This is a genomic window from Rubrobacter marinus (assembly GCF_011492965.1).
Taxonomy (GTDB): domain Bacteria; phylum Actinomycetota; class Rubrobacteria; order Rubrobacterales; family Rubrobacteraceae; genus Rubrobacter_F; species Rubrobacter_F marinus.
Genome location: NZ_CP045121.1, coordinates 1293312 through 1350131 on the forward strand (window position 1 = coordinate 1293312; position 56820 = coordinate 1350131).

Here is a 56820-nt window from a genome sequence, read left to right on the forward strand (position 1 = left end):
GGGATAGACGGCGCGTGCGTGAACTTCCCGGTGCGGCGCGGGCCGCACGAGCACCCGGTGCGCCTGAGGAGCGTCAACCACGTGGCGGCGAACAGCGCGCTGCTCGGCCCTCCGTCGACGGGCCGAAGGAGTACTTTATGGGCGATTTGTTCTACAGCCGCGACACCGGGCTGCAGGGCAGGGGCGGGGTCGGCGGGATCTCGCGCTCCGCCGGGATCAACGACGAGTACGCCGCCCTCGTCGGGGCAATGTTCCTCGAAGAAAAGGTCGCGCCGTTCAACCTCGTCTACTTCTTCAAGGGCGATTCGATCGCCCACCACAAGGGCCTGGACGCTCAGAGGGAGTACGTGGCGACCCTGGACGCCTACGTCGCGGGGATGTTCGAGGCCGCCGGCGGCGAGGAGAAGCTCCTCGAGGAGTACGCGGTTATCGCGCTGGCCGACCACGGACACACCCCGCTCCTGACGAACAAGCGTCGCTACATACACCTCGGGCGCATCCTCGGTGAGGGGACGTCGGTGGGGGCGCGGGCGGGCTTCGGCCCCGGGGTCGAGGTCGTGGCCGTGCCGAACGGCCGCTCGGCCCTGCTGTACCTCCCCGAGGGGGCGCCGGACGAGGACCGCGAGGCCCTGGTCGAGAAGGTGCTTTCTCGCCGCGGCATCGACGTCGCCGCGTGGAGTGACGGCGAGTGGGCCGTGGCGCGCAGGGCCGGGAAGGAGCTCTGGTTCCGTCCCGACGAGGGCGGCGACGCGCCGCGCGACGCCGCGGGGCGCCGCTGGGAGATCTCGGGGGACCCCACGGCCCTGGAGATCGAGGTTCTCGAGGGCGAGATACTGTACGGGGAGTACCCCGATGCGCTGGAGCGTTTGTGGGGGTGCGTGAGGTCCGAGAGGTGCGGCGACGTGGTGCTCTCGGCCTCCCCGGGCTACACGTTCGGCGAGGTCTCCGGCAAGTTCCACGTCGAGAGCGACCACGGCTCGCTGCACGCCTCGGATTCGAACGTCTTCGTGATCGCCGCCGGGTTGCCCGAGGGGATGGAGGTGCCCCGCAGGATCACGGACGTCGCCCCGGCCCTGCTGGAGCACTTCGAGGGGGGACCGCCGACGCTCTCCGGGGTCGCGGAGCGCCGTGTCTCGTAGCGGCGCCCCCGGGCGCCGCGAGCCCGCGCCGGAGCGGGAGGAGGGGCTCCACCCGCGCTACCGCCGGGCCTTCGGGTGCGTCACCTGGGTGTACATGGGCATCCTCGCCTTTCTGGCCGTCGCGACGCTGCTCGCGCTCCCCGTCCGCTACACCGGCGACGGGGCGGGCTTCGGGCAGATACTCAGCCGGCTCTCCTTCTACGGGCTCGTCCTGATCCTGCCGGCCATGGCGCTGGCGTTCTTTCTCGGGTCCCGCACCTACCGGGTGGAGCGCGCCTTCGGGATGCGCGTCGGCGCCGGCATCGGGGCCCTGATCGGGTGGTCGTGCTTCTTCGTCCTCTCGTGGGCGGCGATAGCCTACGCCCTCGAGGGCCGCGACCAGCTTTTCCGGCCCGTGCTCTTCGCCGGCCTCGACGGGAGCCCCGTCCTCTACGTCTTCCCGGTGCTCCTGCTCGCGGCGACGGCGCTCCTCCTGTACGCCCTCTACGCCACGAACGCGGACTACGGCCGCCGGCGCGCGGCCGCCCTCCTCTCCGGAGGGCTCGCCCTCGTCGCGGGCCTGCTCGTGCTCGTCGTGGACCCGGACCCCCTGGGGCTCGCGGGCGCCCTCGTCTCCACCCTCGCCGGGGCCGCCGGCGGCTGGGTCTCGGGGTTCGGCTACGCCCGGGCCGGGGGGAACGAGATGATCCCGCCGGGCTCCACCATCCGGCCCAGCCGGCCGAGGGGGCGCCGCTAGCTAACCGCCGGCGCCGAGGGCGCCGAGCAGGACGGTGAGGGTGGCGAAGCTGAGGACCGTGGTGACGACGACGATGCTGCCGACCAGCTTCGGGCGGACGTCGAACTCCAAGGCGAGGACGGTGACGTTCACGGCCGTCGGCATGCTGCCGAGGACGACGGCGAGGTCCGTGGCGAGCGGGTCGAGGCCCAGGGCACGGGCGAGCCCGTAGGAGACGGGGACGGCCGCGAGGAGCCTTATGGCGGCGGCGACCGAGACGCCGACGGCGTCCGCCGCCTCTACCCTCGCCCGGGCGAGCTCGGCGCCGAGGACGACGAGCAGGAGCGGTATCGCGGCGCTCCCCATCAGAGAGATCCCTTCGAAGAGGCTGCCGACGACGCCGCGCGACTGCGTGACGACCTCCGGACCGACCCAGCGCAGGGTCAGGGCCGCCGCGACCGCGTAGAGCTGGGGCATCCTCAGCAGGGTCGTGGCCCCACCGCGCCAGCCGCCGCGGCCCTCGCCCCCTCCGCTCCCGGCGAGGTAGATGCCCAGCGTGTGCACGAGGACGCCCTGTGCCACAAAGAAGAGCACCGCCCGGTCGAAGCCGTCCCCGCCGAAGGCGAAGAGCGCGAGGGGGAGGCCGTAGTTGCCGGTGTTCGTGAACATCGTGGAGAGCATCAGGGCGGTGTTCGTCTCGCGCGAGTACCCCAGGGCGCGGCCGGCCGCCAGCGCGAGAAGGCCCATCGCGGCGACGAGCAGCACGCTAAAGGCGACGATGCGCAGGGTCTGGCCGCCGCCGATCTCGGCCTCGACGAGGGAGGAGAAGATCAGGGCCGGGCTCAGCAGGTAGAGGGTCACGCGGGTCAGGGGCCTGACGTCCAGGTCGGTGACGCGCCTGAGCCAGAAGCCCGCGCCTACGACCACGAGTATCGGGACCATGACCCTGGAGAAGACGTCGAGCAGCATAGACGCGCCATGATAGCGCCGGGGGAGGGCCGTCCCGGGCGGTATAATCTTCCGGATGGCTCAGAACAACGGTTACCCCGATCGCTCGCACCTCCCGACCTCGCCCGGCGTCTACATCTTCAGGGACGCCGAAGACCGGGTCATCTACGTCGGCAAGGCGAAGAACATCCGCTCCCGCGTCGCCAACTACTTCACGAAGTCCGGCGACGGGCGGCCGAAGATCGGGGAGCTCCGCGAGCGCGTGCGGCGCATAGATTTCATCGTCACGAGGACGGAGACCGAGGCGCTGGTCCTGGAGGCGAACCTCATAAAACGCCACCGCCCCCGCTTCAACGCCTCCCTCAAGGACGACAAGAGCTACCCGTACATCGTGGTGACGACCGGGGACGAGTACCCGAGGGTCTACGCGACGCGGGCGACGCGGGACGGGCGCCACCGCTACTTCGGGCCGTTCCCGAGCGCGGGCTCCGTCCACTCGACGCTCGACGTCCTGAACAAGACCTTTCAGTTCAGAAAGTGCCGGGGGCCCGAGCCGGGCCGGCGCAGCGGGGTGCCGTGCCTGAACTACCACATCGGGCGCTCGGCGGCGCCGTGTATCGGCGCGATCTCCAAGCCCGACTACGACGCCATAATCGCGGACGTGATCGCCTTTCTCGAGGGCAGGGTCGACCACCTTATCCGCGAGCGCCAGGCGGCGATGAAGGAGGCCGCCCGTGAGATGGACTTCGAGAGGGCGGCGAAGCTCCGCGACGAGCTCTCGGCCCTCACCCACGTCCGCGACCGCCAGCAGGCGACGATCGCCTCCGAGGACTCCTTCGACGCCTTCGGGGCGTACGCCGAGGGGGAGTCCGCCTGCGTGCAGGTCTTCGCGGTGCGCGAGGGCCAGATCGTCAACCGCGACTCGTTTCTGCTGGACAACTACGCGGAGGCGCCGGCCGACGCCGTGGCGCTCCAGTTTGTCCCCCAGTTTTACGACTCGGGGAGCGCCGTGCCGCGCGAGGTGCTCGTGGCGACGGACGAGACCGACGAGGCTTTAGCCCCGCTGGAGGGCCACCTCTCGGAGCTGCGGGGGACGAAGGTCGACGTGCACCGTCCCCGGCGCGGGGACAAGCGGCGCATCCTGGAGATGGCCGAGCGGAACGCGAAGCTCGGGCTCGCGCACGAGAAGCTGGTCGAGGAGTCGCAGCGCAACCAGGTCGCCTCCACCCTGGACGCCCTGCGCGAGGAGCTGGCGCTGCCGAGGCTGCCGATGCGCATCGAGTGCTACGACATCTCGAACACGATGGGGACGAACTCCGTCGCCTCGATGGTGGTCTTCCAGGGCGGGAGGCCGGCCAAGGACCAGTACCGGCGGTTCAAGATCAAGACGGTCGAGGGGGCGGACGACTTCTCCAGCATGGCCGAGGTCCTTAGGCGTCGCCTGGAGCGCCTGGCAGAGGGCGACGAGAAGTTCCCGGCCCCGGACCTCGTCCTGCTCGACGGCGGCAAGGGCCAGCTCTCGGCGGTCGTCCCCATCTTCGACGAGATGGGCGTCGGCACGGAGCTGCCGGACATCACCCTGCGCTCCCTGGCCAAGCGCGACGAGGAGGTCTTCGAGCCGGGACGGCCGGAGCCCGTGATCCTGCGCCGCGACTCCCCCGAGCTGCACCTCCTGCAGCGCGTCCGGGACGAGGCGCACCGCTTCGCCAACACCTACCACCGCAAGCTCCGGGGCCGCGAGATGACCCACTCCGTCCTCGACGAGCTGCCCGGCGTCGGGCCCGCGCGCAAAAAGAAGATCCTGGAGCACTTCGGCACCCCGGAGGCGTTCACCAACGCCTCGGTGGAGGAGCTGGAGGCCGTGCCGGGGCTGCCGTACAGGGTCGCCCGCGAGATCCACGCCCGGCTGCACCGCTGAGAGCCGGGCCTCTCGGAGCTTCTGCTCGGGGTGGGTGATCGCCGGGCTACCCCAGCTCGGGACGTTCCCTCTAACCGTCGTGTTGCCGTGTGGTTAAACGCCTCTTAAATATACGAGAAGTCGTTGCGGTCCCTTGGCTCCGGTGGTAGGCTCGGGCCACTCGATGACGCAGCCGCAGGATAACCCGAGAATATCGTGAGCGACGGGAACACTTCCGCGAACGGGGCCCCAGGCCCGAAGGGGCGGCGTCTGATCATGGTGACGGGCCTCTCGGGGGCGGGCAAGACCGGGCTCTTGCGGGCCTTCGAGGACGCCGGGTATTACTGCATCGACAACCTGCCGCCCAAGATGATCCCCAACGTCCTCGCGCTCGCACCGCCGGAGTGGAACGGGTCCGCCGGGGTGGTCGTGGTGGCCGACATCCGCGGGCGCCGGTACTTCGGCGAGGAGCTTCAGTCGGGTCTGGAGTTCGTCAAGGGCGAGAGCGGGTGGGAGCCCCAGATCGTCTTCGTCGAGGCCGACGACAGGACGCTCGTGAGCCGCTACAAGGAGAGCAGGCGCCCGCACCCCGCCGCCCAGAACGGCGACGTGCTCGCGGCGATAGGGACGGAGCGGCGCGACCTCGCCGGCCTCAGGGAGATCGCCGACGTCGTCGTGGACACCTCGTCCCTCACCGCCTCCGAGGCGAAGAAGCGCTTCGCCCGGCTCGTCGAGTCGCACGAGGGCAGGCTCTCGGTGAGCATCACCTCCTTCGGCTTCAAGCACGGGGCGCCGATGGACGTGGACATGCTCCTCGACGTCCGCTTCCTCCCGAACCCGCACTACGACCCCAAGCTCCGGCCCCTCACCGGCCACGACGAGCCCGTCCGCGACGCCGTGCTCGGCCAGGGGGACACCAAGACCTTTCTCGCCCACCTCCGCGGCCTGCTGGGGTTCCTGATCCCGCGCTACGCCGCCGAGGGCAAGACCTACTTCACCCTTGGCATCGGCTGCACCGGCGGTCGCCACCGCTCCGTCGCCATCGTCGAGGAGATGGCCCGCCACCTCAGAGAGGTGGGCGTGGATGGCCCGGAGATCGACCTCTTCGTCCGCCACCGGGACCTGGGACGCTAGGGGCGACCGCCCCTCCAGGGGTCGGGCCACCCGGTAGAATCATGGACCGGTAGCGGCGGCGCCCTTCGCTGGGACGGCCGCTGGAGATGAGGAGACCGGAGGTTCTCGTATGCCCGGCATGCTGGTCGAGGGGGAATGGAAGACCGAGGATAGTATCCCGAGGGACTCGGAGGGGCGGTTCGTCCGTTCGACCACCTCGTTTCGGGACCGGGTCACGGCGGACGGTTCGAGCGGGTTCGCGGCGGAGGCCGGGCGGTACCACCTCTACGTCGCCAATGCCTGTCCCTGGGCGCACCGCACGATCATCCTGCGCGCGCTGAAGGGGCTGGAGGGGGCCATCTCCATGTCGGTCGTCGGCTCGTACATGGGCGAGGATGGCTGGGGCTGGTACGGCGAGCCGGGGGAGGTACCGGACGAACTGTTCGGCTCTCGGTTCCTGCGCGAGGTCTACCAGAAGGCCGATCCCGGCTACACCGGCCGCGTTACGACGCCGGTGTTATGGGACAAGGAGACCGGCACGATCGTGAACAACGAGTCGCGCGAGATCATCCGCATGCTCGACCACGAGTTCGACGGCGTGGAGGGGGCGCGGGCGGACGTGGACCTCTGCCCCGAAGACCTCCGCGAAGAGGTGGACCGGGTGACCGACGAGATCTACGACCCCGTCAACAACGGCGTCTACCGCTCCGGCTTCGCCACCTCGCAGCCCGCGTACGAGGAGGCGGTGACGGAGCTCTTCGGGGCGCTGGATCGCTGGGAGGCGGTCCTCGGGGAGCAGCGCTACCTGACGGGCGACCGGATCACGGAGGCCGACTGGTGCATGTTCCCGACGCTGGTCCGCTTCGACGCGGTCTACCACGGTCATTTCAAGTGCAACCTGAGGCGCATCGTGGACTACCCGAACCTGTGGAACTACACGAAGGAGCTGTACCAGTACCCGGGCGTGGCCGAGACGGTGAACATGGACCACATAAAGAAGCATTACTACCGCAGCCACGAGGGCATCAACCCCACGAGGATCGTGCCGAAGGGCCCCATCCTCGACTTCACCGAGCCCCACGACCGCGACCGCCGGTACGGCTGAGGTGGCCTCCTTGCGGTGAGCCGTACGTCGTGGATCACAGCGTCGCTCGTAACGGGGGCGTGTTCCTGACCTGTGCGGTCTTCGGCTTACTCGGCGTTCTGTTGATGCATTACCTTTCACACCTGTGCGAGCCCTGGGCGGCGGGAGATCTAACCTCGCCCGGAGGAGACTACGAGGCGGTTATGGTCCGCGACGATTGCGACATCAATGCCGGTACCGTCTACACGGTGACGGTCGCGCGCGACGCCGACGGCTTCGAGGAACCAGGAGTCGACCCTGTCGGCGGCGAAGGATTGTCGGATGGAGATGCTGTGCGCGTGCGTTGGGCCTCCGACGACGCGCTGTTCATCTCCGGACAACCGGAGAGCAGGGTCGCCGTCGTCCTTCGCTCGTCAGGCGTCAGCGTGCGCCGCGAGTCCCCGTGAGTGTTCGGGGCAGGCGATGAAGCACGGTTATAATGACGCCGTGGCGGGGATAGGCGTGGAGAGCTTGCGGGTGGTGGCGTTCGGGGGCGGGACGGGTCTGCCCGTGCTGCTCGGCGGCCTGAGGGATCGGGTCGGGGACCTGACGGCGGTCGTGACCGTCGCGGACGACGGGGGTCCAGCGGGAGGCTGCGGCAGGAGCTCGGGGTGGCCCCGCCGGGGATGTGAGAAACTGCCTGATCGCGCTGGCCGGAAGGAAGAGGCTCGCCGAGGTCTTCGGCTACCGCTTCGTGGGCGGCGGCGAGCTCTCGGACCACTCGGTCGGGAACATCATCATCGCGGCGCTCTCGGACATAGCGGGGGGGTTCTGCGAGGGGGTCGAGCAGGCCGGGCACTTCCTACGCGTGAAGGGCCGCGTCTTCCCGGCCGCCGTCGAGAGCCTCACGCTCGTCGCCCACTACGCCGACGGCACGTCCGCCCGGGGCGAGTCGGCCGTGCACGAGGCCGGGAAGCTCATCCAGAGGGTCACGGTCGAGCCGGAATGCGCCCCCGCCCCGGCCGGTGTAGTTGAGGCCGTCGAGGGGCGGACGTGGTCGTGCTGAGCTCGGGGAGCTTGTTTACGAGCACGATCCCCTCCCTGCTCGGCGGCGGCGTCCGGGAGGCGCTGGCGTCGTTCGGCGGCCCGATCTTGTACGTCGCGAACGTGATGACGCAGCCGGGGAGACGGACGGCTACGCGGTCTCGGACCACCTGCGCGCGATCCACGCGCACGCCGGCCCCGTAGTGACGGACGTGCTCGTGCATGCGGGGGCCCTGAGCGACGAGCTCGTGCGGCGCTACGAGGCCGAGGGGGCGTCGCCGGTGGCCGTCGACGGGGAGAAGGTCCGCGCGATGGGCGTCCGGGTGCGGGAGGCCGACCTGATCTCGCGCGAGGCCGCCGCCCGGCTCTCCCTGCGCCACGACGCCGACCGGCTCGCCGAAGAGGTGCGCGAGGTTGCCCTCGTTCGCCTCTGAGCTCCGCCGCCAGCTCGCCGCAACGGGGCCGGGACCGGGGCGCAGGGCCGAGCTGGCCGGCCTGCTCGACGCCGCCGGTACCGTCGACGAGACGGGCGCCACGGTCCGCACCACCAGCGCGCCGGTCGCGAGGTCCATGATGCGTCTGTGGCGCTCGGAGTTCGGGCTGGAGCCCAGGCTGACGCCCTCGTCCCCGGGCTCGTTCGGCCGCCAGCGCTACGCCGTCAGGGTCGAGGGGAACCGCGCCCTCCAGGCCATCGAGGAGCTGCGCGTCGAGCGCGCCCGGGCTGCGCGGGGGGGGACGGCCGGCATCTCCTACCTGCGCGGCGCTTTCCAGGGCGCGGGCTCCCTCACCGGCCCGGGCTACCGGCGCGGCCACCACCTCGAGTTCGTCCACGAGAGCGAGGAGCTCGTGCGGCGCGTGGCCGGCCTCTCGACCGTCCCCATGAAGCTCGCCCGCCGCCGGGGGCGCCACGTCGCCTACACCAAGAGCGCCGAGGGGGTCACGACGATCCTGGCCCGCATGGGCCTCCACGACGCCGTCCTCGAGTACGAGGCGCGCGCCATCGTCGGGGAGGCGAAGGCGAACGCGAACCGCGTGACAAACTTCGACGCGGCCAACGCGAACCGGACCGCCGTCGCCGCCGCCTTGCAGGGGGAGGCGCTCGAGAACCTCGACCCCGGGCGTCTGCCGCCAGCCCTCCGCGAGATGCTGGAGCTTCGCCTGGAGCACCCGGACGCCTCGCTCGCGGAGCTGGCCCGCCTCGGTGGGCTCTCCAAGAGCGCCGCGAACCACCGGCTCAGGAGGCTCGTCGAGCTCGCCGGGGCGGCGTCCGCCCCGTCCGGTCGGGAGGCGGGGAACGGGGGGCGTTAGCCCACCTACCGAACGGGGACAATGTAGTAAGCTGGCGACGAGCTAACGAAGGAGACGCCTGTGGCAGTACGCGTAGGGATAAACGGGTTCGGCAGGATCGGTATGCTAACCGCGAAGGCGGCGATGCAGAGCGGTCAGGACGTGGAGATCGTGGCGGTCAACGACCTGGCCCCGATGGACGGGATGGCCCTCCTGTTCAAGCGGGACACGGTGCACGGCATCTGGCCGGAGGACGTGAGCGTCGAGGGCAACATCATGCGCATCGGCGACCGCGAGATCAAGACGTTCTCCGAGCGGGACCCCGCCCAGATCCCCTGGGGCGACGTCGGCGTGGACGTCGTCGTCGAGTCGACGGGCATCTTTACGAGCCGCGAGGGTGCGGCCAAGCACCTCGAGGGCGGCGCGAAGAAGGTCGTCGTCAGCGCGCCCGCGAAGGGCGTGGACGCCACGTTCGTCTACAAGGTGAACCACGAGACGTACGATCCGCAGAGCCACGACGTCGTCTCCAACTCCTCGTGCACCACGAACTGCATCATCCCGCTCGTGAAGGTTTTGCAGGACAACTTCGGGATCGAGTCGGGCTACATGACGACGATCCACGCCTTCACGAACGACCAGAGCCTCCTGGACGCGGCGCACAAGGACCCCCGGAGGGCCCGGAGCGCGCCGATGAACATCATCCCGACCTCCACGGGGGCGGCGAGGACGGCGGCCGTGATCTACCCCGAGCTGGAGGGCAAGATCGACGGCATGGCGCTGCGCGTCCCCGTGCCGGACGGCTCCATCACGGACTTCGTCGCGCGCGTGGAGAACGAGGTCTCGGTCGAGGAGGTCAACAACGCGTTCCGGCAGGCGGCCTCGGGCGAGCTCGCGGAGGTTCTGGAGTACTCCGACGCCCCGCTGGTCTCCAGCGACATCGTCGGCAACCCGTCTTCCTGCGTCTTCGACTCCAAGCTGACCATGTCCACCGGCCGCAACGTCAAGGTGCTCGGCTGGTACGACAACGAGTGGGGCTACTCCAACCGCACCGTGGACCTCGTCCGCTTTATCGGCGAGAAGCTCTAGGAGCCGTCTGCCGGTCGGCCGCCGGCGGCGATAGTCCGGCGCGCAGCGGGGTTCGCGATCGAGCCCCGCTGCGCGCCTCTTTGACGGTCGTTCGCGGTTCCGGCGAGGGGCGAGGGAGAGCCGCCGTCCCGGGACGGCGGCGTCGACCGAAGGGAGGCAGATGAACAAGAAGACCGTGAAGGACCTCGACGTGGGGGGGAAGAGGGTGCTCGTCAGGGTCGACTTCAACGTCCCCGTAAAGGACGGCGAGGTCACGGACGACACGCGCATCAGGCGCGCGCTCCCCACGCTACGCGACCTCCTGGAGCGCGGCGCCCGTCCCGTCCTGATCTCGCACCTCGGGCGCCCCAAGGGCGCGCCGGACCCGAAGTACGCGATGGACCCGGTCGCGAAGCGCCTACGGGAGCTTCTCGGCGCCCCCGTCCGGAAGCTCGACGGCGCGACAGGCCCCGAGGTCGAGGCGGCGCTGGACGACGCGCCGGAGGGCGGCGTGACGCTCCTGGAGAACTCGCGCTTCTACCCCGGCGAGACGAAGAACGACCCGGAGCTCGCGGAGGGGCTCGCCGCTTTAGCCGAACTGTACGTGAACGACGCCTTCGGGGCGGCGCACCGGGCGCACGCCACGACCGTCGGGGTCGCGGAGAAGCTGCCGGCCGCGGCGGGGTTGCTGATGCAGGAGGAGCTCGACTACCTGGACAGCGTGCTGCGCACGCCGGAGCGGCCGTTCGTCGCGATCCTCGGCGGGGCGAAGGTCTCGGACAAGCTCGGCGTCATAGAGAGCCTCCTCGGCGTCGCCGACACGCTGCTCATCGGCGGGGCGATGTGCTTCACCTTCTTCAAGGCCCAGGGCTACGGGGTCGGCGACTCCCTCGTCGAGGACGACTACCTGGAGGAGGCCAAGCGGCTCCTGGGCGAGGCCGGCGGCAAGCTCGTCCTGCCGGTCGACGTCGTCGTAGCCGAGGCGATGGAGGAGGGGGCCGAGGCCCGCGTCGTCCCCGTCGGTGAGATACCGGACGGCATGATGGGCCTGGACGTGGGCCCCGAGACGGTCGAAGCGTTCCGCTCGCACATTACGGACGCGTCGACCGTGTTCTGGAACGGGCCGATGGGGGTCTTCGAGATCGAGGCCTTCGCGAAGGGGACCGAGGGGGTCGCCAGGGCCGTCGCCGAGAGCCGGGCGACGAGCGTCGTCGGCGGCGGGGACTCCGTCGCGGCGGTGAGCAAGCTCGGCCTGGAGGACGAGATGAGCTTCATCTCCACCGGGGGCGGGGCCTCGCTGGAGTACGTGGAGGGCAAGGAGTTGCCCGGCGTCGCGGTGTTGCCGGACAGGATCGACAGGGGGGAGTAGCCGATGGCCTCGGAGAGAAAGCCGATGATGGCGGCAAACTGGAAGATGAACAAGACCGTGCGGGAGGCGGAGGACTACGTCGCGAAGCTCCTCCCGAGGGTCTCGGACGCCACCGACGAGGTGGACGTCGCGGTCTTCGCCCCGTTCACCTCGCTCCCGACCGTCGGGAGGATGACGCAGGACGCGGCCGTGATCGCCGGGGCCCAGAACCTCTACTTCGAGGACTCCGGGGCGTACACCGGGGAGGTCTCGGCGCCGATGCTGAAGGACGTCGGGACGGGCGCCGTGATCGTCGGCCACTCGGAGCGGCGCGAGATCTTCGGGGAGACGGACGAGACGGTGGCCCGCAAGGCGGCGAAGGCGCTGGAGGCGGGCCTCGTGCCCATCGTCTGCGTCGGGGAGACGAAGGAGGAGCGCGACGCGGGGGGGATGTGGGACAAGGTCTCCGGGCAGGTCCGCGCCGTGATGGAGGCGCTGGACGGCCCCTCCGGGGACGCCGTCGTCTTCGCCTACGAGCCCATCTGGGCGATAGGGACGGGCGAGACGGCCTCCCCCGAGGACGCGCAGGAGGCGATAGGCCAGATCCGGGGCCTGCTCGGGGAGCTCGGGGGCGAGGAGTTCGCGGGCTCCGTCCGCATCCTGTACGGCGGCTCGATCAAGCCGTCCAACGCCGCCGACATCATGGCGCAGGACGACGTGGACGGGGGCCTCGTGGGCGGCGCCTCGCTGGAGGCAGAGTCCTTTGTCGAGCTCGTTGAAGCAGCCCGTAGAAGCGTCGCCCGGGACGAGGATGACGCCGAGGAACGTGTGGTAGAGTAGCCGGCATGGTTTACGTACTGGCATTCCTGCACACGATCTTCAGCATCGCCCTCATAGGGCTCATCCTCCTGCACTCCGGCAAGGGCGGCGGCCTCTCCTCCTCCCTCGGCGGCGGCATGGGGAGCACCTTCTCCGGCACGACCATCATGGAGAAGAACCTGACCCGGCTCACCCTGATCGTGGTCGCCCTCTTCGGCGTCTCCACGGTGGCGCTTATCTTCCTCAGTTAAATCACGCGGAGCGTAAGCAAACAGAGAGGGCGGGGTCTCTAGCCGAGACCCCGCCCTCTCTCGTGCCTCACCAGAGACGCTGGACGGGTAGGAGGTGAAAGAAGAAGGGATCGCCCGGGGAGGATGGGGAGAACGAGCGATCCCTGACAAGATTATACACTTGGCCGTATATTGCTAAGTGCTAGTTCTCACAACGCTCGGAAGATGTCGGCCGGTGTGAGGTGGGAGAAGATCAGTGTCGGAGGGGGGACTCGAACCCCCACGCCCTTAGCGGGCACTAGGCCCTCAACCTAGCGCGTCTACCAATTCCGCCACCCCGACAGAGTGCTCGCAGAGTATAAGGGACGGTCCCTGTGGATTCAACTTCGTCCGTGCGTTGTAAACTCCTGAGCGGTGCGTCGTCCGGTCTCCACTCGTTCCGCGCAGGGCTTCTTCGGCTATCTCGGGCTCGGGATCGTCCGGCTGCGGTGGGTTATCGTGTTGCTGTGGGTGGCCGCGGGGACGTGGGCCTACGCTTACCTGCCGCCCCTGGACGAGAATCTCACGGGGGGCGTCTCCGACCTGGTACCCGAGGCCGAGAGCGCGGCCTCGCGGCCCGCCGCCCTCGCTCCCCCCGGCGCGCGGACGCAGTCCCCGGAGCCCGAGGGAGGGCCGTCCTCTGACGGGGGATCGGGCGGGCCGTCGTTCTCCGATGGGATGCAGCAGGAAGAGCCCCGGGAGCCTCCGAGCGTGCTCGGGTCGGTGGAGGCGCCGGCCGTGCTGGTCTACTCGGACCCCGGGGGGATCGACGCCGCCGAGCGGGGCATCATCGAGGAAGACGTCCGGTACCTCAACGGCCCGTACGGGCCGCGGCGGCTGGAGCTCGCCGTGCCGCTCGCCGTGCCGGGGGCCCTCGCGGAGCGGGAGGTCTCGGGGGGGCAGAGGGCCTTTCCGGTGCTGCTGTTCTTCGAGGCGGGGGCCAGCGGCACGAGCATACGCAACGGGGTGGAGGAGATCCGCCGTACCCTCGGCGGCGGGCCGCTCGGCGTCGAGGTCACGGGGATACGGCCCGTGCAGGAAGACACGATCTCGGCGGTGAAGGAGAACCTCGGGAAGGTGACGCTGGCGACGGCGCTGGCGATCTTCTGCATCCTGGCCTTCGCGTACCGGTCGCTCGTCGCCCCCCTGGTGCCGCTGGCGAGCATAGGGCTCGCGACCTTTCTGACGCTGCGCCTCGTCGCCTACTTCGCGACCGAGCGGGGGACGCCGGTGCCCTCGCAGGTCGAGCCCGTCATCGTCGTGCTCCTGTTCGGGGTCGGGACGGACTACGCCTTGTTCCTGCTCTCCAGGACGCGTCAGGCCCTCAGGATGGGCAGCTCCAGGGTCGAGGCTGCGAGGCTCGGGGTGGAGCGGGCGGGGGGCGTGATCTTCTCCTCCGCGGCCGTGCTCGTCGCTTCTTTCGCCGTGCTCGTCAGGGCGGAGCTCGAGGTCTACAAGACGCTCGGCCCGGGCCTCGGGCTCGCCCTCGTCGTGCTCACGCTCGTCACGCTGACCCTCGTCCCGGCGCTCCTGGCGATCCTGGGCCGCGGGGCGTTCGGGGGCGTGGGGGAGGGCGAGGTGGTAGCGCGGCCCCCGGCATCGCGGTGCGCCGTCCCGGGCTCGTGGCGGGCGCTCTGGTCGCCGGGCTGCTCGTCCTGGGCCTCGGGCCTTCGGCCTCCGGGTGGGCTTCGACCAGGTGGCCGCCCTCCCCGACGACGCGCCGGCGGCGCGGGGGTACGAGGCGCTCTCTTCGGGCTTCCCGCCGGGGATCGTCTCGCCGATCAACGTCGTGGTGGAGGGGACGGCATCGCGGGGAGGGAGACGGAGCTCGGGCGCCTGGAGAACGAGCTCTGGGGGGCGGGCGGGTTCGCGGCGGTGCTCGGGCCCGGGAGCGGCGGGATCCTGCCCAGGGTGCCGTTCGTCACGCCGGACGGCGACGGCGTCAGGTTCCTGCTCGTCCCCTACGGCGACCCGTACTCGCCGGGGTCGCTGGACCAGATCGACCGGCTGAAGGGGGACCTCCCCGCCCTGCTCGAACGCACGGGCCTCTCGGGGGCCGAGGCCGACGTCGGCGGGCAGGCCGTCCTCGCCGAGGCGGCCCGCTCCGTCTCCGCCGAGGACCTCGCCGGGCTCGCGCCGCTCGTCCTCGCCGCCGCCTTCGTGGTGCTGGCGCTGCTCCTCCGCACCCCCGTGGCCCCGGTCTACCTGCTGGGGGCCACGGTCCTGAGCTTCGCCGCCACGCTCGGGGTGGCGAAGGTGCTGTTCCAGGACGTGCTGGGACAGGACGGGGTCGTCTACTACGTGCCGTTCACGCTCTTTATCCTGCTCGTGGCTCTCGGGAGCGACTACAACATCTTCATCATGAGCGCCATCCGGGAGGAGGCCCGGGAGAAGCCCCTCCCCGAGGCCGTCGCCGCCGCGCTCGCCGGGACGAGCCGGACGATAAACGCCGCCGGGCTCGCGCTCGCCGCCTCCTTCGCGCTGCTCGTGCTCATACCGCTGCAGGACTTCCTGCAGGTAGGGTTCGCCGTGGCCCTGGGGATACTGCTCGACGCGTTCGTGATCCGGACGCTCCTCGTCCCCGCCCTCGTCCTGCTCGCCGGCCGGGCCGGCTTCTGGCCCGGCAAGGTGCGCTCCTAGGGCCCGTGCCCCCGTCGCGGGGCGTCTCGCTGCGCCAACCGTCTACAGGGTGAAGAAGAAGGAGGCGCCGCGGCCGACCTCGCCCTGGGCCCACGCCCTCCCCCGTGGCGGTGCACGATCCTCTGCACCGTCGCGAGCCCTATCCCCGTCCCCTCGAACTCCCCCGAGCCGTGCAGCCTCTGGAACGCCCCGAACAGCTTGTCCGCGTACTCCATGTCGAACCCCGCCCCGTTGTCCCTCACGTAGTAGGCGCCCTTCGTCTCGTCGAAGCCGAACTCTACCCACGCCAGGGGCTCCTTCGAGGTGAACTTGAAGGCGTTGTCGAAGAGGTGCTCCAGCACCGCTTCCATGAGGTGGGGGTCCGCTCTGGCCGGCGGCACGTTGTGTATCTGGAGCTCCACCTCGCGCGAAGGTTCGGCGCGCCGGAGGTCCGCCGCGACCTTGTGGGCGAGCGCGCCGAGATCGACGTCCACGGGGCGCATCTCCCGGCGCGTGAGGTGCGAGAGGTCGAGGAGGTCGTCGATAAGCTGGCCCATGCGCCGCGCGCCGTCCCGGACGCGGTGGAGGTAGTCCTTGCCTTCTTCGTCGAAGCCCGCGGCGTAGTCCTCCAGCAGGAGCTGGGAGAAGCCGGCGATCGCACGCAGGGGGGCGCGCAGGTCGTGGGAGACGGAGTAGGCGAACTGCTCGAGCTCGGCGTTGGAGCGGGCGAGCTCGGCCGCGCGTTGCTCGCGCTCCTCCTCGGCGCGCCTGCGGTCCGTGATGTCCACCGCCACGCCTATGGTGCCCGCGAGGGCCCCGTCGGGCCCCGGGAGCGGCGAGTACCAGGTCTCGAAGGTGCGCCCGGCCGTTTCGCGGACCGCGCTGAACGCCTCGCCCGAGAGGGCGCGCCGGACGTCGTCGAGGATGTCGGGGTTCTCCAGGTAGACCTCGAAGACGGAGAGGCCCACGATCTGGCCCGGCGCCAGGCCCAGGGCCTCCAGCCCCTTGCCCTCCGAGAACCCGAAGGTGCCCGCCCGATCCAGGGCGAAGAGGATGACGGGGACGTTGGCGACGATCGAGCGGAGGCGAAGCTCGCTCTCGCGGAGCGCCTCCTCCGCCCGCCGGCGGCCCGTGACGTCGCTCAGGAGCGCGAGATGACCCCGCAGGAGACCGCCCCTGTCGCGGACCGGCGAGATCCTGACTTCGTAGAATCGTCGCACCTCGCCCTCGCCGTCGGAGACCTCCCCGCGGGCGGTCCCGCCCCTACCCTGGCCCTCGAAGAGCTCCTTCCAGCCCGGCACCAGACGGACCGCCTCCTCCCCGACCGCCTCGTTGGAGCGGTGCGAGATCATGCGCTCCGCCGCCGGGTTGAGGTCCACGACGCGCCCGCCGGGGTCCACGACGATGACGCCGTCCCCCATGCCCTCGACGACGCTCTCGCGCGCGATGGGCACGAGGTCGAGGAACCGGTAACGGAAGAGCGCCACCGCGACGCCGAGGCCGGCGACGAGGAACGCGAAGGGCGTAGGGTCGAGGTTGGGCACGGGGCTCGCGCCGAGGATGTACGCGGCGTTGCCGAGCCAGGGCGCCAGCGTGGAGACGAGCAGGGCGATCCCCTGCGCGCGGTACAGGCGGAGCGAACGGGCGAGCTGCGGGACCATGACGGCGGTGGCGGTGACGAGCAGGACGTAGGCGTAGACCCAGTACACCCAGAACCCCGCCCCGTGCCCCACGACGAGGGCCGAAGCCCCCCCGGCCGTCTCCACCCTCGTGGAGCTCCACACGAGACCGTGCGCCTCGTTCGTCCACACGAGCGCGAGCGTGACCAGCGGGACGGCCGCGAGCGGCGCCAGGTTGCGGCCCGTCGCCCACCCCTCGCGCCCGGTGAAGTCGAGCGCCAGGGCGAGCCAGGAGAGCGGCACTGACACGACCCCCAGGTACGAGACCTTCGCCCAGAAGACCTTCGCCGCCAGGCCCACGGCGCCCAGCTCCAGGCCGTACGCCGCCGACCACGCGAACACCCCGGCCATGAGGGCCGCGAGGGCGACGGCCCCCGGCGCGCTCCGCCGCCGCCAGGCGAAGACGATCAGGGCGGCGGCCACGCCCGCCACCAGGAACAACAGGTAGGAGTACGCGGTGAACTGCCACGGCATTATTCGTCGGAGGGTAACAGAACGAAGGGCCCCCGGCGTCGCCCCTCGCGGGGCGAGCGGGCCGCCCGGGCTAGGCCTCCGACGCCTCCGCGAAGGCCCGGGCGAGCGCCGCGTGGCCCCTGTCCGTCGGGTGGATGTCCCAGGGGTAGCGGGCGTAGTGGGCGTACTCGGCCTCGCGCCCGCGGAAAGCCTCGTCGGCGGGGGCGACGGCAGCACCGTTGCGGCCCGCCACCTCCCTCACGACCTCGTTCAGCCTCCCCGTCCACTCGTCGGTGAAGCTGCCGGGGGCCGGGTTGTACAGGGCGAGGACGATGAAGCGCGCCTCGGGCCCGGAGGCGTCCCGGAGGCTCTTGAGGATGCGGTCGAGGTTCCCGGCGTACCCCGCGAGGGCCGCCTCGCGCCGGGCGTCGGTGCCGTCCGCGACGCGGAGCAGGTCGTTGCCGCCGAGGGAGAGGGTGACGACGGCGCCCGGGCTTCCTCGCAGCACGTCCTCCGCGCGGGCGAGCTGCGGGTCGGCGCCGCGCAGGAAGCTCTCGCTCGTCTCGCCGCTCAAGCCGAGCTGCACGAGACGGACGTCGCGGCCCGTCTCCTCCTCGAGGAGACGCCGGTAGACCGGGGCGTAGCCGCGCTCCCGCGGGTCCGAGGAGCCGACGCCGACCGCCAGGGAGTCCCCGAGGGAGACGTAGGTGAGGGGCTGCTCGGAGCCGCAGGAGACGGCGAGGGGGATCAGGCACAAGACGACCACGGCGGCCCGGAGGAGGTTCATGGCCCGAGTCTACCAACGATCCGGCGGGCTCCTGTGTTAAGTTCCGCGCATGAGGAAGAGCAGGCTACTCGCCGCTGCGGCGGCCGGCGGAGGCCTCCTGGCCGTCGTCGCGGCACGAAGGGGGAGGGGGCGCCGGCCCGTCGACCGCGACTGGCCGGTCGCCCTCGCGCACAGGGGGGCGTCGGCGCGGGCGCCGGAGAACACGCTGGAGGCGTTCGGACTCGCCGCGGCGAGCGGGGCCGGCGGGCTCGAGACGGACGTGCACATGACGCTCGACGGGCGCATCGTGGCGTTCCACGACGATACCGTGGACCGGACCACCGACGGCTCGGGGCTCGTGCGCGAGATGACGCTCGCGGAGCTGAAAGAGCTCGACGCCGGATACCGGTTCACCCCGGACGGGGGCGAGACGTACCCGTACCGGGGCCGTGGCGTCCGGGTGCCGGAGATAGGGGAGGTCCTCCGGGCGTTCCCGGACCTCGCGGTCAACATCGAGATCAAGGAGGAGCAGCCCGGCGTGGAGGCGGCGCTGCTCCGCGTCATCGAGGAGGAGGGCGCCCTGGAGCGGGCCCTCGTCGCCTCGGGGCGGGCAGGGCCCGTGGCCCGGTTCCGGAGGCTATCCGGAGGCAGGGTCCGTACCGGGGCCTCGGCCCGCGAGATCGTGCTCTTCTACTATGGGAGCCGGCTCCGCCTCGATGGTCTCCTCCGCCCCCCCTACGACGCCCTGCAGGTCCCGGCCGAGCACCGCGGCACGCCCGTCGTCACCCCGCGCTTCCTCGAGGCCGCCCACGGGCTAGGCGTGAGGGTAGACGTGTGGACGGTCGACGACCCAGGGGAGATGCGGCGCCTCCTCGACCTCGGAGCCGACGGGATCATGACGAACCGGCCGGAGGTGTTGCAGGGGGTGCTGCGGCAGGGGGCCGCCCCGCAACCACGCGTCCCAGGTGGTCCACGGGCGTAACCGCCGGGATCGGAGCCTACCGATGGGACCCTCTACACCCCACCGAACACGCCCGAGGATGCGGCGGCCGGTCGGTACCTCGCGGTAACCTGTTGTGCTGCCGCGAGCCGGACCCGCTCGTGCTGGCCCCCGCGGTTACACCATCGGCTTGCGGCGGTGCGTGAACGCCTGCTTGAGCGCGACGACGAGCGTGCCCAGGAGGACGATGATGATCACGTCGAGGACGAAGCGTTCGCCTCCCTGGTAGGCAAGATCCGGCCTGCCCGCCGCCAGCGCTATGCCGACCATGGCGGCGGCCGGGACGATGGCGAGCGCGATCAGGGGCCCGGCGATGACGCTGCGGCGGTACGCGACGATCATGATCATCCCCGCGAGGGCGCCGAGGGACGAGAGGAGCACGTCCCGGAGCGTGGGATCGGCGAGGACCGTGGTCTCGGAGTTGCCGAGAAACTCCTCGACGGTTCCCACGCCCGTCAGGCGCAAGAGGCCGAAGACGAGCGCCGCCCCCAGCGCCAGCGTCAGGTAGCCGACGCCCACGGACAGGAGGCCTCTCCCTACCACGGCCCAGCGCCTCAGCGCCAGGCCCATGGGCACCTTCGCGAGCGGCTCGAAGCCCGGCGCGATGATGGAGGCCGCGATCAGGGAGATCGTCTGGGACGAGCCCGTGACCATGAACCCCGTGGCGGCCACCGCGCCGCCGAGCGCCATCAGGGCCAGGTAGTTGGACGTCGTCCTGCCCTGGTGACGCAGGCTGGTCTCGGACTCCTCCCAGAGAGCCTCGTCGATGTCTTTGGAGACCTCCTGCTCGTGCTCGGGGTCGACGATGCTCGTCAGTTCGTGGGTCGTCACCGAGACCTGCCCCTCCGAGCGCGCCTCGTCGGCGAGCCGCATCACCCGGTCCGCGTCCCGGTTGAGCGCGTGTACCACGAGCACGTCGCCGGGGGGCTTGATCGAAGCCCCCCGATGGACGGTCAAGCCGATCAGGTGGTCCGACTTCTCGAGCTTGCTTATCAGGAAATCCGTGGCCGCCGGGGGCGCCGTGATCTCGATCGTTCTGTGCATGTCACTCTTTCTGCCACGGCCTTCGAAGAACGCCAGCGCCTCTCGGTATCCTCCTCGCCCGAACCGGATACCGTGACGTAACGATTATCCCCGGGAGGTTTGCGAACGAACCCCGGGCGCGTTCGCCGCGGATTCAGGCGGGGCCGTTCGTGGCTGCAACCGTTCCTCCGTGGAGCGGCGCGTCCTTCTCCATGCTCGGCAAGGACGAGGGCTGTAGCGGGGAGCACCGTCGCGCGCGTGGTACATATGTTTACGTCCGGCGCATGTATGCATGGCGAGGTGCCTGTAAACTGGCCTGCACAGCGAGCGAGCAGGGAGAACAGTGTGATAAAAGAATCCGTGATCAAGGACCCCGGTCTGGCGCCCGAGGGCCAGCGCAAGATCGACTGGGCGGCCCAGCACTGCCCTGTTCTGAACACCATCGCCAAGGACCAGCTGGCCGACGGCTCCCTCAGGGGCCGCAAGGTCGCGGTGACCGTCCACCTGGAGGCGAAGACCGCCTACCTCGCCGTGCTCCTGCACGAGGCCGGGGCCGACGTGACGGTGACCGGCAGCAACCCGCTCAGCACGCAGGACGCGATCTGTGCCGCGCTCGTCGAGCGGGGCATCCGCGTCTTCGCCACCCACGACCCGAGCGAGGAGGACTTCGAGCGCTACATCCACATGGCGCTGGAGACGGAGCCGGACCTCCTCCTCGACGACGGGGCCGAGCTCGTCGGGCGCCTCATAGAGAGCCACCCCGACCTCCTCGACAAGGTAGAGGGCGCGACCGAGACCACGACGACCGGCATCCTCAAGGTCAGGGCGATGACCGGCGAGGGCGTCCTGCCGTTCCCCGTGCTCGGGATCAACGAGGCGCGCATGAAGCACCTCTTCGACAACCGCTACGGCACCGGACACTCCTCCATAGTGAGCCTGCTCGCGAACACCAACCTCTTCCTCTCCGGCGCGCGCGTCGTCGTGATGGGCTTCGGGTGGGTGAGCCGCGGCCTCGCCAAGTACGCCGCCGGCTTCGGCGCCCGCGTGGTCGTCTGCGAGCCGGACCCGGTCAAGCTCCTGGAGGCCCACGCCGAGGGCTACGAGGTCATGAACTCGCTGGAGGCCGCCGAGGTCGGCGACTTCTTCCTCACGGGCACCGGAAACGTCCGGGTCCTGCGTCGCGAGCACCTGGAGCGCATGAAGGACGGCGCCATCCTCGCGAACGCCGGCCACTACGACCACGAGTTCGACATGGCCGCCCTGCGGGAGATGTCGGTCGCCGAGCGCGAGGTCCGGGAGAACATCACCGAGTACGAGATGGCCGACGGCAGGCGCATCCACGTCATCGCCAGGGGCCGCCTCCTCAACTCGGGCGCGGGCGACGGGCACCCGGTCGAGATCATGGACCTCACCTTCGCCCTGCACGCCCTGGGCATCCACCACCTCGCGAGCCACGCCAAGGAGATACAGCCCGGCATCCAGCCGCTTCCGGAGGCGCTGGATCAGGGCGTCGCGCGCATCAAGCTCGACACGATGGGCGTCAAGCCGGAGGAGCTCACGGAGGAGCAGATCCGCTACCAGCAGAGCTGGCGCTCGGAGCAGTCCACCCCGGAGTAGATGCTGAGCCGGACGGAGATCGTCGAAGCCACGGAGACGGGCTTGATGGCGGGCGGATCGATCGTCCCCACCGAAGCCCGCTCCGCCGCCCCGGTGGAGCACGAAGCCCCCTCGTGAGAACCCTGACCATCCGCTACACGTCCTTTCGGACCTGCCCCAACTGCGGGGGAAGGGGGGACGACGGGGCCTCCTGGCGGCCCTTCGTGTGCAAGCGCTGCGAGGGGCGGGGCCGTCTCGTGACGGGGGTCGAGGTCGAGGACTCGGAGCGGGGGAACCTGCCGCGCTCGGCCTACGACTTCAACGCGAAGGGCGAGGTCTACCTGCTGGACCTCGACGAGGATGAGCCCGTCGAGGTCATCCGTCCCGAGAGCCCCTAGGGTCGGCGTTGGCCACGATCCTCAGGCCCTGGGCGAGGGCGGCGCTCCCGCCCACGAAGAACAGGTCGAAGGCGGCCCAGCCGCTGTACGAGGGGCGGCGAAACTCCCCGAACCTCTCGGCGTAGCCGGCGGGGTCCCCGACGCCCGCGAGCCCGAGGGAGAGGGGGAGGAGGGCCCAGGAGACCGCGGTCGCGCAGACGATCATCGCGATCGCGGCGAGCACGCCCTTCCAGCCGCCCTTGAACACGAGCACGAGGGCGAGGGCGAGGTAGACGACCGTCGCGGCGGTCTGTACGAGGGGCGCCCGTCCGGTCTCCTCGAAGACGTTCCTGAAGGAGAACAGGTTCGCGCCGAACCCGAAGATCGCCGCCGCGACCGTGCACCCGAGGGCCAGGGCCAGGAGGGATCTCGCATCACCGCTCACGCCCGCATTATATAGTCCGTCGTATCCGCGCTCGTCCGGCGCGGTGTCGTAGCGCGTGCGAGGGGTGATACGTGAGAGGCAGAGGGACCACAGCCCGTGACGAGACCGATCTCCCGCAGGGGGTGGTCTATGCCGACGTCGAGGCGGCGTCCGAACGCCTCGCGGGGCGGGCGCACCGGACGCCGGTCCTCACGTCGCGCACGGTGGACGAGCGCTCCGGGGCCCGCGTCTTCTTCAAGTGCGAGAGCTTCCAGCGCACCGGCTCCTTCAAGTTCCGCGGCGCCTACAACGCCCTCTCCCTCCTCCCCGAAGGGCAACGGGAGCGCGGCGTCGTCACCTACTCCTCCGGCAACCACGCCGGGGCCGTGGCCCTCGCCGGCCGCCTGCTCGGCGTCCCCGCCACCATCGTCATGCCCGAGGACGCTCCGAGGGTGAAGCTCGACGCGACGCGCGGGTACGGGGCCGAGGTCGTGACCTACGACCGCTCCGTCGAGAGGCGCGAGGACGTCGGGGGCGCCATGGCCCGCGAGCGGGGCCTCGCGCTCGTGCCGCCCTACGACCACCCCGATGTCGTCGCCGGGCAGGGGACGGCGGCGAAAGAGCTCTTCGAGGAGGTCGGGGAACTCGACCTCCTCCTCGTCTGTTGCGGCGGGGGAGGCCTGCTCTCCGGCTCCGCGATCTCCGCGCACGCCCTCTCGCCCGGGTGCAGGGTCGTGGGCGTCGAGCCCGAGAACGCCGACGACGCCACGAGGTCCTTCCGCACGGGCAGGCTGCACAGGATCGAGAACCCCGACACGATCGCCGACGGGGTCCGCACCCCCTCCCTCGGCGAGGTCACGTTCCCGCTCGTCCTGCGGCACGTCGACGACATGGTGACGGTCTCCGAAGACGGCATCCTGCGCAGCATGCGCCTCATCTGGGAGCGGATGAAGATCGTGGTCGAGCCGACCGGGGCCCTGGCCGCCGCCGCGCTCCTCGAGGGCGTCGTGAGGGCGGAGCCCGGCTCCCGGGTCGGCGTGATCGTCAGCGGCGGCAACGTCGACCTCGGGGCGGCGGGCGCCCTGCTCTCGTAGGGGAACCGGCTAGGACCCGAGCGCCGCGAGGACGCCCTTGACGTCCAGGCGGCTCTTGAAGGGGACGACCTCGCCCTCCGTCGCGTCGCGCAGCGCCTCCGGCGACGAGCCCAGGGACTCGGGGGCGGCGACGATCACCCTGTGGCCGCGCTTCGCCGCCTCGCGCACGAGGGCGACGCGCTCCACGAGGTGCTTCTCGGACCAGAAGCCCAGGATCTCCAGGTGCGCCTCCCTGCCCGTCCCCGTCTCCCGCAGCGTGAAGTCCGGGACGAGCGCGGTCTTCAGCGGCGGCAGCGGGAGGATGCCGGGCCCCTCCCCGAGCTCCCATCCCCCCGTCTCCTTCGCCCGGTCCCACGCCTTCTCGAAGGCCCCCCGCACGTCGCCCTCGCTCTCGGGGGACGCCTCGGCGGGACCCCTGTAGTGGCTGCGCAGCCCCGGCGTCTCCGAGCTCAGCTCCAGGCTCGCCTCGCGCCCCTTCCACTGGACGTCCGCGTGCAGCTCCCAGGGCTCCGTGAGGAGGAGGCCGGGGACAAGCTTGGCGAGCCTGAGGCCGTACTTGCGGGTGCCGCCGAAGAGGGAGAGGGGGCCGTCGAGGCGGAGGCGGTGGCCCTTCCGGGTGGGCTCGACCGTGTAGATCAGGCCGAGGGTCTTGACGTAGTGGAAGACGAGCCGGGCGTCGGACCCCGCCTCGAGGTCCACGGTGAGGCCCCTCGCCCCGTAGAGGACCCCCTGTATCTGGGCGACGTTGTAGCGTCCCACGAGCTCCTCGGGCGTCGGCGCCTCGAACCCCGCGAGGACCTGCGCCCCCTGCCGGTCGGCGTACATGAGGGAGGCGGGGTCTTCGAGCCCCGTCTCCCGTGCCACCTGCAGGAGCAAGTCCCCCCGGGTGCTGCCCTCGAGGAGTAGCCCGCCCTCGGCGGGGAGCTCGGGGAGGGCGGCGGCGAGCTCGAAGAGGCGGGTCCTCAGCGTGTACGGGTCGGCCTCCGTCGGCGGCGCCCACGCCGACCGCTCCTCCAGGAGCTTCGCGAGCGCCCGCACGATCCTGAACCCCCGCCTCACGTCGAGGCGCGGCCCGATCTCCTCCTCGAGCAGCGTCGCCTCCCCTTCGAGCCGCGCTCTCGTCCCCCTCGCCGACGCGTGGTCGGCGTACAGGCCGATCAGCTTCTCGGCCACCTCCCGGACGGGACGGTCGTCGGGCCGTAGCCGGTGCGGGACGAGCCTCCCGCGCTGCAGGCGCGCCATGACGTGCTCGCCGCGCAGCATTACGGGGCCCCCGCGCTCGCGGCGTACGGCTCCGTGCGGCGGCGGGCGACCGCCTCCTCGCCGGTCCCCTCCGTGACGAGCTCGTAGAGGGTGGCCCTCTTGCCCTCGCGGGGACGGAGGACGCGCCCGAGGCGCTGGACGTACTCGCGGCGCGACGCGCTGCCCGCCAGGATCACGGCGACGTTCGCCTCCGGGACGTCCACGCCCTCGTTCAGGACGTCCGAGGCCACGATGGCGCGGTAGCGCCCTTCTCGGAACCTGTCCAGGATCTCCTTGCGCTCGCGGGCGGGCGTCTCGTAGGTGATGCCGGGGATCAGGAACCTCCCCGAGAGCGCGTAGACCTCCTCGACGCTCTTGGTGAACACGATCGTCCGGTCGGACCAGTGCTCCTTGAGGAGCCTCTCCAGCGTCGCCCCCTTGCGCTCGGCGTTGGCACGGAGCTCCTGCCTGCGCCGCGCCGCCAGGAGCGCCTCCCGCCCCCCCGAGTGGCTCGTCGAGGCGACCATGATGAACCGCTGCCAGTCCTCCGGAGAGCGCACGGAGAGGCGGTGCTTCTGCAAAAAGTCCCTGTACACCGCGTCCGCGACGCTGTAATCGACGCGCTCCTGCGCGGTGAGCTGGATGGGGATGCGCACGGTCTCGAAGGGGGCGAGGTACGTGCCCGCGAGGTCCTCCGGCGAGCGCCGGTAGACGACGGGTCCGACAAGCTCCGGGAGGCGCTCGTGACCGCCGTCGGGGCGCTCGGGGGTGGCGGTCAGGCCCAGGGCGTAGGGGGCGAGGAGCATCTTCGGGATGACGGCGTACTTCTCCGCCGGCAGGTGGTGGACCTCGTCGTAGACCACGAGCCCGAAGCGGTCCCCGTAGCGCTCCGCGTGGATGTAGGCCGAGTCGTAGGTGGTCACGGTGATCGGGGTGATCTCGTGGTAGCCGCCGCCGAGGAGCCCTACCGTGACGTCGTGGCCGAAGGAGTCCTGGAGGACGGAGTACCACTGCTTCAAGAGCGCGAGCGTCGGCACGACGACGAGCGTGCTCCTGCCGAGCTTCTCCATCGCGCTCACCGCCACCGCGGTCTTCCCGGCCCCGGTCGGCAGCACGACGACGCCGCGCAGCTCCGGCCTCCCCCGCCGCCACGCGCCCAGGGCCTCCCGCTGGTAGGGCCGGGGCTCCATCGCGACCCTCGACTCCAGCCGCAGCTTCTCGGTCCGGGACGCCCGGTCCACGTACTCGATACCCGAGGCTTCGAGACCCAGGACGACCTCCCTGTACGCCCCCGCCGGGGCGCGCCACTGCGCCGTGCGCGCGTCCCAGACGAACGGCTCGGGGGGCGGGGGACCGCCGGTGACCGTGACGACCAGGGTGCCGGAATCGTAGGTGAGATCCATCACGAGCGGAGCATAACCGAGAAAGGGGCCGCCCTCACCGCTAAACTGTCCGCGCCGACGACGGACCGCGGGATGCGGGGGAGGTAAGTGAAGAAGAGGACCCTGCTCGCCCTCCTGGTCTCGCTCGCGCTGCCGATCGCCGGCTGCGGGGGCTCGACCCCGGAGGGCGCTAATACCGGGGAGACGGGGCCGGCGGGGGCGACGGCGGGCGGGGAGGGGCTGGATCTCATGAGCGTGCGCGACGCGGTCGGGCAGATGTTCGTCGTCTCCATGAGCGGGACCGAGCCCGACTACTACATACGGAAGATGATCCGGGAGCGGAACATCGGCGGCGTCATCCTCTTCGGCGCGAACATGGAGAGCGAGGAGGGGACGCGCCGCCTCACGCGCTCCCTGCAAGAGCTCTCGATGGCGACGGAGCCCAGAGTCCCCCTCTTCGTCGCGGTGGACCACGAGGGCGGGGCCGTCCAGCACGCCCCCTGGGTGGGGCCGCAGCCCCCGGCCGCCGAGGTCGGGCTGCGCGGCGATCCCGGGGAGGCCCGCAGGATCTCCCTGCAGATAGGCCGCGAGCTCCGCGGGGCGGGCGTCAACACGGACTTCGCCCCCGTCGCCGACACCGGCTCGGGCGCGGCGATCGGCGACCGCTCCTACGGCTCCGACCCGGAACTCGTCGGGCGCATGGTCGCCGCCGCCGTGGAGGGCTTCGAGGAGGCGGGCGTGGTCTCGGCCGCCAAGCACTTCCCGAACCACGGTCCCGCCCTCGAAGACTCCCACGTCGGGTACCCGCGCGTCGAGCACGGCACGGACGAGGTCCGCGCGTTCGATCTCCCGCCGTTCCGGGCCGCGGTGGAGGCGGGGGTGCCGATGGTCATGGTCGGGCACCTCGTGTACCCGGCGCTGGATCCCGGCCGGCCCGCGAGCCTCTCCCCGAGGGCGACGGCGATGCTGCGGGAGGAGCTGGGTTTCCGAGGCGTGATCGTCACGGACGACCTCGCGATGGAGGGGGCGAAGCGCGGGGGGACGGTCGCCCGCGCGGCGGTCGAGGCGGTGGCGGCGGGCGCGGACCTCCTCGTGGTCTCCGGGCTGCCGCAGGAGCAGGCCGACGCCTACGACGCCGTGGTCGCCGCCGTCGAGTCCGGGGAGATACCGCGCGCACGCATTGAAGAGTCCTTGCAGAGGATCGAACAGGTCAAGCGCCGCTATTCGTTGGCGGGGTGAGATGCACCTAGGTTAGAATGCGCGCAGGAAAAGGGATGCGGCGGGCCCAGGGGTGAGGGCTCGCGGCGAACGGGGACTCGTAGCCCCCTAGAAGGAGGAGGTCCGATATGGCGGAAGTCACGCTAGAGGACGTCAACAAGGTCTACGCTGGGGACGTCGTAGCCGTCAGGGACATGAACCTCGACATCCAGGACGGAGAGTTCATAGTCTTCGTCGGGCCCTCGGGGTGCGGCAAGTCTACGGCGCTACGCATGATCGCGGGCCTCGAAGACATCTCCTCGGGCAAGGTATTCATCGGGGACAACGTCGTCAACGACCTGCCGCCGCGCGACCGGGACATCGCGATGGTCTTCCAGAACTACGCGCTCTACCCCCACATGAACGTCCGCGAGAACATGGGCTTCGCGCTCAAGCTCAAGAAGATGGACAAGGACGAGATCGACCGCAGGGTGAGCGAGGCGGCGCGCATCCTCTCCATCGAGCGCTTCCTCGACCGCAAGCCCAAGGCCCTCTCCGGCGGGCAGCGCCAGCGGGTCGCCCTCGGGAGGGCGATCGTGCGCGAGCCCAAGGCGTTCCTCATGGACGAGCCCCTCTCCAACCTCGACGCCAAGCTCCGCGTCCAGATGCGCACGGAGATCGGCAAGCTCCACAACCGCATCGGGGTGACCACGATCTACGTCACCCACGACCAGACCGAGGCGATGACGATGGCCGACCGGATCGTGGTCCTCAAGGACGGCGTCGTTCAGCAGGTCGATACCCCGCAGGTGATGTACGAGAACCCGAGGAACGTCTTCGTCGCGGGCTTTATCGGGTCCCCGGCGATGAACTTCATGAGGGCGCGTCTGGAGAAGGAGAACGGGGGCTACGTCGCGTCCTTCGGCAGGACCCGCATCCCCTCGACCGCGCCGCGGTCGGCGAGGCGGGGAGAGGGGCTCGGACCTCGGGGCCTACGCCGGAAAGGACGTCGTCCTCGGGATACGCCCGGAGCACATCGAGGACGCCACGCTCGCCGAGGGCGCGGCCATGGGCGGGACGAACGCCCCAACACCGTCGAGGTGCAGCCGCAGGTCATCGAGAGCATGGGCAGCGAGAAGTACCTGTACTTCGGGCTGCCCAAGGAGCAAGCCGTCCACCTCGACTCCGTCGCCGAGATGACCGGCGACGCGGGCGGCGACGCCGACGGCGCGGGCTCGGCCGACGACTTCGACGAGATGCTGGTCGCCAGGATCTCGGCCGAGAGCCAGGCCAGGAGGGGCCAGGGGGTGCTCCTCTCCATCGACGCCTCCAAGATAAGGCTCTTCGACGCGGAGACGGAGCAGGCGATTTTGTAGAAGGGGCCGTTCTGGCGACGCCCCGGACCCGGTTGCGCCGGATCTGGGGCGTCTCTAGGATGGCCCGCGACGTAGGGAAGCGTCCCGCGTAGCGCGGGGGAGACAGGTCGAGGAAACGGTAGAAGGAGAGGTAGGGAGATGGCGGAGAGGTCGGAGGGCACGAGGGGGGACACGACGAGCGTCGGGGCGCCCGGGTTCGGGGGACGCGGGATGAACCGGCGGGACTTCCTGAAGCTAGCCGGGGCCGGGTTGGCCGGGGCGTCGCTGCTCGGCGTCGCCGGATGCGGCGGTGGCGGGGGCGGCGGCGAGGGGGGCGTGCAGGAGTTCACCTTCTCCTTCGGCCCCGACTCCTCCGGGAGCCTGCAGGCCCTCGTGGACCGCTTCAACCAGCAGTTCGAGGGACAGTACAGGGCCAACTACCGGGAGATGCCCGCGGACACGGGCCAGTACTTCGACCAGATCCGCACCGAGTTCCAGGGCGGGGGCGGCGACATCGACCTCATCGGGGGCGACGTGATCTGGCCAGCCCAGCTCGCGGCCCCCGGCTACATCGCCGACCTCTCCGACCGCTTCCCCGAGGAGGAGCGCGCGAATTTCCTCGAAGGGCCCATAGAATCCAACACCTTCGAGGGCGCCGTCTACGGGGTGCCGTGGTTCACGGACGCCGGGATGCTCTACCGCCGGGTGGACCTTCTGGAGCAGGCGGGCTTCACCGAGCCGCCGGCGACCTGGGACGAGCTCAAGGAGCAGGTCAGGGCGGTGCAGGAGCAGGTGCCGGACGCCCCGCGCTACGGGTTCGTCTTCCAGGGCTCCAACTACGAGGGCGCGGTCGTCAACGGCCTGGAGTACATCTACAGCGCCGGCGGCAGGGTGCTCGCCGAGGGCAGCAGCGACGAGGTCGTCATAGACAGCCCGGAGTCCGCGGAGGGGCTCTCCATCGAGAGGAGCATGGTCGAGGAGGGGATCGCCCCCCAGGCGGTCGCCAACTTCACGGAGACCGAGTCGCAGGAGGCCTTCCTGCAGGGCGACGCGATCTTCTGCCGCAACTGGCCGTACCTGTACGCGCTCACGACCGACCCCGAGGGGTCCCAGATCACGCCCGAGCAGGTCGGCGTCTCCGCGCTGCCGGCGGCCGAGGGCGGCGAGAGCGTCAGCGGCCTGGGCGGCTGGAACTTCTACCTCAACGCCAACTCCGAGAACCAGGACGCCGCCTACGAGTTCGTGAGGTTCGCGACCTCCGCCGAGCAGCAGAAGCAGCGCGCGCTCGACGGCTCGTTCCTGCCGACCCTCAAGGAGCTCTACGAGGACCAGGAGATCCTCGACGCCGTGCCGGTGATCGCCCTCGCCCCCGAGGCGCTGGAGCGCACGCAGCCGCGCCCGATCTCGCCCTACTACTCGGACATGTCCCTGAGGATGGCCGAGCAGTTCAACAACAACCTCACCGGCAACCAGACGCCGGAGGAGACGGTGGCGACGCTCCAGGAGCAGCTGACGGAGATCGTCCAGCAGGCGCAGTAAGCAAGCCGGAAGCCCGAGGGGGGCGGCGGGGTCCGCCGCCCCCAGGGAAGGAGAGGTAAGCCGTGACCACCGCGAGAGGGCAGAGCGGGCAGAAAAAAGGGCGGGGCCTGTTAAGAGAAGAGTTCGGCAACCCGGAGAGGCGCACGGCGTACTACATGATCCTGCCGGCGCTCCTGATCATCCTGATCGTCGCGTTCTTCCCGATCGCGTACTCCGTCTACCTCAGCCTCTTCCAGGCGAACATCAACGGCGTCGGCCAGTTTGTGGGGCTCGAGAACTACGTCGAGATGTTCCAGAACGACGCGTTCTTGCGCGGGCTGAACAACACGGTCATCTTCACGGTGGTCAGCGTCTTCTTCGAGTTCATCATAGGCCTGGGCATCGCGCTGGCCATCAACCGGGCCTTCAGGGGCCGGGGGCTCGTACGCGCCGCCGTCCTCGTGCCGTGGGCGTTCCCCACGGTCATCTCGGCGGTGATGTGGCGCCTGATGTTCCAGGACCAGGTGGGCGTCATAAACTACGTCGCGAACGCCATCGGGATCATAAGCGAGCCGATCCTCTCGGACAGGACGCTGCTCCTGATCGCCGCGATCGGTGTCGACGTTTGGAAGACGACCCCGTTTATGGCGCTCCTCCTGCTGGCCGGCCTGCAGACCATCCCCGGCGACGTGTACGAGGCGGCGCGCGTCGATGGCGCGAGCGTGATGCAGCGCTTCTTCCGCATAACGCTCCCGCTGCTCAAGCCGGCGATCCTCGTCGCGCTCCTCTTCCGCACGCTCGACTCCTGGCGGGTCTACGACCTGTTCTGGGGGATGGCGGGCCGGGAGCTCGAGTCCCTGAGCACGTTCGTGTACACGGGGGTGAGGATCAGCCAGCTCCAGTTCAGCGTCGGGAACGCGGCGGCCGTGTTCATCTTTATAACGGCGTTCTTGATCGCGATCTTCTTTATCAAGGTCCTCGGCATGCAGACTTCCACGGAGGAGTAGAGGCACATGGCTGCAGCTAGCGCGTCCGGCTCCGGCCGGAGCACCCTGGGAACGGTGCTTTTCTACGTATTCGTCGCCCTGTTCGTCCTGGTGAGCGTGGCCCCGCTCTTGTGGGTCTTCAAGATGAGCATCATCACCAAGACCGAGCTCTTCGCCAACCCGCCGACCTTCCTGCCCAACAGCCCGACCGCGACCTCGTACGGCACGATCTTCGGCGACGAGCGGTTCCGAAAGGCGCTCATAAACAGCACCATCATCGCCGGGGTGACGACGGTGATCTGCCTGTTCTTCGGCTCCATCGCCGCCTACGCCATCGCCCGCTTGAGGTTCCGCTTCAAGAGCCTGGTGATGACGCTGATACTCGCGATCAGCTTCTTCCCGGCGGTGGCCATCATCGCGCCGTTGTTCCTCCAGTACAGGACGATCGGCATCATCGACACCTACTGGGCGGTCATCATCACCGACACGGTCTTCGCGCTGCCGCTGACGATCTGGATCCTGGTGGCCTTCTTCAAGGAGCTGCCCCGGGACCTGGAGGAGGCCGCCAAGGTCGACGGGGCGACGACGATACAGGCGTTCAGAAAGGTCATCGTCCCGCTCGCGGCCCCCGGCGTGTTCACGACCGCGATCCTGACGTTCATCTTCGCCTGGAACGAGTTCCTCTTCGCGAACACGTTCCTCTTCGACGCGGACACCCAGCCGGTGACGGTCGCGATCCCGAACTTCGCCACGGTCTACACGGTGGACTACGGGGCGCAGGCCGCCGCCGCCGTGACGGTGACGATACCGCTGGTCATCCTCGTCCTGTTGTTCCAGCGCAGGATCGTCTCCGGCCTGACCGCCGGCGCCGTGAAGGGCTAGGCGCGCACGCCCTGAGCACGATAAGGAAAGAGAAATTCTGGGCGCGGGACCTCGCCCCCGGCGTGGCCCCGCGCACCACGTTTCTGGCGACGGACGCGAGCGTGCGCACGGACAGCCGCGGCGTCCCTTACCTCTCGGTCTCCCTCGTGGACAAGACCGGCTCCGTCGACGCCCGGATGTGGCGCCTGCCCCAGGAGCTCAAGGAGGGGCTCGACGGCCCCGAGTACGTCTACGTCGAGGGGAACGCCCACGAGTACCGCGGGATGCTCCAGCTCAAGATTGAGCGCATGAGGGTCCTGGGCCCCGGCGAGGTCGAAGAGGAGGACTACCTGCCCGCCACCGAGAAGGACCGCAAGACCCTCGCCGATGAGCTGTTGGAGGTAGGCCTCTCCTTCGAGGACGCCTACCTCGGGGAGCTCTTCGCGCGCATCGTCGACGACGAGGGGCTCTGGGAGGCGTTCTGCGCAGCGCCCGCGGCGAAGACGATGCACCACGCCCGGATAGGCGGCCTCCTCGAGCACTCCGTGCAGTGCATGAGGGTGGCGAAGGAGATAGCCGAGCTCTACCCGGTCAACCGGGACCTCCTCCTCTTCGGCACGATCTTCCACGACGTGGGCAAGACGCGCGAGCTCTCCTGGGGGAACGGCGGCTTCGCCTACACCACCGTCGGGCGTCTCCAGGGGCACGTGGTCCTCGGAGACCGGATCGTCGCGGCGAAGGTCGCCGAGATCCCGGGTTTCCCCGAGGACCTCGCCCTCCAGCTCTCTCACCTCATGCTCTCCCACCAGGGCGAGAAGGAGTACGGCTCACCCGAGCAGCCCAAGACCCTCGAAGCGCTGCTCGTGAACCTCATAGACAACCTCGACGCCCGTACCGCCATGTTCCTGGAGACGACGAAGAACGTCTCAGCCGGCGGCTGGAGCCACCACGAGAACCCCCTCAGGCGCGCCCTGCACGTCCCCGAGGAGGCCGCGGACGACGATGGGAACGCCCGCGCGGACGCCCCCTGATCCCACGTAGAACCTGCGTCGGGGTCTGCTACCGGCGCGCTATTCGCACCGCGTCTGCGAATATCGGGCCGGCAGAGGCAGTCCAACGCGACATACGGATGTACCCGCCGTCCCCCTTCCCGAGGGTGAACGCTCCGAGATAGACCCACCTGCCGCCGCTGATGCGCTGGTTCAGCTTAAGCGTCCTGACCCCGGTGGTCGTCGAGATCTGGATCGGGGCCGCGGGGTTGTAGGAGGAGTGGGCGGGCCACCAGGCGAAGACGTCGTACTGGCCGGTGGCCGGCACGCTGATCTTGAAGGTCGCCAGGTCCGAGACCGCCTTGGGCGTGGCGTAGCGGAAGTCGGCCCCGTAGCGCTGGGAATTGAAGTTGCCCAGCTTCCAGTCGCCCGACGCGAAGAAGCGCCCGGCCGTACCGTTGCCGACCACCGTGCTGTAGGTCGGCGAGGCGACGGGCTTCGTCGTGGGGGCGGGGGTCACCGGGTGCGCCGTGGTCGTCGCGGTACCGGCGGCCTCTCGAACGTACGTCATGTACTTCGTCCAGTTCCAGCCACCGCCGGGGTCGGTGTGGTTGTCTATGCCCCCGTAGCGGCCGGGGTCGTCGGGGTCGGGGACCTCGTTGTGGCCGATGACGTGGGCGCGGTCGATGGGGATGTCGTACTTCTTGCACAGGTAGGCCGTGAGCCTCGCCGAGGAGCGGTACATGGCGTCCGTGAACCACCTGTTCGGGTCGGAGACGAAGCCCTCGTGCTCGATGCCGATGCTGGCGCGGTTGTAGGCGAGGTTGCCGGCGTGGTAGCCAACGTCCTTCTCCCGCACCGACTGGCCCACCTTGCCGTCCGCGGACCTCACCGTGTAGTGCGCCGAGGCGTACACCCCAGCGGTGGCGAAGTGCGACAGCGTGCCGGAGTACGAACCCTGGGCGACGTGGACGATGACCTTGTCCATGTTGTACGTCGACTCCCTGCTGGAGACCCCGTAGTTGTCCGGGTGCGCCGCCACGAACTCTGAGCCGGGGTACTCGCCCGCCGCCAGGGCGAACCGCCTCTCGGGCGTGCGGACGTCGGTTTGCGGCTTCAGGGTCACCCTCTCTCCCTCCGAGGTCGTGCTTGAGGCGCCGGTACCGAGCGTCTCGAAGACCTGGTCGGCGTACACCGCTCCGCCGCCGTACTCTGCGAGCGCGCCGTACCAACCGTTCAGGCCCGCCGGCTTATCCTCCCCCACGATACGCCCGAGGACGGCCGCGCCGCCCGCGATGTTCGCCGCCCGCTCCGTCTTGAGGACCTCCCTGGACGCGCGCGTGAGCCGCGCGGCTTCCCCGAGAAAATCGCTCCGAGGGTTCTCCGTGAGGGCCATGATCCCGTAGACGCCCCTCCCGTCGGGGCTCCCCAGACCGGGCTCGGACTCCTCGTACTCGCTCGCCTCGGGCGGGGGCATCTCCCAGCGCGTGTTGACGTAGCCCGTCGCCAGAAGTATCTCGACCGGGACCTCGTGCTCCTTTGCGGCCTTCTCGAACTCTCTCTCGAGCGCCGAGGGAGCCTGGGCCAGAACGTCGCCGGCGCCTACGGCCGTCAGCAGGAACACTCCCGCCACACCCGCTCCGCTCAGCTTGAGAAAGCGTCGGCGGTCCATGTGAGACTGCGAGCCTTCCGTGAATCCACTAAAAGACATCCATCCCCTCCAGATGGTCTATTGCACCCCTATATTATCGGCTTGGAGGGGATAAGGCTTTAACGAGTGGTTGAGTGTAGAAGGGAGCGCGGCGGAGCTAGCGCTTGCGGCGGGGCGTCTTGTCGCCCTCTTCGTCGTCATCGTCGACGCCGGCGGTGAGCTCGGACTTGAACTCGTCCATGGAGCGGCGCGCCTCGTTGACGAAGCGGCCGAGGTCGCGGGCCATCTGGGGGAGCTTGCTCGGCCCGAAGAGCAGGAGGAAGAGGACGGCCACCAAAACGATCTCCCCTGGACCCACCCCGAAACCCATGGGGCAAATATAACCCCCCGGACCGCCGGTTACAACGCGACCGCCGCGGTCCCGTCGGGGCACGAGCGTATATACTTGGTTCGTGAAGGACTCTGTACCGCACCCGTTCTTCGGAGCTTCCTTGGAGGCCGGCGAGTGATCTCCTGGGGCATAGCCCGCTCCATCGCCGTTACCCTCGCCTCGCGGACGGAGGGGCCGATCCCGGCGAAGCACGGCGCCTTCGACTACCCGGCGGTCGTCGAGGAGTCCCTGGACCCTTTGGAGGGGTTCACGGGCATCTCCCTCGGCCGCGACGCGCGTCCCATCCGCGTGGCGAGCCGCGCCGAGTGGATCGACTTCAACATCTCGGCCTTCGGCGCCCTCCTTGAGCCCATCCTGGAGCGCGCCTCCAAGTCCACCGGCAACGAGATGACGTGGGCCTTCGGGGCGGCCACCCTGACGGCCCAGATGGGGCTGTTGCTCGGCTTCCTCTCCGCGCGCGTCCTGGGCCAGTACGACACGGGCCCGCTCGTCGCCGGTAACAAGTCCTCGCTCAAGAGGCCGGGGGAGCCCGGCGAGGTCTTCTTTCTCGACGGCAACATCGTCGCCGCGGCCGGGAGGCTCGGGGTGCCGGTGGACGGGCTGAGGCGCTACATCGTGCTGCACGAGACCACCCACGCCCTCCAGTTCGAGGGGCACCCGTGGCTGCGCGACCACCTCGGGGGCCTCGTCGAGGGCTTCACGGGCCCGCTCGCCGAGAAGCTCGGGGTGCTAGAGACCGTCAGGCGCATGACCGAGAACCTGCGCACCGGCGCTCGCTCGCTGGAGCTCGTGATGACGGGCGGACAGCGCAGGGCCTTCGACGAGATGCAGGCGACGATGAGCGTGATCGAGGGCTACTCCGACTACGTGATGCACCACGTGGGGAGCCGCGTCGTCCCCGGCTACGAGGACCTGACGAGGAAGATGTCCCGGAGCCGCATGCACCGCCCGCCGCTGGAGACCGCGATCTTCCGCATCACCGGCCTGGACATGAAGCTGGAGCAGTACCGCATGGGCGAGGAGTTCGCCGACGCGGTCGCCAGGCGCGTCGGCATGCGCGGCCTCAACCGCGTCTGGGACGGCCCGGAGAGCATGCCGAGCCTCGCGGAGATCCGGGACCCCGGCCTCTGGATGGACCGCGTCATCCGGGCGGCATGAGATGCCCGGCCCGGAGAGACGGCCTCCTTCTCTAGGCTACGAGTTCGACCGCGAGGCCGAGGCCCGCGCCCGCGCCGCCGAGCTCGACCGCCGCTTCGCGCGGGAGGAGATCGTCGGCCTCCGCGTCTACCGCGTCCGCTGGAGCGGCAACTACATCGTCGAGGCCACCTTCGCCGACGACGTCCCCCAGGGGCGCATGAGGGACGCCCGCGCGCTCCTCGGCGAGTCCGGCGTCCCCGTCCACCCGGACGACCTCACGGACTACAAGCGCGCCTCGGAAGGGGGCGGGCTGCCCGGCTGGATGCGCCGCTTCTTCGGCGGCCAGTAGGGAAGCTTCGCGGGTCGCAGGGGGCGCGCCCCGCGTCAGTCAATGCGCTGTTCGAGGCGCGTGATCTGCTCCCTCAGCTCCTCGATCTCGTGTTCGAGGTACTTCTCGCGGCCGCGGATGCGGGTGTAGCCGGATTCGAGGGCGCGGCCGAGGCCGTTGGCGCTCCGCGCGGCCGTTCGGCCCACGAAGCGGGCGCCGCCGCCGAGCCCTCCCAGGGTGACCTTGCCGACGGAGCGGGCCGTCGGGGTCGCGGCGAAGAGGCCGGCGGCGAAGCCCGTGGTGGCCCCGAGGACCGCCCCGAAAACGAACTTCGTCGATCCCTCGCCCATCAGTAGCGGCACCCCCTCGGCCTCCCGGTCCGTGACGGGGCAGTTTAGCACGGTCCCCACCGCCCGTAGACGGCCCCGCGTTATACTCACGGCGATGCTGGAGACGGGCACAAGGGAGCGCCTGCGGAACCTTCCCGCGGTGGACGCGGTGCTGCGTTCCCCGGGGGCCGAGGCCTTTGTCGCGCGCCACGGAAGGGCGGGGGCGACGTCCGCCGTCCGGGAGGCGCTGGAGCGGGCGCGGCGCGAGATCCTGGCCGGAGGGGAGCCCGAGGCCTCGGAGGAGGCGGTGCTCGCGGACGCCGAGGGCCTGCTCTCGGGCAGGGGCTTGAGGAGGGTCGTGAACGCGACGGGCGTCGTCCTCCACACCAACCTCGGCCGCTCCGTCCTCTCGGAGGCGGCCGTTGCCGCCGCGGTCGGGGCCGCCGCCTCGTACTCGAACCTGGAGTACGACGTCGCCGCGGGCCGCCGCGGCTCCCGCTACGACCACGCCGTCCCGCTCCTCACGGAGCTGACCGGGGCGGAAGACGCCCTCGTCGTGAATAACTGCGCCGGGGCCACCCTGCTCGCCCTCTCTGCCGTCGTCGCGGAGGCGCGGGAGGAGGGGCTCGGGGAGCCTGAGGTCGTCGTCTCGCGGGGGCAGCTTATCGAGATCGGGGGAGGTTTCAGGATTCCGGAGGTACTGGAGCTCTCCGGCGCCCGGATGCGCGAGGTCGGCACGACGAACCGCACCCGGCTCTCGGACTACGGGAGGGCCACGAACGAGAGCACCCGCGCGCTCCTGTGGGTCCACCCGAGCAACTTCGAGATCGAGGGCTTCACCGAGTCCGTCGGGGTGGCGGAGCTCGCGACGCTCGGGCCGCCGGTCGTGGCCGACGTCGGGAGCGGTGCGCTGCTGCCCCTGAGCGACGAGCCCGTGGTCGAGAGGGCGGTGCGGGACGGGGCGGCGCTCACGATCTTTTCGGGCGACAAGCTCCTCGGGGGGCCGCAGGCCGGTATCGTCGTCGGGGAGTCCCGCTGGATCTCCGCGATGCGCCGCCACCCCCTCTGCCGGGCCCTTCGCGCCGACAAGCTCTGCCTCGCCGCCCTCGAGGCCACGCTGTACGCCTACCGGGACGGCACGGCCCGCGAGGATCTGCCCACCCTGAGGATGCTCGGCGCCCCGGCGGGGGAGATGCAGGAACGGGCCAACCGGCTCGCGGCCGAGATCACCGGCGCGGCTCCGGACCTCCTCGTGGACGTGGCCCCCTCCGTCGCCCGGAGCGGCGGCGGGACGCTCCCGCTCTACGAGGTGCCGTCCTACGCCGTGCGCATCGGGGGCGAAGGAGTCGCCGCCGACGCGGTGGCCGAGGCGCTGCGGTCCGCCGCGACGCCGGTGGTGGGCCGGGTCGCCGACGGGCGGCTCTGGCTAGACGTACGGACGCTTCTGGAGGGTGACGAGGAGGCGATCCTCGACGCGATCGGGGGGCTCGGTGGATAGCCGCCCGATCTCCCTCACCATCGGGACCGCCGGGCACGTGGACCACGGCAAGACCACCCTCGTCCGCTACATGACCGGCACGGACACCGACAGGCTGGAGGAGGAGCACCGCCGCGGCATCTCCATCGTCCCCGGCTACGCCGAGCTGACGCTGCCGAGCGGCCGGCGGGCGAGCCTCGTCGACGTGCCGGGCCACGAGCGCTTCGTCAAGAACATGGTCGCGGGCTCGACGGGCGTCGACGCCTTCCTGCTCGTCGTCGCCGCCGACGACGGGGTGATGCCCCAGACGAGGGAGCACCTAGACGTCCTGCGCGTCCTCGGCGTCCGCCGCGGCGTCGTCGCGCTCACCAAGATAGACGCCGTGGACGAGGAGACCGCGGAGCTCGCAGAGCTCGACGCGGCCGAGCTTCTGGAGTCCGTCGGCCTGGAGGCCCCGATCCTGCGCGTCAGCGGCGTGACGGGGGAGGGCGTCCCCGAGCTTCTGGCGGCGCTCGACGGGCTCGCGGTCGGGGAGGAGAAGCGCGCGGGGGCGCTGGCGCGGCTGCCGGTCGACCGGGCGTTCGTCCTGAAGGGGATCGGGCTCGTCGCGACGGGGACGCTGTGGAGCGGCGAGATCCGGACGGGCGACACCCTCTTCACCTCCGCCGGCCTCCGCCCGAGGGTGCGCGGGGTGCAGAACCACGGCCGCCCCGCCGAGGTTGCCCGCGCCGGCGCCCGGACCGCCCTCGATCTCGTGGGCGTCGACGCCGACGCCCTCGAACCCGGCGACGTCCTGCTCTCGAACCCCGTCGCGCCGACGAGGGCCCTCGACGCGCGCGTCGGGCTTCTTGAGGGCGCAGCACCCCTAAAGCACGGCACCCGCCTCCGGCTCTACCACGGCACCCGCGCGACGAACGCCCGGCTGCGCCTCTTCGACGGGGCGGCGCTCCAGCCCGGGGAAAACGCGCCCGCGAGGATGGTCCTGGAGGACGAGCTAGTCGTGCTGCCGGGGGACCGCTTCGTGCTGCGCTCCACGAGCCCCCAGATCACGATCGGCGGGGGCACGGTCCTCGACGCCGCCCCGGTCGGCCGCAGACCGGAGCCCGGCTGGCTGGAAGCCCTGGAGAGCGGCGACGCGACGCGCGTCGTGCCGCTCGCCCTCGCGCGCTCCCGCGGCAGCGGCATGACGGCGGAGGAGCTCTCGCTCGTCGTGCCCTCGGGGGCCTTGAACGGGGGCCTAGCCGCGGTCGAGGACGACCCGGAGATCGCCAGGCTCGGGGAGCTCTACGCCCCGGCGGGGGAGATCAAGGACGCCCGCAAGCGTCTCATGAAGGCCCTGAAAAAGCGCGCCGGCGAGAGGCCCGAGAGCCCCGAGCTCTCCGTCGCCGAGGCTCGCACCGCCACCGGCCTCGACGCCCGGCTAGCCGACGCCCTGCTCTCGGAGCTCACGGGGCAGGAGATCCGCGTGAGCGAGACCGGCGTGCGCCTGCCCGACGCCGACGAGGTGCCTGCGGAGCTGGAGAAGGAGGCCGAGGAGGTCCTGACGGCACTGAGGGCGGCGGGCGTGGAGCCGCCCGCGATGGAGGCGACCCCCGCCCTTCGTCTCTTGCTCAAGCGCGGCAGCGCGGTGAGGCTCGGGGAGGGGCTGTTCGGGGCCAGGGAGGCCGCGGACGAGATTCTGGAGGAGGTGAAAGAGGCGTGCCGGGAGGGGGGCGAACTCACCCTCGCCGCCTTCCGGGATCGGCTGGGGACGACCCGCAAGTTCGCCCAGGCCTGGCTCGAATACGCCGACGCCGAAGACGTTACCCGCAGGGTCGGCGACGCGCGAGTCCTCACCCGACGCTACCGCTGATCCGTATACTAGAATGCTCGGCGATCCCCGAGGAATGCGTGGGCCTGGTGGCCCGGCCGGTCTTCAAAACCGGTTTGCGGGCGTAAGACGTCCGTGGCGGTTCGATTCCCCCGCATTCCGCTAATCCGGCCGTCGGCGGGGTCGGCCCGAGGCGCGGGCTCGATCCCTCGGATGCCGATCAATAGAAGCAGGAGGCTACTATCACAAGCTTTTCGCACATAGACGAGGAAGGCGCCGCGCGGATGGTCGACGTGGGCCAGAAAGCCGTGATCCGGCGCACCGCCACCGCCGCCGGCTCCGTCCTGATGTCCCCCGAGACGATCGAGGCGCTCCGGGAGCAGGCGCTCCCGAAGGGCGACGCCCTGAACACCGCCAGGATCGCCGGGGTCATGGCCGCGAAGCGGACGCCGGACCTCATACCCCTGTGCCACGGGTTGAACCTCTCCGGGGTGGACCTGGAGTTCACGGTGAGAGAGGCTCGGGTCGAGATCCTCGCCACCGCCCGCGTGAGCGACCGGACGGGGGTGGAGATGGAGGCCCTGACCGCCGTGAGCGTCGCCGCCCTCACCCTCTACGACATGTGCAAGGCCGTGGATAAGGGGATGGTCATCGAGGGGGTCAGGCTCGTGGAGAAGACGAAAGAGGAGCTCCCTTCGTGAAGTTTTGCACGGTTGGGTATGTACGCTCGTGCGAAACTCGGCGGGTCAAGCAAGCGTCCTGGGTGCGCGGGAGTTGTTCCCGGCCCGGCCCGAGTCGGTAAGGGGAGACAGAGATCGAGGGTGCCGTTCTTTATCCCGTGTTTCTCGACCTCGACGGCAAGCGTTGCGTCGTCGTCGGGGGGGGCGAGGTCGCGAACCGGAAGGCGCGCAAGCTCCTGCAGGCGCGGGCCAGGGTCGTGGTCGTCTCGCCGGAGGTCAGGCCCGAGCTCGCGAGCATGGCCCTGGAGGTCCACGAGAGGCCCTACGAGCCCGGCGACTTGGAGGGGGCGTTCCTGGTCTTCGCCACGACGGACCGGCGCGAGGTGAACGCGGCGGTGGCTCGGGAGGCTCAGGAGAGGGGCATCCCGGTGAACGTCGCGGACAACCCCCCGGAGGGCGACTTCGCGCTGCCCTCGACGCTCAGGCGGGGGCATCTGCAGGTCGCGGTCTCGACGGGCGGGGCGTCGCCGACGCTGGCCCGCAGGGTGCGAAAGGAGCTGGAGGACGCGTTCGGCCCGGAGTGGGCTGGTATCGTGGAGGAGCTGAGCAGGGCCCGAAAGAGCGGGCGCAAGGCCGAAGCGGAGATGGAGGAGGTGGTCGAGGGATGCTTATCGCGGTTGCGGGGATGAGCCACCGCTCGGCTCCTATAGAGGTGCGCGAGAGGGTGGCGTTCGCGCCGTGCGCCGCGCGCCCCTTCCTGCGCCGGCTCAAGGACGAGGGGACCGTCGCCGAGGCGGTGCTCGTCTCGACCTGCAACCGGACGGAGCTCTACGCGGTCGTGGAGGGCCCCTCCGAGGAGGCGCGCGGGAAGCTGCTGCGGGCGATGGCCGACGAGAAGGGGCTCCACCCGGAGCTTCTCGAGAGCCATACCTACTGGTACACCGAGGGCGAGGCCGTGGGGCACCTGTATCGGGTGGCGTCCTCCCTCGACTCGATGGTGGTGGGGGAGAGCCAGATTCTGGGCCAGGTCCGCGAGGCGTACCGGACGGCGACGGAGGAGCTGTGCGCCGGTCCGATCCTGAACCGTCTCTTCCACACGTCGCTCCGGGTCGGCAAGGGGGTGCGCTCGGAGACGGGGATCGGGGACTCGTCCCTCTCCGTGCCGCACGTCGCCGTGAAGCTCGCCGAGGAGGTCTTCGGGACGCTTCGGGGCCGCAGCGCGATGGTGGTCGGGGCGGGCGAGATGAGCGAGCTCGTGGTGAGGCACCTGGCGAGCAGGGGCATCGGGGAGGTCAAGATCGCCAACCGCACCGCGTCGAGGGCTGAGGAGCTCGCCGCCCGGCTCGGGGGCGCCGCCGTGGGCTTCGACGACCTCGCCGAGGAGTTGCCGGGCGTGGACGTCGTCGTGAGCTCGACGGGGGCCGGGGAGTGGGTGGTCGGGAGCGAGACGGTCGCCGCGGCGCTCCGGAGGCGCGAGGAGCCTCTGTTCTTTATAGACATCGCGGTGCCGAGGGACATCGACCCCGTGGTGCAGAACCTGGACCGGGCCTACGTATACGACGTGGACGACTTGCAGGCGGTCGTGGACCGCAACACGGACGACCGCGGGGCGGCGGCGGAGGCGGCGGAGGCCATGATCGCGCCGGCCGTTCTGGAGTACATGAGCTGGCTCTCGACGCTGCACGTCGCCCCGCTCATAAAGGAGCTGCGGGACGGGGCGGAGCGCATCCGGCGCCACGAGGTCGCCCGCACCCTGAAGGGGATGGACCTCTCCGAGGCCGAGGCCGAGGCCGTCGAGAGGATGAGCCACGCCCTCGTCAACAAGCTCCTGCACGGCCCCATCCAGGAGATAAAGGCCCTCGCCGAGAGGGGGTCCCCTGTCGAGGGGGCGGAGGTTCGACGGCGCCTCCTGGAGCTCGAGGGGCTGGGCCTGGGGCTGTACCGCGCCGGGGGCGGAACCGGGGCGCCATGAGCCGCAGCGGGCCCGCCGTCCTCGGGACGCGGGGCTCCAAGCTCGCCCTCGTGCAGGCCAACGCCTGCGCCGAGAAGTTGCGGGCCGTGGGCCTCGAGGTCGAGGTCAGGATCATCAAGACGACGAGCGAGCAGCAGCCCGACACGCCGCTTCGCGTCATAGACCGGCGCGACGTGTTTACGCGCCAGCTCGACGAGGCGCTCCTGGCAGGGGAGATCGACCTCGCCGTCCACTCCCTCAAGGACGTCCCGACCGAGCTGCCGGAGGGGATCGTGCTCGCCGCGATCTCCGAGCGCCACGACCCGTCCGACGCCCTCGTCTCGGACGGGGGACTGGGCGTGGACGGGCTGCCCCAAGGGGCGGTCGTCGCCACGTCGAGCCTCCGGAGAAGGGCGCAGCTCCTCCACCGCCGCCCGGACCTGGAGATCGCGGAGATCCGGGGGAACGTGGACACGAGGGTGCGCAAGATGCGGGACGGGGCCGCCGACGCCCTCGTCCTCGCGCGCGCCGGCCTCAAGCGCCTCGGCCTCGACGGGGACGTGCCGCACACCGTCCTCGGGCCGGAGACGATGCTCCCCGCCGTCGGCCAGGGTTCCCTCGCCGTCGCGACCCTCGCGGATCACGCGTTGCGCGGCGAGATCCGGGCGGCCCTCAACCACGAGCCCTCGGAGACCGCCGCATACACGGAGCGGGCGCTCCTGAACGAGCTCGAAGGGGGGTGCCGGGTGCCGGTCGGGGCGCTGGCGATCGTCAGGGACGGAGGGATACGGTTGCAGGGGCTCGTGGCGTCTCCGGACGGCGCGCTCTTGTACCGGGACGCCGCCGAGGGCACGGAGGCCGATGAGGTGGGGCGCCGGCTCGCCCGGGAGCTGCTCGGGCGCGGGGCCGGCGTGATCCTCGACGAGATCCGGGAGGTCAGGAGCTAGCGTGATCTACCTCGTAGGGAGCGGCCCGGGAGATCCGGGATTGTTCACCGTCAAGGGCGTCGAGTGCATGAGGGCGGCGGACGCCGTCGTCTACGACAGGCTCGCCCCCGAGGCGCTCCTCTCCCACGCCCCGCAAGGCGCCGAGAAGATCTACGTCGGCAAGAAGCCGGGGGCGCCGACGATGCCGCAGGAGGAGATCAACGCCACCCTCGTCCGCCTCGGCCGCGAGGGCAAGACGGTCGTGCGCCTCAAGGGCGGCGACCCTTACGTCTTCGGGCGCGGCGGCGAGGAGGCCCTCGCCCTCATAGAGGCCGGCCTCCCGTTCGAGGTGGTGCCCGGGGTGACGAGCGGGATCGCGGCCCCCGCCTACGCCGGCATCCCCGTGACGCACCGCCACGTCTCCACGTCCGTCGCCTTCGTCACCGGCCACGAGGACCCGGCCAAGGGGACGGAGGACGTCGACTGGGAGGGCATCGCCAACGGCGCCGAGACCCTCGTCCTGTACATGGGCGTCGGGCGCCTCCGCGAGATCTCGAAGCGCCTCATCGCCGCCGGCCGCGCGGGCGAGACCCCCGTCGCCTGCGTCCGCTGGGGCACCCGCCCCGAGCAGGAGACCGTCACCGCCACCCTGGAGACCGTCGCCGACAGGATCGAGGAGGTCGGGCTCAAGCCGCCCGCGATCACCGTGATAGGGGACGTCGTTTCTTTACGCGAAGACGGCCTCGACTGGTACGAGCGGCGCCCGCTCTTCGGCAAGAGGATTGTCGTGACGAGGGCCCGGGCGCAGGCCGGGGAGCTGAGCCGCGAGCTCGACGCTCGGGGCGCCGAGGTCCTGGAGTTTCCGACGATCGAGATAAAAGCGCCCGAGGACTTCGCCCCGCTCGACGCCGCGATACGGGACCTCGATTCCTTCGGCTGGATCGTCTTCACCAGCGCGAACGGTGTGGCGGCGTTCGTCGAACGCCTGCGGCACCACGGGCTCGACCTCCGGGCCGTGCCGCGCGGGGCGAAGCTCGCCGCGATAGGCCCCGCCACCGCCGACGCCGTCCGTGCCGCGGGCCTGAGGGTGGACGTCGTGCCCGGGGAGTACCGGGCCGAGGCGCTGCTCGAGGCGCTGCTCGACGGGTCGCCGTCCGGCGGGAAGGTCCTGATACCGCGGGCGAAGGTGGCGCGCGAGGTCCTGCCGGAGAAGCTCCGGGAGGCGGGGCTGGAGGTCGTCGTGCCGCCGGCGTACGAGACGGTCCCGTCGGAGGAGGGGAAGGACGAGCTCAGGGAGCGGCTCGTCTCCGGCGGCGTGGATTGCGTGACGTTCACGGCCTCTTCCACCGTCGAGAGCTTCGTCGGGGCGTTCGGCGGGGGGGCCAAGGATCTCCTGTCGAACACCCGGGTAGCGTGCATCGGGCCGATCACGGCGGAGACGGCGCGGGGGCACGGCATCCGGGTCGACGCCGAGGCCACGGAGTACACTATCCCCGGGCTCGTCGGCGCGGTGCTCGGCCTCTTCGCCGGGGCGCGCGACGGGACAGCGGTACCCCTGAAGAAGGACGGTTGACGACATGGCATTCCCCATCCAGCGGCTGAGAAGGACCCGCCGCACGGGCGCCCTGCGCGGGCTCGTGCGCGAGACCGAGCTCGCCCCCGGCGACTTCATCTACCCCATCTTCGTCGCGGCGGGGGAGGACGTGAGGCGCCCGATCCCCTCGATGCCCGGCATCTTCCAGCTCTCCATAAACCACGCCGTCGAGGAGGCACGCAGAGCCCACGCTCTGGGTATCTCCGGCGTCCTGCTCTTCGGCATCCCGGACGAGAAGGACGAGGCGGCGAGCGGGGCGTACGACCCCGAGGGCGTCGTGCAGCTCGCCACCCGCGCCATAAAGGACGCGGCGCCGGAGCTTCTCGTCGTCACGGACGTGTGCCTCTGCGAGTACACGAGTCACGGACACTGCGGCATGGTCGACCACGAGCGCCGCGAGGTGATGAACGACGTGAGCCTGGAGCTTCTCGCGCGCACGGCGACGGCCCAGGCCGAGGCCGGGGCGGACATCGTGGCGCCGTCGGACATGATGGACGGTCGCGTCGGCGCCCTGCGCGCCGCGCTCGACGCCGACGGCTTCGAGGAGACCCCGATCATGGCCTACTCCGCGAAGTACGCCTCGGCCTTCTACGGCCCGTTCCGCGAGGCCGCGGACAGCGCCCCGCAGTTCGGCGACCGGCGCGGCTACCAGATGGACCCGGCCAACGCCCGCGAGGCCCTCAGGGAGACCGCCCTCGACATCCAGGAGGGCGCCGACATCGTCATGGTCAAGCCCGCCCTCCCGTACCTCGACGTGGTGCGCCGGGTGCGCGAGGCCACCGACCTGCCCGTCGCCGCCTACAACGTCAGCGGCGAGTACTCGATGCTCAAGGCCGCGGCGCAGAACGGCTGGCTCGACGAGGAGCGGGCGGTGATGGAGGCGCTCACAGGCATCAAGCGCGCCGGAGCCGAGATCATCATCTCCTACCACGCCCCCGACGCCTCGCGCTGGCTTCAGAGCTGAACGCATCGGGTAAGCGGTATCACCGCCCCCGGAACGGGCCCGCGCTATAAATCACACAAGAGCTTTTAGGAGGACTTCACCGCTTGCAGGGTAGCGAGATGGGCACGAACGCGAGAGAGATTCTGCAGATGGACCGCTCGGCCCGGCTCATGGAGCGGGCCGTGAAGCGGCTTCCCGGCGGCGTGAACAGCCCGGTCAGGGCGTTCCGCTCGGTCGGCGGAGACCCCCTGTTCATGAGCCGCGGCGAGGGCTCCCGCGTCTTCGACGCCGACGGCAACTCCTACATAGACTACGTGATGAGCTACGGCCCCCTCGTCCTCGGCCACGCCCACCCGGAGGTCGTCCGGGTGCTGGAGGAGACGATCAAGGGCGGGACCACGTTCGGGGCGCCCACCGAGCTAGAGGTCGAGATGGCCGAGCTCGTCTGCGACGTCGTCCCCTCGATGGAGACCGTTCGGATGACCAACTCCGGCACCGAGGCCACGATGAGCGCCATAAGGGTCGCCCGCGGGTTCACGGGCCGCGACAAGATCCTGAAGTTCGACGGCAACTACCACGGCCACGGCGACGCCCTGCTCGTCTCGGCGGGCTCCGGGGTCGCCACCCTCGGCCTCCCCGACAGCCCCGGCGTCACGAGGGGCGCGGCGAAGGATACGACCGTCCTGCCGTACAACGATCTTGCGAGCGTACGGGCGCTCTTCGAGGAGCGCGGCGAGGAGTTCGCCGCCGTTATCCTGGAGCCCGTCGGCGGGAACATGGGCTGCGTGCCGCCCGATGGGGGCTACCTCGAGGGACTGCGCGAGATCACCCGGGAGTACGGCACCGTCCTCATCTTCGACGAGGTGATGACCGGCTTCAGGCTCGCGAGGGGCGGGGCGCAGGAGAGGTTCGGCGTCACGCCGGACATGACGTGCCTCGGCAAGATCATCGGCGGGGGGCTCCCCGTCGGGGCGTTCGGTGGTAAGCGCGAGATCATGGAGATGGTCGCCCCCTCCGGGCCGATCTACCAGGCCGGGACCCTCTCGGGGAACCCGCTCGCGATGGCCGCGGGCCTCGCCACCGTGCGCGCCACCGGCGAGCCGGGCTTCTACGAGGGTCTGGAGAGGCTCGGGGCGCGCTGGCGCACCGGCATGTCCGAGGCCGCGTCGGCGGGGGAGAGGCCGTTCACGATCAACGGGGTCGGCTCGATGGTGAGCATCTTCTTCGCCGACGGGCCCGTCACGGACTTCGGCTCGGCGGCCCGGTCGGACACGAAGGCGTTCAAGGACTTCTTCTGGCACATGCTCCGGCGCGGCATCTACCTGGCCCCGAGCCAGTACGAGGCCGGCTTTATCTCGCGCGTCCACTCCGACGAGGACCTCGACAGGACCTTCGAGGCGGCGAGGGAGTGGTTCGTGGCCGCGGGGAAGGGCTAGGGTTGCCCGCCGTTCGCCGGACGCCCGAGGCCTCGCTCGAGCAGATCTTCCTGCGCGCCTCCGGCGCCCTGCCCCTGAAGAAAGGGGACGACCGCGGCCGGATCGTCGCCGAGGCCCTGGGCCATCTTCAGGAGGGCTTCGGGGCGCACTACGCGGCCCCGAGGGCCTCGGACGACGCCATCCTCGTGGGGGACACCTCCTACGCCTGGGCCGTGGACACGATCGCCCGGCTCGACGAGCCCCGCTTCGTCGGGGTGGCGAGCCGCATGATCCGGGACGGCGCAGGCGAGATCTCGCGCGGCGGCGCCGTCACGCTGGAGCTCTGGACCCCGCACCTCGCGCAGCTGCTCGGCATCATCTCCGGCGAGGACGAGGGTCGCTCGAAGGAGCGCATAAGGGCGGCGGCGGACGAGGTCTCCCGTGGCGCCGAGTAGCCCCCGGGCGGCGGACGGCGCGCCGAACCATCGCGGCGTCGCGGAGCGCGGGCGGCGTGGGTAGACGGCCCGCCCCGAGGGGGAACCTCCCCGAAGGCTCCCTCTCGACCGGCGAGGAGCGCGCCCGGCTCGTGCGCGAGATGTTCGACCGCATCGCCGGCCGCTACGAGCTCTTGAACACCCTGATGACGGCCGGCCTGAACCGCCTGTGGAACAGGGGCGCCGTCCGAGCCGCGGCCCTCGGGCCGGGCGATCGGGCGATCGACCTCGCCTGCGGGGCCGGGGCGCTCACCCGGGACCTCGCGAAGAAGGTCGGCCCCACGGGCTACGTGCTCGGCATGGACTTCTCGCGGGAGATGCTGAAGTCCGCGGGGACCCGCCCGCTCCCCAACGTCGAGTACAAGCTCGGGGACGCGACGGATCTGCGCGGCATCGAGAGCGGATCGTTCGACGCGGCCACCATCGCCTACGGGGCGCGCAACATCCCCAGCCTCGACGCGCTCTTCGGGGAGATGGCGCGGGTGGTGCGGCCCGGCGGGAGGGTCGTGTGCCTGGAGATAGCGCGGCCCGAGGGCCGGGTATCTGCTACCTTCTACGGGCTGTGGTTCGACAGGGTGGTGCCGTGGCTCGGCGCGAAAGTATCGGGGGATGCATGGGCGTATTCATATCTCCCCGAATCGGTGAAAGCATTCGTGGCACCGGACGAGTTAGCCCATATAATGAGGCGCAATGGATTACAAAACGTTACATGGCGGCCCAACGCTGGCGGCATCGTCACCCTCCACGTCGGGACGAAACCTGGCTGAGAGCGCCCGGCAGCTGCGCGACGCGCTCCCCGACGAGGCGTCGCGGAGCGTGTCGGCCGTGGAGGAGCGGCTCGTGGAGATCGCGAGCGTCGCCCCCTCGGGGCTCGTCGCGCCCGCGCTCGAGGCGCTCACCGCCGGCGGCAAGCGCCTCCGGCCGATCCTGATGGTCCTGTGCGCCCGCATGGGGCGGCCGGAGACCGGCGCGCTCCTCACCGCCTCGGCCGCCATCGAGGCGCTCCACACGGCCACCCTGATCCACGACGACGTGGTCGACAAGGCCGCTAAGAGGCGGGGCAGGCCGACGACGGTCGCCGCGTACGGGCGCGAGATCGCCGTGGCGACGGGGGACTACCTCTTCGCCGAGGCCTTTCACGGCCTCGCGGAGATCGGGGACCCTAGGCTCGTCCGGGCCTTCGCCGAGGCGTCGATGGGGCTGGCCGAGGGCGAGCTCGAGCAGTACCGCTCCTCGCGCGGCCCGGTCGAGGTCGAGGCGTACCTCGAGCACATCCGGATGAAGACCGCCGGGCTGTTCAGGGCGGCGTGTGTGGCCGGCGGCTCCCTCGGCGGGCTCTCGCTCAAGCAGATCGACGCTCTGGCGACCTACGGGCAGGCGCTCGGGCTCGCTTTCCAGATGTCCGACGACGTCATGGACCTCGTCGGCAAGCCGGGCCTGATGGGCAAGGGGATAGGCGCGGACCTCGCCGAGGGGACGGTGACGCTGCCGGTCATCTTCGCCATCAAGGAGGGCGACGCGGCGGCCATAAGGCGCGTGCTGGAGACGCCGAACCCCGCGCCGGAGGTGCTGGAGGCCGGGATCGAGGCCGTCCTCGCGACCGACGCGATCAACAAGACCGAGGCCTGGGCCCTGGGCGAGGTCGAGGCGGCCATAGAGGGCCTCTCGCTCCTCCCCGACGGGGCGGAGCGCGCGATCCTCGAGGCGATAGCCAGCGAGGTGGTGGGCAGGGATGCCTGAGCCAGCCGCGCCGCAGGCGTCGACCCCCCTCGGGCCGCGCCAGGGGGAGGTCCCCGGTCGTCTTTCCTCCCGGCGCGACGCAGACTCGAGCTTCCTCCCCAACCTTTAAGTGTCGCGGTTCGTGTTGCGCGTCGGTTTCGTCGACGGTCTGAGCTGCCTGCCCTTGCGCATGGGTCTGCAGGCGACCGGCGGTCTCGACGGGGTCGAACTCGTCGGCGGGGCGCCGGACGAGACGGACGCCATGCTCCTCTCCGGCGAGCTGGAGCTCGGGCTCGTCTCCTCGGCGAGCTGGGAGGGGAACCGCGACAGGCTCTGGCGCGTGCCGGGCTACGGCATCGCCTCCGACGGGCCGGTGATGGACGCGCTGCTCGCCGTGCGCAGGGGACGGTCGCTGCGGGAGGCCCGGAGCGTCGCGCTCGCGAGCGAGGCGGCGACGAGCCACGGCCTCGCCCGGGTGGTGCTGGAGCGCGTCTGCGGCGCCTCGCCCCGTTACGAGGTCGTCTCCCCGCGCCCGGGGTGGGCGCTCGCCGAGTACGACGCGGCGCTCTTCGTCGGGGAGGCCGCGCTGGAGGCTCGACGCCTCGGCGGCGTGGACACCGTGGACCTCGGGGAGGTGTGGCGCGAGTACGCGTCGCTGCCGATGGTCTACGCCGTCTGGGCGTCGCGCGGGGACCCGGCGAGGTACGGATTCTGGGCGGATCGGGTCGCCCTCGCCGTCGGCTGGGCGGAGCTCCACGCGGACGAGGTCGTGGAGGAGGCGCGCCGCCGCGGCGCCCCGGCGACGCCCGAGGACCTGAGGGAGTATTTCTCCGCCATCGGCTACCGGGTCGGTCTCAGGGAGGGGGAGGGCTTGAAGAGGTACCTCGCCGAGAGCCGGCTCCTGTCCGCCGGACCTTTCGGGAGGGTTAGCGCATAATAGGCGCCGTGCCCGCCGCCCAAAGGCGCCGGCCGCGACCGCGTAACCCGGATCTTTAGAAGAGAACGCCGCGGGCAGCCCGCGGCTCCACGGAGGAGGAGACCCGAGATGACCCGAGAGCTGATCCTGACCGCCGACCTCGTCCTCCCAGTCTCGGTCTCCCCCATCAGGGACGGAGCGCTCCTCGTCCGCGACGGGCGCATCTCCGCCGTCGGTCCGCTCGGGGACGTCGAGCGTAGCGCCCCGGACGCCGAGGTCCGCCGCTTCGCGGGGCACACGATCCTGCCGGGGGCGGTCAACGCCCACGCCCACCTGGGCTTTCGCAGAAGGGACAAGCCGGCCGGCGGCCCGTTCTCCGTCTGGCTGCGCGAGCTTATCTCCAAGCTCCCGGAGAAGGAGGCGTGGACCGCCGAGGCGGCGCGCGACTCGGCCCGCGAGGCCGTCGAGGCGGGCACGACGTATATGGCGGAGTCCTCGCCCTACGGGGAGTGCCTGCCCCAGCTCGCCGGGAGCGGGATGGCCGGCACCGTCCACGCCGAGTTCTTCCCGGGGGACTACGAGGGGATGGGGCCGCAGGAGAGGGTCGACGCGATCTTTGGGAGCGTCACGAAGATGCGCGAGGGCCTCCCCCCGAGGGTGGATTGCCAGGTCAGCGTGCACTCCCCATACACCGTGGATCCCGTCTCCGCCGGGCTCGCGGCGGTCAGGTCGCGCGAGGAGGGCGGACGGCTCGCCATCCACCTCTCCGAGAGCCCCGAGGAGGTCGAGTTCGTCTTCGAGGGGACGGGCGGGCTCGTGGACATCTTCGAGAGGGCCGATTGGGGCGGCCGGGGCGTCTCGCCGGTCCAGTTTTTCGAGGAGACGGGCGTCCTCGGGGCGAACGTAATCGCCGCGCATCTGGCGACGGCCGTCTCGGAGAACGACCTGGACATCCTGAGGACCACGAACACGGCGGCGGCCCACTGCCCGCGCTCGAACGAGTACCTCGAGTGCGAGGTCTCGCCGGTGCCGGCGATGCTGGAGAGGGGCATCAGGGTCGGTATGGGGACGGACGGGCTGTGGAGCAGCCCGAGCATGAACCTCTTCGAGGAGACGGTGGTCGCGGTCCGGCTGCACGGCTTGAGCGGCGCCCTCGCGCTCGAGCTTGCCACCCTCGGCGGCGCGCGGGCGCTCGGCGTGGGGGACGAGACGGGGAGCCTCGAGGTCGGCAAGTACGCCGACCTCGCGATCGTCGGGGCGGCCCCGAACGGCGACGACCCCGAGATGGCCGTCGTCGAGGCGGCGGCGGGCGGCGGGGTCGCGGCGACCGTGGTTTCGGGGGAGTTCGTATACAATCAGGCGAGCTCGTAAGGCTTCTTGGGAGAGTAAACCGTCATGATGATGAACCGGGACAAGCTCGGCCTGTGGACCAGGATCGGCGCCATTCTGCTGGCCGTCCTGTTCGTCCTCTCGTTCGTCCTCTTCGGCATAGGGTCGAACGTCAGCTACAACCCGCTGGACCTCTTCCGCAGCCCCGAGGACCAGCAGGCCGCGCAGCAGACCACCGGCTCCGAGGAGCAGATCGAGCGCGCCAGGGCCGAGCTCGAGGAGAACCCCGAGGACCCGAGGGTCATCAGGCGCCTCGCGGGCCTCTACCTCCAGAACGGCCAGACGAGCGAGGCCGTAAGGGTCCTCGAAGAGGGACGCGAGGCGGCGCCGAACGACCCGGCCATCCCGCTCGTGCTCGGCCAGGCCTACGATCAGCAGGCCCAGGCGCTCACCGACGCGGGGGAGCGCGAGGCCACCTACGCGAAGGCCGGGGAGGCCTACGTCGCCGCCGCCGAGATCGAGGAGAACGAGCGCAGGGACGCCCAAGCGTTCCTCCTCGCCGGGGCGGCCTACGAGCAGGCCGGCGACAAGGGCAGGGCGATCCAGTACTGGAACGAATACCTGGAGATAGAGCCCGAGGGCGAGCAGGCCGACGCCGTCAAGGAGCGCATCGGCACGCTGCTCCAGGGCGGGGAGACGACCGGCGCTGCCGCCGAGGGCGCGGAGGGTCAATGATCCGTGGCTCGACACAGGGCGTATAATGTTCTTGATGCGGACGAGGAAGATTAGGAGGCACGCGTGAACGCGGCGTTGATACCGGTTCTCGGCTCGGTCGGTCCGACGGAGTTGATCATCATTCTGACGATAGTTCTGCTCCTCTTCGGGGCCAAAAAGATCCCCGAGCTCGCCAGGGGCCTCGGCACCGGCGTGAGGGAGTTCAAGAGGGGCACCTCCGGTGCCGGCGAGAAGGACGAGGTCCGGGGCACCGACAAGAACGAGGCCATCGTCGGCGGTGGTGACGACGAGGACGCACGCCCGCAGGACTCCCGCGAGGACGGCGCGGACCTCGCCGCCGAGCGTGCCGCGAGGCGCACCGAGCAGCAGCAGCGCTAGAGCTACCCTAAAGCTTTCCCATGGCAGGCCGCCTGCGCATACCCGTAGGTCCGCGCGACGAAGCGCGGATGACCCTGATCGAGCACCTCGAGGAGTTCCGCTCGAGGCTCTTCAGGGTGGCGATCGCCTTCGTCCTGGCGTGCATCGGCACCTGGATCTTCCGCCGCCAGATCTTCGACTGGCTCCTGGAACCCGCCAACCTCGACAGGCTGACGTTCATGGGCCCCGCGCAGGGCCTCATGACGGACGTGAAGCTCTCCCTGTTCGCCGCCTTCCTGGTTACGATCCCCGTGGTCATCTACCAGGCCTGGATGTTCGTCGCCCCGGCCGTCGGCGAGGTGGGGCGCGCGTTCACCTACGTTATCGTCACCCTCTCCTCCCTGCTCTTCCTGGCGGGGGTCGCCTTCGGGTACTACGCGGTCCTCCCGGTCGGCTTGCAGTTTCTGCTGGGGTACGAGAGCGAGCGGTTCGAGGCGCTGCCCACGGCCGATACCTACCTGCCGTTCATAACCCGTACCCTGCTGGCCGCAGGGATCGTCTTCGAGCTGCCCGCGGCGACCTACGTGGGGGCGAAGCTCGGGCTCGTCACGGCGCCCACGCTGAGGCGGTTCCGCAAGCACGCCCTCATCGTCAACGCCGTGCTCGCCGCGGCGCTCACCCCGAGCCCGGATCCGTTCAGCATGGTCTTGATGGCCATTCCGCTGGCGATCATGTACGAGCTCAGCATCATAATCGCCCGTTTCGTCAACCCGATGGTCGCGCACGAAGAGGCCATGGAGAGCTCCCCGCTCTCCGACCGCCTCCCCGAAGAGGACGAGGCCGCCGCGGAAGACGAGCCCGAGGACCGCCCCGAGACGCGCCGGGACGACGAGCGCGCGCAGGAGCGGGACCTCTAGCTTCTTACGCGCTCCCTTGTAGCGCGCTTGATCGCGTAGTTACATGTAGCGTGCCGCGAGCAGACTTTTTGTTCTTTTTGTGGTAGAACCCCGTGTCGTGGAAGCAGGTAGCAGCATAGTGAATCCGGGGCTTTCCTACGGCTCGTCCGGCCCAAGCAGTGGACGAAGAACGGCTTCGTTCTCGCCGGGGTGGTCTTCGCGGGCGAGGCGTTGGACTTCTCGAGCGTCGTCCCGGCGCTGCTCGCGTTCGTGGCCTTCTGCGCGCTCTCGGGTCGGTGTACGCGGCGAACGACGTGTTGGACGTCGAGGAGGACCGCGGCCACCCGGAGAAGAGCAAGAGGCCGGTGGCTAGCGGGGAGATCCCGGTTCGCACGGCAGCCTTCTTCGCGGCCCTGCTGGCCGCCGCCGGTATCAGCCTCGCGTTCTTCGTGGCCCCGGGGGTCGGGCTCGCCGGCGTTGCTTACCTCTTGTTGCAGGCGCTCTACTCGCCGATTTTGAAGCACGTGGCGATCCTGGACGTGATGAGCATCTCCGCCGGGTTCGTGCTGCGGGCGCTCGCCGGGGTGGCGGCGGTCGGGGAGGCGATCTCCCCGTGGCTTATCGTTTGCACCGGGCTTTTGACGCTCTTTCTAGGCTTCTCCAAGCGGCGCCACGAGCTGGCCGCCCTCGGGGAGGACGCGGTGGTGCACCGGAAGAACCTCAAGGACTACTCCATCGACATGCTCGACCAGATGATGAACATCATGGTCGCGGCGACGATCATCGCCTACGCGATGTACACCTTCTTCGCCCACGAGGATCGGCTGATGATGGCCAGCATCCCGTTCGTGGTCTACGGGGTGTTCCGCTACATGCTCCTCGTCCACCGCAACGGCGGCGGCAACCCGGACACGCTGCTCCTCCAGGATCGGCCGCTCCAGATCACGCTGGTCCTGTTCCTGGCCGTGGTCATGTCCGTCATCTACTTCTTCTAGCGCCCCCTTGCAGAGCCTGAAACGCAACCTCGTCCTCGCCCTGGGGCTGAGCGTCGCCGTGTACCTCGCGATCGCGGTCCTGAGCGACCTCGGGGAGCTCGTGGAGGCCTTCCGGCGCTTCGACTGGCTTCTCGCCCCGGTGATACTGGGCCTCGTGGCGCTCTCCTACGCCGGGCGCTTCGTCCGCTGGGCCTACTACCTGCGGGTGCTGGGGATCTCGCTGCCCCTCGGCCAGAACGCCGCCATCTTCGCGGCGGGCCTGAGCATGACCGTCTCGCCGGGGAAGCTCGGCGAGGTGCTCAAGAGCGTGTTCATGCGCCGGGCCGCGGGCACGCCCGTCGCCCGGTCCGCCCCCGCGGTCGTCGCGGAGAGGGTGACGGACGGGACCGGCATGATCCTCTGGGGCCTGCTGGGCGCCCTGACCTTCGACTTCGGCCTGCAGGCCCTGATCGCGTTCTCCATCGCGATGGTCGGGGCGGTGGCGGTCTTCCGGTCCAAGAAGCTCTCGCTCCTGGCGGAGAGGGTGATGTCCAGGCTGCCGCTCCTCAAACGCCTCGCGCCGCACCTGAGCGAGTTTCACGGGCCTCCAACGAGCTTCTGGGGCTGCGCCCGCTCCTCGTCGCGACGGTCGTCTCGTTTCTCGCGTGGGGGCTTGAGATCGTAGCAGTCTATCTTTGCGTGGTGGGGATAGGGCGAGCGTGCCGTTCCTCGTGGTCGTGTTCATCTTCGCCGTAAGCTCCCTGGGCGGGGCCCTCAGCATGATCCCGGGGGGATAGGGGTCGCCGAGGCGGGGCTCGCCGGCGGGTTCAGGTTCTACGCCGGGCTCTCGGGCGGGCTCGCGGGCGCGCTGACGCTCCTGATCCGTCTCGCCACCCTATGGTTCGCGACCTTTGTGGGCATCGTCGGGCTCCTAGTGGTGCGCCGCGTGGTCGGGGAGCCGGTCGGCGACGTGGCCGACGAGGCGGCCTCCGCGGGCGAGGCCGGGGCCGCCGAAGGGGAGGACGAGACGCAGACCGTGCCGCCTGCGGAGCTGGATCGCAAGCCGTAGTACGGACGCGAGCAGACGTCCCGAGGCCTTGTACTGGCCGTTGGTGTTTCCGCCTTGTGTTATAAAATTTAAAGTATGCGACTTATCATTTCCGAAAAAGCCAACGCCGCGAAGAAGATAGCCCAGTTTCTCGCCGAGGATTCCGTAAGGGACGGCAAGCACCGGAGCGTCCCGCACCACACCTTCACCTGGAAGGGGGAGGAGTGCGTCTCCGTGGGCCTCAAGGGGCACGTGCTCAACCCCGAGTACCCGGAGGAGTACTCCAACTGGCAGAAGGTCGAGCCGTCGAGCCTCATCGACGCCGAGATCTTGAAGTCCGTCTCCGAGAAGGGGGTGGCCGAGGCCATCCGCGCCCTCTCCAAGAAGGCCGACAGCGTCGTCATCGCCACCGACTTCGACCGCGAGGGCGAGCTTATCGGGGTCGAGGCCCT

General features: G+C 70.4%; 56 protein-coding genes, 2 tRNA genes and 2 pseudogenes (2 of these 60 running past the window's edge). 49 read left to right on the forward strand and 11 right to left on the reverse strand.

What is annotated here, in order from left to right:
* The 3 genes from GBA65_RS06690 to GBA65_RS06700 all read left to right on the forward strand — a co-directional run.
* A protein-coding gene (locus tag GBA65_RS06690; protein ID WP_166395902.1) for an alkaline phosphatase family protein crosses the window boundary here: on the forward strand, positions 1-7 show its end. The gene continues 374 nt to the left of window position 1, outside the view; only the last 7 of its 381 coding nucleotides appear in the window; its start codon lies off the left edge, out of view; it ends in the stop codon at positions 5-7.
* A gap of 130 nt (positions 8-137) precedes the next feature.
* Positions 138-1139: an alkaline phosphatase family protein gene (locus GBA65_RS06695; RefSeq protein WP_166395903.1), complete on the forward strand. Its 1002-nt coding sequence runs from the start codon at positions 138-140 to the stop codon at positions 1137-1139.
* On the forward strand, positions 1129-1875 hold the full coding sequence (locus tag GBA65_RS06700; protein ID WP_166395904.1) for a hypothetical protein: 747 nt from the start codon (positions 1129-1131) through the stop codon (positions 1873-1875). Before GBA65_RS06695 ends, GBA65_RS06700 begins: the two co-directional genes overlap by 11 nt.
* Here the strand turns inward: GBA65_RS06700 and GBA65_RS06705 are convergent, their stop codons facing one another.
* Positions 1876-2823 (reverse strand): AEC family transporter, encoded by a 948-nt coding sequence (locus tag GBA65_RS06705; protein ID WP_166395905.1) that lies wholly within the window; start codon positions 2821-2823, stop codon positions 1876-1878.
* A 55-nt stretch (positions 2824-2878) separates the two neighbouring features.
* Here GBA65_RS06705 and uvrC point away from each other — a divergent pair, with 55 nt between their 5' ends.
* The 11 genes and pseudogenes from uvrC (at position 2879) to secG (ending at position 12689) form a co-directional block, all read left to right on the forward strand.
* The gene (gene uvrC / locus GBA65_RS06710; protein ID WP_166395906.1) at positions 2879-4720 is read left to right on the forward strand and encodes an excinuclease ABC subunit UvrC; all 1842 of its coding nucleotides are present in this window, start codon (positions 2879-2881) and stop codon (positions 4718-4720) included.
* A 195-nt stretch (positions 4721-4915) separates the two neighbouring features.
* Positions 4916-5833: an RNase adapter RapZ gene (gene rapZ, locus GBA65_RS06715; protein WP_207956204.1), complete on the forward strand. Its 918-nt coding sequence runs from the start codon at positions 4916-4918 to the stop codon at positions 5831-5833.
* A 109-nt stretch (positions 5834-5942) separates the two neighbouring features.
* Entirely contained in the window at positions 5943-6917 is a 975-nt protein-coding gene (locus GBA65_RS06720) for a glutathione S-transferase family protein (RefSeq protein WP_166395907.1), read from the forward strand.
* Positions 6918-6946: 29 nt separating this feature from the next.
* On the forward strand, positions 6947-7342 hold the full coding sequence (locus tag GBA65_RS24090; protein WP_228281720.1) for a hypothetical protein: 396 nt from the start codon (positions 6947-6949) through the stop codon (positions 7340-7342).
* Positions 7343-7358: 16 nt separating this feature from the next.
* Positions 7359-7472, forward strand: a pseudogene (locus GBA65_RS26215) (gluconeogenesis factor YvcK family protein); the annotation flags it as partial.
* A 91-nt stretch (positions 7473-7563) separates the two neighbouring features.
* Positions 7564-8353 (forward strand): annotated as a pseudogene (locus GBA65_RS25805) (gluconeogenesis factor YvcK family protein).
* The gene (whiA, locus tag GBA65_RS06745) at positions 8334-9227 is read left to right on the forward strand and encodes a DNA-binding protein WhiA (RefSeq protein ID WP_166395909.1); all 894 of its coding nucleotides are present in this window, start codon (positions 8334-8336) and stop codon (positions 9225-9227) included. The pseudogene GBA65_RS25805 and the gene whiA overlap by 20 nt, the downstream one beginning before the upstream one ends.
* Before the next feature lie 60 nt (positions 9228-9287).
* Complete coding sequence (gene gap, locus GBA65_RS06750) at positions 9288-10292, forward strand: type I glyceraldehyde-3-phosphate dehydrogenase (RefSeq protein WP_166395910.1); 1005 nt, start codon at positions 9288-9290, stop codon at positions 10290-10292.
* 160 nt (positions 10293-10452) lie between these two features.
* On the forward strand, positions 10453-11640 hold the full coding sequence (locus GBA65_RS06755) for a phosphoglycerate kinase (RefSeq protein ID WP_166395911.1): 1188 nt from the start codon (positions 10453-10455) through the stop codon (positions 11638-11640).
* A 3-nt stretch (positions 11641-11643) separates the two neighbouring features.
* Positions 11644-12459 (forward strand): triose-phosphate isomerase, encoded by an 816-nt coding sequence (gene tpiA / locus GBA65_RS06760; protein ID WP_166395912.1) that lies wholly within the window; start codon positions 11644-11646, stop codon positions 12457-12459.
* Between the two features lie 5 nt (positions 12460-12464).
* A complete protein-coding gene (gene secG / locus GBA65_RS06765) occupies positions 12465-12689 on the forward strand; it encodes a preprotein translocase subunit SecG (protein ID WP_166395913.1) in 225 nt (74 codons plus the stop codon).
* Between the two features lie 236 nt (positions 12690-12925).
* On the opposite strand, the gene GBA65_RS06770 is transcribed toward secG, so the two are convergent.
* Positions 12926-13010: transfer RNA gene (locus GBA65_RS06770), tRNA-Leu, on the reverse strand.
* A 156-nt stretch (positions 13011-13166) separates the two neighbouring features.
* Between GBA65_RS06770 and GBA65_RS06775 the strand changes: the two genes are divergently transcribed.
* Positions 13167-15347, forward strand: coding sequence for an MMPL family transporter (locus GBA65_RS06775; protein WP_166395914.1), 2181 nt, complete (start codon positions 13167-13169; stop codon positions 15345-15347).
* Here the strand turns inward: GBA65_RS06775 and GBA65_RS06780 are convergent.
* The gene (locus GBA65_RS06780) at positions 15344-17479 is read right to left on the reverse strand and encodes a histidine kinase N-terminal 7TM domain-containing protein (RefSeq protein ID WP_166395915.1); all 2136 of its coding nucleotides are present in this window, start codon (positions 17477-17479) and stop codon (positions 15344-15346) included. The genes GBA65_RS06775 and GBA65_RS06780 overlap by 4 nt on opposite strands.
* Before the next feature lie 70 nt (positions 17480-17549).
* Positions 17550-18245, reverse strand: a complete 696-nt coding sequence (locus GBA65_RS06785) for an SGNH/GDSL hydrolase family protein (RefSeq protein ID WP_166395916.1) — start codon at positions 18243-18245, stop codon at positions 17550-17552.
* A 49-nt stretch (positions 18246-18294) separates the two neighbouring features.
* Here GBA65_RS06785 and GBA65_RS06790 point away from each other — a divergent pair, with 49 nt between their 5' ends.
* Positions 18295-19206 carry a glycerophosphodiester phosphodiesterase gene (locus tag GBA65_RS06790; RefSeq protein ID WP_166395917.1) on the forward strand — a complete coding sequence of 304 codons (912 nt, stop codon included), beginning with the start codon at positions 18295-18297 and terminating at the stop codon, positions 19204-19206.
* 135 nt (positions 19207-19341) lie between these two features.
* On the opposite strand, the gene GBA65_RS06795 is transcribed toward GBA65_RS06790, so the two are convergent.
* On the reverse strand, positions 19342-20268 hold the full coding sequence (locus GBA65_RS06795; RefSeq protein WP_166395918.1) for a DUF389 domain-containing protein: 927 nt from the start codon (positions 20266-20268) through the stop codon (positions 19342-19344).
* Between the two features lie 324 nt (positions 20269-20592).
* Between GBA65_RS06795 and GBA65_RS06800 the strand changes: the two genes are divergently transcribed.
* Entirely contained in the window at positions 20593-21864 is a 1272-nt protein-coding gene (locus GBA65_RS06800) for an adenosylhomocysteinase (protein WP_207956205.1), read from the forward strand.
* Between the two features lie 113 nt (positions 21865-21977).
* On the forward strand, positions 21978-22241 hold the full coding sequence (locus GBA65_RS06805; RefSeq protein WP_166395920.1) for a hypothetical protein: 264 nt from the start codon (positions 21978-21980) through the stop codon (positions 22239-22241).
* On the opposite strand, the gene GBA65_RS06810 is transcribed toward GBA65_RS06805, so the two are convergent.
* Positions 22219-22665: a hypothetical protein gene (locus tag GBA65_RS06810; RefSeq protein ID WP_166395921.1), complete on the reverse strand. Its 447-nt coding sequence runs from the start codon at positions 22663-22665 to the stop codon at positions 22219-22221. The two genes, GBA65_RS06805 and GBA65_RS06810, sit on opposite strands and share 23 nt — an antisense overlap.
* 71 nt (positions 22666-22736) lie before the next feature.
* On the opposite strand from GBA65_RS06810, the gene GBA65_RS06815 reads away from it, so the two are divergent.
* Positions 22737-23738 (forward strand): threo-3-hydroxy-L-aspartate ammonia-lyase, encoded by a 1002-nt coding sequence (locus tag GBA65_RS06815; RefSeq protein WP_207956206.1) that lies wholly within the window; start codon positions 22737-22739, stop codon positions 23736-23738.
* 9 nt (positions 23739-23747) lie between these two features.
* On the opposite strand, the gene GBA65_RS06820 is transcribed toward GBA65_RS06815, so the two are convergent.
* Entirely contained in the window at positions 23748-25001 is a 1254-nt protein-coding gene (locus GBA65_RS06820; protein ID WP_166395922.1) for a DUF790 family protein, read from the reverse strand.
* Complete coding sequence (locus GBA65_RS06825; protein WP_228281917.1) at positions 25001-26383, reverse strand: DEAD/DEAH box helicase family protein; 1383 nt, start codon at positions 26381-26383, stop codon at positions 25001-25003. Before GBA65_RS06825 ends, GBA65_RS06820 begins: the two co-directional genes overlap by 1 nt.
* Positions 26384-26470: 87 nt before the next feature.
* Here GBA65_RS06825 and GBA65_RS06830 point away from each other — a divergent pair, with 87 nt between their 5' ends.
* The 6 genes from GBA65_RS06830 to GBA65_RS06855 all read left to right on the forward strand — a co-directional run bounded on the left by GBA65_RS06830 (position 26471) and on the right by GBA65_RS06855 (position 33310).
* A complete protein-coding gene (locus GBA65_RS06830; RefSeq protein ID WP_166395924.1) occupies positions 26471-27601 on the forward strand; it encodes a glycoside hydrolase family 3 N-terminal domain-containing protein in 1131 nt (376 codons plus the stop codon).
* Between the two features lie 107 nt (positions 27602-27708).
* A complete protein-coding gene (locus GBA65_RS06835) occupies positions 27709-28935 on the forward strand; it encodes an ABC transporter ATP-binding protein (RefSeq protein WP_166395925.1) in 1227 nt (408 codons plus the stop codon).
* 138 nt (positions 28936-29073) lie between these two features.
* On the forward strand, positions 29074-30453 hold the full coding sequence (locus tag GBA65_RS06840) for an extracellular solute-binding protein (protein WP_166395926.1): 1380 nt from the start codon (positions 29074-29076) through the stop codon (positions 30451-30453).
* Between the two features lie 62 nt (positions 30454-30515).
* A complete protein-coding gene (locus GBA65_RS06845; protein ID WP_207956207.1) occupies positions 30516-31439 on the forward strand; it encodes a carbohydrate ABC transporter permease in 924 nt (307 codons plus the stop codon).
* Between the two features lie 6 nt (positions 31440-31445).
* Positions 31446-32300: a carbohydrate ABC transporter permease gene (locus tag GBA65_RS06850; protein ID WP_166395927.1), complete on the forward strand. Its 855-nt coding sequence runs from the start codon at positions 31446-31448 to the stop codon at positions 32298-32300.
* A gap of 62 nt (positions 32301-32362) precedes the next feature.
* Positions 32363-33310: a 3'-5' exoribonuclease YhaM family protein gene (locus GBA65_RS06855; RefSeq protein ID WP_166395928.1), complete on the forward strand. Its 948-nt coding sequence runs from the start codon at positions 32363-32365 to the stop codon at positions 33308-33310.
* 28 nt (positions 33311-33338) lie between these two features.
* Here GBA65_RS06855 and GBA65_RS06860 read toward each other — a convergent pair whose 3' ends face one another.
* Both GBA65_RS06860 and GBA65_RS06865 read right to left on the reverse strand, forming a co-directional pair.
* The gene (locus tag GBA65_RS06860) at positions 33339-34940 is read right to left on the reverse strand and encodes a golvesin C-terminal-like domain-containing protein (protein ID WP_166395929.1); all 1602 of its coding nucleotides are present in this window, start codon (positions 34938-34940) and stop codon (positions 33339-33341) included.
* A gap of 136 nt (positions 34941-35076) precedes the next feature.
* Positions 35077-35253: a Sec-independent protein translocase subunit TatA/TatB gene (locus GBA65_RS06865; protein ID WP_166395930.1), complete on the reverse strand. Its 177-nt coding sequence runs from the start codon at positions 35251-35253 to the stop codon at positions 35077-35079.
* Between the two features lie 171 nt (positions 35254-35424).
* On the opposite strand from GBA65_RS06865, the gene GBA65_RS06870 reads away from it, so the two are divergent.
* Both GBA65_RS06870 and GBA65_RS06875 read left to right on the forward strand, forming a co-directional pair.
* Positions 35425-36468: a zinc-dependent metalloprotease gene (locus GBA65_RS06870; RefSeq protein WP_166395931.1), complete on the forward strand. Its 1044-nt coding sequence runs from the start codon at positions 35425-35427 to the stop codon at positions 36466-36468.
* A gap of 1 nt (position 36469) precedes the next feature.
* The gene (locus tag GBA65_RS06875; protein ID WP_166395932.1) at positions 36470-36796 is read left to right on the forward strand and encodes a hypothetical protein; all 327 of its coding nucleotides are present in this window, start codon (positions 36470-36472) and stop codon (positions 36794-36796) included.
* A 35-nt stretch (positions 36797-36831) separates the two neighbouring features.
* Here the strand turns inward: GBA65_RS06875 and GBA65_RS06880 are convergent, their stop codons facing one another.
* On the reverse strand, positions 36832-37176 hold the full coding sequence (locus GBA65_RS06880; protein ID WP_166395933.1) for a hypothetical protein: 345 nt from the start codon (positions 37174-37176) through the stop codon (positions 36832-36834).
* 43 nt (positions 37177-37219) lie between these two features.
* On the opposite strand from GBA65_RS06880, the gene selA reads away from it, so the two are divergent.
* From selA to GBA65_RS06990, 22 genes are all read left to right on the forward strand, one after another.
* Positions 37220-38602, forward strand: a complete 1383-nt coding sequence (gene selA / locus GBA65_RS06885; protein WP_166395934.1) for an L-seryl-tRNA(Sec) selenium transferase — start codon at positions 37220-37222, stop codon at positions 38600-38602.
* Entirely contained in the window at positions 38595-40433 is a 1839-nt protein-coding gene (selB, locus tag GBA65_RS06890) for a selenocysteine-specific translation elongation factor (protein WP_166395935.1), read from the forward strand. Before selA ends, selB begins: the two co-directional genes overlap by 8 nt.
* Before the next feature lie 31 nt (positions 40434-40464).
* A tRNA-Sec gene (locus GBA65_RS06895) sits at positions 40465-40553 on the forward strand.
* A gap of 122 nt (positions 40554-40675) precedes the next feature.
* Positions 40676-41092 carry a cyclic pyranopterin monophosphate synthase MoaC gene (gene moaC, locus GBA65_RS06900; RefSeq protein ID WP_166395936.1) on the forward strand — a complete coding sequence of 139 codons (417 nt, stop codon included), beginning with the start codon at positions 40676-40678 and terminating at the stop codon, positions 41090-41092.
* 137 nt (positions 41093-41229) lie between these two features.
* Positions 41230-41760 (forward strand): precorrin-2 dehydrogenase/sirohydrochlorin ferrochelatase family protein, encoded by a 531-nt coding sequence (locus GBA65_RS06905; RefSeq protein WP_166395937.1) that lies wholly within the window; start codon positions 41230-41232, stop codon positions 41758-41760.
* Complete coding sequence (gene hemA / locus GBA65_RS06910; protein ID WP_166395938.1) at positions 41736-43043, forward strand: glutamyl-tRNA reductase; 1308 nt, start codon at positions 41736-41738, stop codon at positions 43041-43043. Before GBA65_RS06905 ends, hemA begins: the two co-directional genes overlap by 25 nt.
* Positions 43040-43969 (forward strand): hydroxymethylbilane synthase, encoded by a 930-nt coding sequence (gene hemC, locus GBA65_RS06915; RefSeq protein WP_166395939.1) that lies wholly within the window; start codon positions 43040-43042, stop codon positions 43967-43969. The genes hemA and hemC overlap by 4 nt, the downstream gene beginning before the upstream one ends.
* 1 nt (position 43970) lies before the next feature.
* Entirely contained in the window at positions 43971-45521 is a 1551-nt protein-coding gene (cobA, locus tag GBA65_RS06920) for a uroporphyrinogen-III C-methyltransferase (protein WP_166395940.1), read from the forward strand.
* A gap of 4 nt (positions 45522-45525) precedes the next feature.
* Positions 45526-46506, forward strand: a complete 981-nt coding sequence (hemB, locus tag GBA65_RS06925; RefSeq protein ID WP_166395941.1) for a porphobilinogen synthase — start codon at positions 45526-45528, stop codon at positions 46504-46506.
* 98 nt (positions 46507-46604) lie between these two features.
* Complete coding sequence (hemL, locus tag GBA65_RS06930; RefSeq protein ID WP_407691073.1) at positions 46605-47921, forward strand: glutamate-1-semialdehyde 2,1-aminomutase; 1317 nt, start codon at positions 46605-46607, stop codon at positions 47919-47921.
* 2 nt (positions 47922-47923) lie between these two features.
* A complete protein-coding gene (locus GBA65_RS06935) occupies positions 47924-48355 on the forward strand; it encodes a hypothetical protein (RefSeq protein ID WP_166395942.1) in 432 nt (143 codons plus the stop codon).
* Between the two features lie 56 nt (positions 48356-48411).
* Positions 48412-49161 (forward strand): class I SAM-dependent methyltransferase, encoded by a 750-nt coding sequence (locus GBA65_RS06940; RefSeq protein WP_166395943.1) that lies wholly within the window; start codon positions 48412-48414, stop codon positions 49159-49161.
* Positions 49162-49210: 49 nt separating this feature from the next.
* Positions 49211-50134 (forward strand): polyprenyl synthetase family protein, encoded by a 924-nt coding sequence (locus GBA65_RS06945; RefSeq protein ID WP_166395944.1) that lies wholly within the window; start codon positions 49211-49213, stop codon positions 50132-50134.
* 121 nt (positions 50135-50255) lie between these two features.
* Entirely contained in the window at positions 50256-51050 is a 795-nt protein-coding gene (locus GBA65_RS06950; RefSeq protein WP_166395945.1) for a menaquinone biosynthesis protein, read from the forward strand.
* 108 nt (positions 51051-51158) lie between these two features.
* Positions 51159-52400: an amidohydrolase family protein gene (locus GBA65_RS06955; protein ID WP_166395946.1), complete on the forward strand. Its 1242-nt coding sequence runs from the start codon at positions 51159-51161 to the stop codon at positions 52398-52400.
* Positions 52401-52424: 24 nt separating this feature from the next.
* Positions 52425-53093 (forward strand): tetratricopeptide repeat protein, encoded by a 669-nt coding sequence (locus GBA65_RS06960; protein WP_166395947.1) that lies wholly within the window; start codon positions 52425-52427, stop codon positions 53091-53093.
* A gap of 63 nt (positions 53094-53156) precedes the next feature.
* Positions 53157-53471, forward strand: a complete 315-nt coding sequence (gene tatA / locus GBA65_RS25080) for a twin-arginine translocase TatA/TatE family subunit (RefSeq protein ID WP_207956208.1) — start codon at positions 53157-53159, stop codon at positions 53469-53471.
* Positions 53472-53539: 68 nt separating this feature from the next.
* Entirely contained in the window at positions 53540-54367 is an 828-nt protein-coding gene (gene tatC / locus GBA65_RS06970) for a twin-arginine translocase subunit TatC (RefSeq protein ID WP_166395948.1), read from the forward strand.
* A gap of 293 nt (positions 54368-54660) precedes the next feature.
* Positions 54661-55341 carry a UbiA family prenyltransferase gene (locus GBA65_RS06975; RefSeq protein ID WP_166395949.1) on the forward strand — a complete coding sequence of 227 codons (681 nt, stop codon included), beginning with the start codon at positions 54661-54663 and terminating at the stop codon, positions 55339-55341.
* A 7-nt stretch (positions 55342-55348) separates the two neighbouring features.
* The gene (locus tag GBA65_RS06980) at positions 55349-56005 is read left to right on the forward strand and encodes a lysylphosphatidylglycerol synthase transmembrane domain-containing protein (RefSeq protein ID WP_166395950.1); all 657 of its coding nucleotides are present in this window, start codon (positions 55349-55351) and stop codon (positions 56003-56005) included.
* 228 nt (positions 56006-56233) lie between these two features.
* Positions 56234-56389, forward strand: coding sequence for a hypothetical protein (locus GBA65_RS24105; protein ID WP_228281729.1), 156 nt, complete (start codon positions 56234-56236; stop codon positions 56387-56389).
* Between the two features lie 75 nt (positions 56390-56464).
* Positions 56465-56820 carry the beginning of a DNA topoisomerase I gene (locus tag GBA65_RS06990; protein ID WP_166395951.1) on the forward strand. The gene runs 1861 nt beyond the window's last position, so the window shows 356 of its 2217 coding nt (coding positions 1-356); it begins with the start codon at positions 56465-56467; the stop codon falls past the right edge of the window.

Excerpts from the sequence above, each read along its gene's own strand:
- GBA65_RS06695 (WP_166395903.1), top strand. The coding sequence starts at position 138 with ATGGGCGATTTGTTCTACAGCCGCGACACCGGGCTGCAGGGCAGGGGC.
- GBA65_RS06705 (WP_166395905.1), bottom strand. The coding sequence starts at position 2,823 with ATGCTGCTCGACGTCTTCTCCAGGGTCATGGTCCCGATACTCGTGGTC.
- uvrC (WP_166395906.1), top strand. The coding sequence starts at position 2,879 with ATGGCTCAGAACAACGGTTACCCCGATCGCTCGCACCTCCCGACCTCG.
- GBA65_RS06720 (WP_166395907.1), top strand. The coding sequence starts at position 5,943 with ATGCCCGGCATGCTGGTCGAGGGGGAATGGAAGACCGAGGATAGTATC.
- GBA65_RS06755 (WP_166395911.1), top strand. The coding sequence starts at position 10,453 with ATGAACAAGAAGACCGTGAAGGACCTCGACGTGGGGGGGAAGAGGGTG.
- tpiA (WP_166395912.1), top strand. The coding sequence starts at position 11,644 with ATGGCCTCGGAGAGAAAGCCGATGATGGCGGCAAACTGGAAGATGAAC.
- secG (WP_166395913.1), top strand. The coding sequence starts at position 12,465 with ATGGTTTACGTACTGGCATTCCTGCACACGATCTTCAGCATCGCCCTC.
- GBA65_RS06780 (WP_166395915.1), bottom strand. The coding sequence starts at position 17,479 with ATGCCGTGGCAGTTCACCGCGTACTCCTACCTGTTGTTCCTGGTGGCG.
- GBA65_RS06785 (WP_166395916.1), bottom strand. The coding sequence starts at position 18,245 with ATGAACCTCCTCCGGGCCGCCGTGGTCGTCTTGTGCCTGATCCCCCTC.
- GBA65_RS06790 (WP_166395917.1), top strand. The coding sequence starts at position 18,295 with ATGAGGAAGAGCAGGCTACTCGCCGCTGCGGCGGCCGGCGGAGGCCTC.
- GBA65_RS06795 (WP_166395918.1), bottom strand. The coding sequence starts at position 20,268 with ATGCACAGAACGATCGAGATCACGGCGCCCCCGGCGGCCACGGATTTC.
- GBA65_RS06820 (WP_166395922.1), bottom strand. The coding sequence starts at position 25,001 with ATGCTGCGCGGCGAGCACGTCATGGCGCGCCTGCAGCGCGGGAGGCTC.
- GBA65_RS06825 (WP_228281917.1), bottom strand. The coding sequence starts at position 26,383 with ATGGATCTCACCTACGATTCCGGCACCCTGGTCGTCACGGTCACCGGC.
- GBA65_RS06835 (WP_166395925.1), top strand. The coding sequence starts at position 27,709 with ATGGCGGAAGTCACGCTAGAGGACGTCAACAAGGTCTACGCTGGGGAC.
- GBA65_RS06840 (WP_166395926.1), top strand. The coding sequence starts at position 29,074 with ATGGCGGAGAGGTCGGAGGGCACGAGGGGGGACACGACGAGCGTCGGG.
- GBA65_RS06850 (WP_166395927.1), top strand. The coding sequence starts at position 31,446 with ATGGCTGCAGCTAGCGCGTCCGGCTCCGGCCGGAGCACCCTGGGAACG.
- GBA65_RS06860 (WP_166395929.1), bottom strand. The coding sequence starts at position 34,940 with ATGGACCGCCGACGCTTTCTCAAGCTGAGCGGAGCGGGTGTGGCGGGA.
- GBA65_RS06875 (WP_166395932.1), top strand. The coding sequence starts at position 36,470 with ATGCCCGGCCCGGAGAGACGGCCTCCTTCTCTAGGCTACGAGTTCGAC.
- selA (WP_166395934.1), top strand. The coding sequence starts at position 37,220 with ATGCTGGAGACGGGCACAAGGGAGCGCCTGCGGAACCTTCCCGCGGTG.
- moaC (WP_166395936.1), top strand. The coding sequence starts at position 40,676 with ATGGTCGACGTGGGCCAGAAAGCCGTGATCCGGCGCACCGCCACCGCC.
- hemA (WP_166395938.1), top strand. The coding sequence starts at position 41,736 with ATGCTTATCGCGGTTGCGGGGATGAGCCACCGCTCGGCTCCTATAGAG.
- hemC (WP_166395939.1), top strand. The coding sequence starts at position 43,040 with ATGAGCCGCAGCGGGCCCGCCGTCCTCGGGACGCGGGGCTCCAAGCTC.
- hemB (WP_166395941.1), top strand. The coding sequence starts at position 45,526 with ATGGCATTCCCCATCCAGCGGCTGAGAAGGACCCGCCGCACGGGCGCC.
- hemL (WP_407691073.1), top strand. The coding sequence starts at position 46,605 with ATGGGCACGAACGCGAGAGAGATTCTGCAGATGGACCGCTCGGCCCGG.
- GBA65_RS06955 (WP_166395946.1), top strand. The coding sequence starts at position 51,159 with ATGACCCGAGAGCTGATCCTGACCGCCGACCTCGTCCTCCCAGTCTCG.
- GBA65_RS06960 (WP_166395947.1), top strand. The coding sequence starts at position 52,425 with ATGATGATGAACCGGGACAAGCTCGGCCTGTGGACCAGGATCGGCGCC.
- tatC (WP_166395948.1), top strand. The coding sequence starts at position 53,540 with ATGACCCTGATCGAGCACCTCGAGGAGTTCCGCTCGAGGCTCTTCAGG.